The organism is Bradyrhizobium sp. 33ap4 (assembly GCF_032654765.1).
In the GTDB taxonomy this organism is placed as follows: domain Bacteria; phylum Pseudomonadota; class Alphaproteobacteria; order Rhizobiales; family Xanthobacteraceae; genus Bradyrhizobium; species Bradyrhizobium australafricanum.
Window position 1 is genome coordinate 113,996 of sequence record NZ_JAUMTJ010000007.1, and the last position, 57,671, is coordinate 171,666.

Consider the following 57,671-nt stretch of genomic DNA (forward strand, 5'->3'; position numbering starts at 1 on the left):
GGTCAACGCTCTTCCGATAGCGAATGTCGCCGAAATGCTCTTTCAAAACGGCGCGGGCTGCCGAATCGTTGTCGCAGACCATTACGGTCTCGATGCCCGCCCGGCCAAACCCCACATCAAAACCGCCAATTCCTGTAAATAGACTGCAATGCCGCACGTCTTCCGGAGCTCCGACTCTGTATTGTGCTGCTAGTTAGCAGGTTCTCGGTCAAAACTCGAGGAGATTTTCATCGTTAAGCCCTTTCATATTCCGATCGCGTTTTGCAAGCGGAGTTCACAGCATGGCGGCCTACGAATGACCTTGGTGAGGTGACACTAGCGACTCGCGCGAGAGGATCATCGACCATCAAGTTGATATTCGGAAGAACAAGATGGCTTGAACTGCTCGCGAACTTCCTGCCTTGAGTTTCGCGCTTGGAAACAGAGTGTGCGACGAGAGAGGGAGCCAAAACAGGTGGGCAAGAACTGAAGAGACGGTTTCCCATGCTACGGGTCAGAATTTACGGCGCTCAAACGATGCCCCGGGAAGAGATTTCGCCGTCAGACACTTGACGCGCGCGCGGCGATTGCCGCACCGGACCCTCGTAAACCGAGCCGCGCACCGTCTCGGCCGACAGACTTCGATCCCTCGCGCAACATCATGTGTCGCTCGCCGGAGGCACTCGCTCGCGGGCCCCGCCGTCATTGCATTCCGGCGTCGCTATCACTGTCCCGCGTTCGGGTGCCTTCTTGACCGGTCTCGCGACTGCACTCGGTCCCGGGTCCCGCCGCTACGCGTCGGCGCTATGCTGACCCTCGCGGGTGCCTCTTTTGATTCTCTCACCCTTGCCTCTTGTTTCATCTTTGCGGGGCTGCGCAGCATTCTCAGGGTTGAGATCTATAGGACGCCCTTCGCGCCGCTCGGATAGGCGCCGGCAGACGCCGGCGCTGACCCGGGGTGGTCTCTCCGGTCTCTGTTCTTATTCCTCGACCGTCAGAACGATTGCCGTGCGCCGTGTGCCGAAGCGCTCTTCGACCGGTTCCGCGGGCGGGCAATCCCGCTCCGCCCGGGGCGCCCGAACTTGCTACCCAATTCGGCCGGCGGGCAGGGCGAGCAGGGACTCGCCCTGCGCACATGGTCTGCCGCCCCTGTCAAGTATTGTGCGGTGCGAAAAGAGACGAATATGGCCCGCCTTGCTGGAGGAAGACCTACTTCAAGCGTGTAATTTCGCAATTACATAACCGACCGGATACATGGAGATTGGAAATGGACGCCGTAACCGGTGCGACCGCCACCAAGGTCCTCGATACGTTCAAATCGTTGCCAACGTGGTTGTTGTTAGGGCTTTCCGGCGCCTTACTCTTGATTTGGTTCTCGCCGTCTATCCTGGCCTCGTTGCCCGTGGATCTGCAGTTGGCGATGCCGGCTGCACTGGTGCCGGTGTTGGTCTTGACCATCTGCAATGTGTTGGGCTGGTGTGTCACGCACCTCGTCGAGCGCCAAATGAAGGCACGGGACCGAGACCGCGAGCGTCTACTTCACCTCTATCGTCCGCTCATCTCTCTCTTCCTGACACGTCACATCACTGTCAGTACCGGCGCTGCATCGCCTTACCTGCGGCACCGGATGGAAAATGCATGGGATGCGCTGACTTCATCGGGGCGGCGCTGGCGGCGGGTGAAGCGTGCCTGGCGCGCACTGTTTGACAAGCAGATTTCGTCAAGCGCTGAGGTCGAATACGGCGGAGATTTTCCGCTGGACAAGATCATCGCGTTGGTGCGGGCTAACCTCCGCTACGCCGAGCCGGAGTTGCAGGACCTGATCAGCCACGCGGATCGCTCTCGCTATGAGGAGTATGACCGAGCGGCGATAACGGATGCCGAATATGCCCTGTTCGACCATATCAATCGCATGCACCGCCGGTTGTCGACCCGGGCCGGTTAGATCCCGATCATCAGATCCAAATTGCGCCTCTCTTCATGACTCTTCCGAATGGGGTCGATCGCACTCGGCAGTGCTTCCAGGCTTTCCCGTGACCGTCCGCTTCGCGGTGGCGAATCCGCTGCATCACGTTTTCAATCAGCCATTTTTCAATGAAGTGTGAGAGGTGAGCGGCGGTGTTCGCGGCGGGCATAGCGGCCCGCCATTGACTGGACCTCGGGTACTCTGATCCACCCGCCAACGGCAGCCAAGGGACGGCTGTGTCGTGCTCGTCAATCAGCAGCGAGCGAGAAGGCCGAATGCTGTGCTCGTGTAATGCCTAGAGCATTGAGATTGCGGTCTGCCGCATCGCTCCAGACGTAGCTTCGCCTCGGCACGCGGGACTGCGACGAGGGGCGCTGGCGTTTTCCGAGGGTGCGTCTTTCTTGGCATTCATGCGCTGATGTCAGCATGTGCCCGATCGATTTTACTCAAGTCCTTGTGCTGCGCCGGTGGCGGCCGTCATGGTCGTCTCCGTCGGTTCGTTCGTGGCGCGCGTCCAACGCAACCTCGAATGGGCTGATCAGGCCCGAGGGACGGCAAGAGCCTCGATCGCCTTCCCGCAACGGCTGCGCCTGCTTTTTTCCCCTTCCGCGAAGGGGCGGCATTCCTCGCGGGAGACAAAAAAGCGGGCTTGTCGCCGTCCTCCGCTGCGCTGCGGGCCTGAAGGCTGCGGGCCGATCGCTCCCCGGGCCAGGGATCGCCATCGAGGCCGCGATGGGCGCGGCCCGAGCAGCACGCGGAGACCACCATGGCTACCATCGGCACCTTCACCACTTCGGACAACGGCTACATCGGTTCGATCAAGACGCTGACGCTGAACATCAAGGCACGGTTCGCCGCATCCGAGAAGGACAACGACAAGGCGCCCGACTACCGCATATTCGCCGGTGTGACCGAGTTCGGCGCCGCCTGGAAGAAAACCGCCCGCGACAGCGACCGCGAATACCTCTCGGTCAAGCTCGACGATCCGAGCTTCCCGGCTCCGATCTACGCCTCGCTGGTGAAGGTCGAAGGCGACGAGGGCTTCACCCTCATCTGGTCCCGCCGCAGCGGCGACTGATCGTCGGCGATCATCGGCCCCGCCTCCTCGGAGGCGGGGCTTCTTCCGTTGCTTGTGCTGCCTTGAAGAAGAGCTGCTTTTCTTTGAAGAGATTGCTAAGGGCTTCGCCCTCGCGCGGGCAAGGGTGAAGCACGGCTCGCCGTGCCGGCCGGAGCGGTGTCCCCGGTCTTCCGCGCAGAGGATCTTCATGACGACGTCGTCGTCAGGCGCGTGCAGACGCGCAGCCTTCGGCGCGCCCTTGCCAGGCGGGTGATCCCCCTCCGCTTCGGCCGCCTTGCCCTTGCTACCCCAGGTCTCGCCGACGGGCAGGGTTGCAGCGCAGCGCTGCGCTTCAACCTCAGCCCGTAGGAGAACGACCATGAACATGATGACTTTGTCCCAAGGCCAACAGCCTGCGTCCGGCGGCTTTCGCGTGGATGTGTCGCGCGGCCAGCGGATCGGCCGCGTGTCGTCCGAGTGGTTTGCGCGACCGGATGACGAGCGGTATCTGAACCTGCCGGACCTTTATGAATCGGTGCGAGGACGGGCCGAGCGCGCGCAGACGCGAACGGTGGAAAGCAGGGCGATCCGGGTGGAGGCGAGCCGGGACAGTGCCGAGCGGCTGGCCCTGACAGTGCCGGGACGCGACGAGCCGGTGGCACCGACCCATTGGAGCTTTGGCCAGTTGTGTACGCTGGTCGGTGCGCCGACATCCTATCTGCGGCAGCTACCTGCGGCCCTGTCCGCCATCAACCTGCAACACGGCTTGCTGTCGCATCGCGCCGAGCTGGTGAAAACCCTGGAAACCGACAACGGGCGCGTTGAGCTTCGTGCTGTCACCGGGCCGGACTATGGCCGTATCTGGGATCATGAGTTGGTCGCAGCCGTCATGAAGATCGCGGGCAACGGCACGGGTGACACCCGGTGGAAGGTTCCGGGCGTGATGGACTGGGCGACCATGACCCACAATCCCTTTGTGGACGTGACCAAGGACACGACGACACTCTACGCCAGCGATCGCGACGTGTTCCTGTTTCTGGTCGACGATACCAACCCGATCGAGGCGGGACGCCTGCCGGATGGTTCACCGGATTTGTATTTCCGGGGATTTTATTGCTGGAACAGCGAAGTCGGCAGCAAGACGCTCGGAATTGCGAGCTTCTATCTCCGCGCCGTCTGCATGAACCGCAATCTCTGGGGCGTGGAGCATTTCGAGGAGATCACCATTCGCCATTCGAAATTTGCCGCACAACGCTTCGCCCATGAAGCAGCACCCGCATTGACCAGCTTTGCCAATTCCTCGCCCGCGCCGTTCGTCGCCGGGATCAAGGCGGCGCGGGAGCGGATTGTTGCCCGCACGGACGAAGATCGGGAGACCTTCCTCCGCAGAGGCGGGTTTTCCAAATCCGAGACCGCGAAAATCATCGAGATCGTTTTGGGTGCGGAAAACCGCAAGCCGGAAAGCATCTTTGATTTCGTGCAGGGCATTACCGCATTTGCGCGCGGCAAGGCTCATCAGGACACACGCCTTGAACTGGAAGGCAAGGCTAGGCGCTTGATGGAGCGCGCAATCTGAAGATATGGGCCGCGCAACCGGATGGCGGTTGTGCGGCCCCGTGCCTGGACGCCGCCACCGATCCGGCAAGCCGGATCGGCGGCGGCGACGCGAATCCGCGTCCGGTGCTCGCCGGGCCTCCGGCCCGGCTCGCGATAACAAAGGCACGAATTAGAAAAAGTGGAACGCTTGGCGTCTAGCCACCCCCAAGATGGCTGGAAGAGCCGCGAACAGTTACTGCTTCTTGCGATTCGGTCGAATCGGCTTGCGGCCCTTGGGTAACGTCTTGGGTGTCGTCGCTCCTTTAGGCGGCTGAAGGAAGAATTCTGACAACTGAACACCCAGGGTTTCAGCTAGTCGGTCGAGCAGATCAATCGTCGGGTTCTCCGATTGCCGTTCAAGGCCGCTCATGTATGAGCGATCGATTCCGGCATCGTATGCCAATTGCTCTTGCGGAATGCCGCGATCGACGCGGATCCGGCGGACATTCCAGGCCACAAGCGCACGAGCTTTCATGCGCAAAAGCAGCCATTCAGTAGGCCATAAAACCACTGGCTATAACCGACCTATTTAGATAGGTTGGTCCACCGGACAGGCTCAGGTTTCGATGAAGTAGCGCATGCCACATGACTAGACCGCCGCTGGACCCCGACGTCGCGGATGCAGCGCCGAATGAATCGGCGATGACGACCTATGACGAGCAGCATGTCGTCACGTACATCCGCCTTCTGCAGGCCGACAGCGAGGGCGCGGACTGGCGGGAAGTCGCTCGATTAGTGCTGCATATCGATCCAGAGCGTGAGCCGGACCGCGCACGGAACGCTTACGAGAGTCACCTCGCGCGCGCGAAGTGGATGACCGAACAGGGGCGTCTCCTACGCGGGGCGGGGTCGACCTAGAAGAAATTCGTCGACCAAAAGTTTGATTTAGCGATCGTCGTCTCCGGCCACCACGTGGTCATTCGGGAGACCACGCGGTGTCAAACCAGGGTCCTCCTGCGGCCCAATCGGTCGGAATTATTGCGCCACGATCCTTGTTTGCCGCGTGCAATGAGGCGGAAGCAATGGATGGGTTCGACTGGCGGTCGCCGGAACCCTGCAAGAGCCTTCGGGACCGCAGAGATCACCGACATCGAGGCGTCGGCCGGCACGCGGTGCTGCGCATCGGCGCAGTCGAAGTCTGGTCAACAGAACCGCCAAGCCGTGGCGCTCACTGCGTAGCCAAGTTGTCGTTCGACCGCGAACTTGACGCATGGGCATGCGCGGCGCGACAACCTTGGCGCGGCAGGAACGGGCGTGCGCCAGGTCCTTCCTTTCACGAGCTATCCAATTAGCGACGTGAGCAGTTGAGTGCGGCTCTTCTCGCGCCCGATGCAGAGCGCCGATAGTACATTTCGTGCCACCGCCGAAGCGCCGTTCGCCAGGAAGCCTATCCCGGATCGCGCCTGGAAGCGCACGAGCTGCAAGTCGGATCGTAGCCATGTCGTTCTGTGAGCCAAGGAGTTGAGTGTTATAGTTGTCTTCCTAAGACCGCTTGGCCTCCGACTTAGCGCGAATTTTCTCTCATGAACAAGCAGTCCGATGTACCGCTGGATGCCCGCGACTGCGGACGTCTGCCCGCGCCTGCCGTGATCGGTCGTGGTGACCGTGCGTTACGAGTGCATTCGATCTGCCATTCCTTTGTTCGATCGATTGCGGGACCATGCCTTCCTCCAGGCCAATATTTACGGGACCGGCGCGCGGTGGTGGTCCAAGGCGGCCACACGGGCGTCGCGCGGCAGCTTCACCACGGAGGGGGTGTGCGAGCACGACGGCATGCTGCGCGCGTTTGGGCGGTTATGCCGCGGCTCTTCGCTTGGACGGTCTGCAGCGGTCCGCTCTTGCGAAGAAACGGCGACGCTGCCGGCGGCGAGCTGCCACATCACCGCAGCCGGAGCGCTGCCGGCCGGCGCAACGACACGCGGTCCATCGGCTAGCTCGAGCGCGATCATGCTGCTCAGCGGCTGCACCAGATCGCGCAAGACAGCGAGCGCTAGGAGCTCATTGGCCGCACCGTCGCCGGACGTCACCGTCGCGGGGTTGCGGCGCCTTGCGGGCGGTCAGGCCGAACTCGACCAGCCAGCAGAACACCATGCTGGTAGCGACGCCATGGCTGCGGCAAACCTGCGCCACGCTGACGCCGGGCTTCTCCGTCTGCTGCACGATCGCCTGCTTCTGCTTGTTGCTGAACCGACGCCGGTTCCACTGACCGTCCACCGCTTCCGGCGTTTGGGTCGCGCGCAATTAGCAGCGCTGCTTGATTGAGCCCGGGCACTCGGATGACGCAACAATCGCCAGGCTGTCTCCTCGCCGGAGTCTTCGAGACGATCGCGCCAGATCCGCAGCGAATGGGCGAAAGGCCGAGTCGCCGCGGCATACTCGGCATGCCCATGCCGCTCCAGTTCATCGCCTCGAGATGCATGCTCAGAACGCTCGAAGCGCGATCGGACCGCAGTTCGTGCGCACGAATAGCGATAGCGCGAGGGCCTCTTGCGCCGCTTCGGCGGCCGCTTCTTGCGCTGACGTTCTGTCGTCGCGCGGCGCAAAATTCTGCAGCATTTCTGTCCGTTTTGCACAAATCTTCCGGACTCACCAGATGGCGCACCCAGCGCTCAAACGTCGCCATCGAAAGCTTGCGCCGGCCGCAATATTCCTCCGCATCCTGGTCGCCGCAGTACCAACTGTGAACGTGCAACGACCAGCAGGGGTTCGCCTTTGCCCATGAACGACGAGGCGCCATCGGAGATCCTCCACAGCAGCAGAGGACCCGAAATGGAACGAGAACACACCATCGAAGAGACGTGCAGGACTCGGACGCTTACCAAGGACGACCGAGCGATGGCGAGATAAAAGGGCGCACATTGCGCCTCGGTCGGTTTGTTGTGTTGTTTGGAGTTTTCCGCCTGCCGCGCAAGGTGCTCGCCTGGGCAGCAATGTGCGCGCTGCACGCAAGTCACTGACATTCCGCGATCTATTAAACATTACCGAGGTTGGCGATGGCTGAGGATCGTGAGTCCACACCCAGTCCGGCGGCATCTGCTCATCCACTTCGCAGCGGGCACGGTCCTCGTTCGTCGCCCACCTCAATTATCTCCACCGCGAAGGGGGACCGACGACACGGACAAGGCGCGGCTGTTCGGGCCGCAGACCGAGGACGTCGACGGCTGTGCCTTCGCGGAGCGTGCGAGAGCGACCGTCATCACTTCCGTTTCATCGTGTCGCCGAGGACGCGGCAGCCATGGCGGGCCTCAAGTCCTTCGCCCGCGAGCTGATGGCCAGGTGGCGAAGGATCTACTTGGCGGCTCGGGCTGGCTGGCAACCTGTTGATCGATCACCGGACCCAGAGGCGATGATGGCGCCTGCCTTACCGTCTGTCAGGACGATCACCCGGCCGATCAACTCCGGCCCCGGCAGCATGCAGTTCGCGGAGGATGCTATTTGGCTCGGCCGTATGGCATCAGGGGCCAGTGTTCGAGTACCAGCTTGGTCGGTCCATCAGCAATTGCACCCAGAAGGGGCAATTCCGATTCTCATTGACCTGTCCAGATTCGCGGAGCAGCCTGAAGCCCGATGGGCATCGCACATCCGGTCCGCTGAGCTTTCTCTGACAGGACCTTACAAGAGCCGAATGGTGTTGGCGATCCGCCACATTGTCCTGCGAAGAGCAACCAACAAATTGTTGGTTCGGGTGCGCGCGCTTTTGCGTCGCAACGAATTCTACCTGATCCCGCTGGCGCTCCTGGTAGGCCTCATGGCAGGTGCCATTGTCACGCTGATGAGCGAGGTCGCCCAGATCGCCCATGTCCTGATCTACGGGATCCCGGTCGACGTCCGCCTCAGCGCCCATGACCATATCAACCCGTGGGCGGCGCTGAGCGCCCCCGCGGTCGGAGGGCTCGCGCTCGGGATCATGGAGTGGTCGCGGCGGCGCCTGAAGATATCGAGCGCGGTCGACCCGATCGAGGCCAACGCGCTGCGCGGTGGACATCTCTCGCTCCGCGACAGCGTGGTGGTCTCGAGCCAGACCCTGATCTCCAACGGCTGCGGCGCCTCGGTCGGGCTCGAGGCGGGCTACACCCAGATCGGCTCGGGCGTCGCCTCCCTGCTCGGCCAGTTCCTCAATTTGAGGCGCGCCGACCTCCGCCTGATCGTCGGCTGCGGCGCGGCCGCCGCGATCGCGGCGGCGTTCGGCGCCCCGATCACCGGCGCGTTCTATGCCTATGAGCTGATCGTCGGCGTTTACTCGGTGGCGAGTGCAGCCCCCATTCTCGCCGCGTCGCTGTCGGGCGCGCTCGCCGCGCAATGGTTCGGCGGCTCGCCCTATTTGCTGGAAGTTCCGAGCGTCGGCACGGTCAGCGTCGAGCAATATCTTGCTCTGATCGTGCTGGCGTTGATCGCCGGTGGTGTCGGAATTCTGGTGATGCGAAGCTCCGTTCTGTTCGAGCGCTTGTTCACACAATCCTGGCTTCCGCTCTGGATCAGGCCGGCGATCGGCGGAATTTGCGTCGGCGCGCTGGCGATCGTCACGCCGCAGGTGCTCGCCGCCGGCCACGGCGCGATGGTGCTCGACATGCACCACGAGATGGCGGCGGGCCTGATTGCGACGATCATCGTGCTGAAGCTTGCCGCCTGCATGATCTCGCTCGCCTCCGGCTTCCGCGGCGGTCTCTTTTTCGCCTCGCTGTTCGTCGGCAGCCTGCTCGGAAAATTGTTCGCCGCGCTGGTGATCCTCGCCAGCCCGAAGCTCGGAATTGATCCCTTGGTCGGCATGCTCACGGGCATGGCGACGCTCGGCGTCGCCATCGTCGGCGGTCCGCTGACGATGTCGTTCCTGGTGCTGGAGTTGACACGCAGCGTCGACGTCACCGCCGTTGTGCTGGCTGGCTGCATCGTCACCAGCATCTGCGTCCGCTTCATGTTCGGCCATTCGTTCTCGACCTGGCGCCTGCACCTGCGCGGGGAGACCATCCGAAGTGCCAACGACGTCGGCTGGCTGCGCAACCTGTCGGTGGAGCGGATGATGCGCAGCGACGTCGCCAAGGCGCCATCGACCTCGACCATCGCGGCCTGCCGCCGCGAGTTCCCCTTGAGCTCGCTGCAGGCGATCGTGGTCGTCAACGACGCCGACGAATATTGCGGACTGGTGCTGCTTCCAGAACTTTATTCCGTCGAGCTCGATGCCATCGCGGACGACATCCAGGTGGTGGAGCTCGCGCGCTATTTCGACGACGTGCTGCTGCCCGAGATGAACGTGAAGACCGCGATGGCCGTGTTCGACAAGGCGGAGGCGGATCTTCTGGCCGTGGTCGAATCCGCCGACAGCCGCAAGGTGATCGGCTATTTGCCCGAGTCGCTCGCGCGCCGCCGCTATGTCGAAGAGATCGACCGAGCAACCGGTGGCGTGCTCGGGGCAGTGTGAACAGTCTTAGCAGGGGGATCACCGGACCGGCAGCAGGCCGAGTAGGAAAGGCTCGTAACCTGGACCTGCCCTGGTGCTCAGATCAGCTTGCCGAGTGGCTTCTGGCTTCGCAGGCAACGGCCGGCTCTTCGCTCCTGACCACCACAGAGTTTCTCGATCTCGGGCTGGCAGGCGCTGCGAACTGTCCCTCGTTGTGTGGTGTCCCCCGATCCTTTGCCGCGTTGATCCTGAGCGGGTACGCCTTGGTGCAACAAACCAGCCACGATTTTCCTTAGGCTTGCGGCGTTTCCCTGCGAAAAACGTCGACGATATTGATCGCCCCCAAATTGGTCGCATCGACCCCGATTTGTCCGGGATGGCACTCCCTCACGCCGTACTAAATCGCGCTGTGTCGCGGCCTTCCGCGTTGCTGCGGCCCTAACGGTGCAGTCCCGGACGCGTCCGCGCTTTTGACGCGTCCCAAGGCAAATCGAACACAAGGGGGTATCCGATGTCCGATAATCTCAGCAACTTCATCAAACGCGCCTTGTGGCTCGGCGGCGTTTCTATCTGTGCAGTGGCTCTGGCGCAGCAGGCATGTGCTCAACAGCTCTACCTAAGCGCCAACGGCACGACGACCAGCGATCTTGAGGTCGCAGCCAAGAGCTGGATGACGCCTGAATTCAACGGCGACTGGGGACTCAAGGCGATGAATGCCCAATATGCCTATGCCAATCGCATCACCGGTAAGGGTATCCAGATCGGCATCGTCGATTCAGGCATCCTCAGCTCCCATCCGAAATTCCAGAAACCCAGGATTCACGTTCTATCGAACCAGGGCCAATATGGGGCGGATGGGTATCGCTATGGCCCGACCGACGGCGCGTTCAAGCGGGGTGATTTCTATTCCGATACAGGCAGCTGGATCGATGGTGTGAATGACTCACACGGAACGCATGTCTCCGGAACGATCGCCGCATCGCGCGACGGTAAGGAAATGCACGGCGTGGCGTTTGACGGTGAGCTTCATGTGTCGAACACAGGCGGCACCGACAACATGATTTACGGCCCGAACGAGGACTACAATTATTTCAAGGGGGCCTACGGCAACCTGGTCACCGCCGGCGTCAGGGTCATCAACTCAAGCTGGGGCAACCCGCCTGATGAGGACGACTACAGTACCAGGCAGGGCGTGCTCAAAGGCTACATGGGCTATGTCGGGAAGAAGACCTGGCTCGATGCCGCTGCCGAGGCCGCACAACGGCGCGTCATCATGGTCTTCACGGCTGGCAATGCCGGGTTTGACAATCCGTCGGTGCGGGCGTCGTTGCCCTATTTTCGGCCGGAGCTTGAACACGAATGGATTGCAGTCACTGCAATAGATCGGGCAGAGAAGCAACAGTTCAACAAATGTGGCCTGGCCAAGTACTGGTGTCTTGCAGCTCCGGGCGTTGGTATCGACAGCACTGTGGTCAGTGCCGGCAAGCCGAGCTATGGCCGCAAGAGCGGTACCTCAATGGCGGCGCCGCACGTGACTGGCGCCCTCGCGCTGGTCATGCAGCGATATGCCTACATGACCAATGAGCAGGCACGCGACGTGCTGCTGACCACGGCGCGACAGCCCAAAGGCTATTCGGGCGTCAACGAGATCTATGGCTGGGGCATTCCCGATCTCAAGGCCGCGATGAATGGTCCGGGCCAATTATTGCGTCGCGAAAACTACAATCTTCCGACCGGTGTTACCGACATCTGGAGCAACAGCATTTCGGATGCGGCGCTGAGGCAGCGCAAGCGGGAAGAGGCGCAGGAGATCGTCGATCTGACCGGGGAAATTGCTGCTCGGGGCAGCGATCCCGCAGCCAAGGTGCTTCAAGTCCGTCTTGCAGCGCTCAAAGTCAAAACAGATGCGGAATACGCGGGGGCTCTGACCAAGTCGGGTGGAGGCACGTTGATCCTCAGGGGGATCAACTTTTATACCGGCCCGACTTCGGTCGACGGCGGTGCGCTGATCGTGAACGGCTCGATTGCTTCGTCTTCGATGACCACAGTCAACGTCGGCGGTCTGCTCGGCGGCACCGGCACTGTCGGCAACGTCACCATCAACGGCGGCACGCTGTCACCAGGTAACTCGATCGGCCTGCTCAGCGTGCAGGGCAACTTGGTATTCACAGCGGCGGCGAGCTATCTCGTGCAGATGTCGCCGACCAACGCCGACCGCACCAACGTGACTGGCACTGCAATGCTCGGCGGCGCCAGCGTACTGGCGGTCTGGTCGCCGGGCAGTTATGTGATGAAGAGATATAACATTCTCAATGCTGCCGGAGGCGTGAGCGGTACCTTTCATGGACCAGTCAACACCAACCTGCCGAAGAACTTCGCGGCGAATCTCAGCTACGATGCCAACGACACCTATCTGAACCTGGTGATGAATGTTGCCGGGTTGAGCCGGAATCAGCAGAGCGTATCCACCGCGCTGGTCAATTCGTTCAACCGCGTGGGCGGCATTCCGCTGGCGTTTGGCGCGTTGTCGCCACGAGGCCTGACGGTGGCCTCGGGCGAGGCGGCAACCGGGGTGCAGCAGGCCAGCTTCGATGCGATGAATCGCTTCACTGAGCTGTTGACCGATCCTGCCATCCCAGGCCGGACGGGGCCGCAAGGCGTGGCGATGGCGTCGGTTGCGCCGTCGTATGCCGAGGAGAGCGGTGCGGCGGGCGCCTATGCCGCGCTGATCACCAAGGCGCCGCCGCGCGTCGCCCCGTTCTACGAACCCCGCTGGAACGTGTGGGCGACGGGCTATGGCGGCGGCCAGACCACAGGCGGCAACGCGCTGACCGGATCGGCGGACACCACCGCGCAGATCTATGGCACGGCGGTGGGAGCGGACTATCATGTCTTGCAAGATACGGTGCTCGGCTTTGCGATGAGCGGTGCAGGTACGGGCTATGGTCTCGCCGGTGGGCTCGGCAGCGGCCGGTCGGACGCCTTCCAGGCTGGCGTCTATGGCCGGCATGGTCTCGGAGCGGCCTATCTCTCCGGCGCATTGGCCTATGGCTGGCAGGACGTGACCACCGACCGAACGGTGCTCGACACCCATCTGCGCGGGCACTTTGAGGCCAATGCGCTGTCCGGGCGGCTGGAAGGCGGCTACCGGTTCGCGACGTTGTGGCTGGGGGTGACGCCGTATGCGGCGGGGCAGTTCACCACGCTGTTCATGCCGAGCTATGCCGAACGCGTGTTGGCAGGAAGCGGACTGTTTGCACTGAGCTATACGGCGAAGGACATCACGGCCTCGCGTAGCGAACTTGGCCTGCGCGCCGACCGCAGCTTTTTGATCAACGACGGCACAGCGGCCATGACGCTGGGCGGCCGCGCCGCCTGGGCGCACAACTTCAACACCGACCGCAGCCTCCAGGCCGCTTTCGCAGCACTGCCGGCTTCCGGCTTCATCGTCAACGGCGCGGCGCAGGCGGCCGATGCGGGGCTCGTTTCGGTGGTCACCGAAGTGCGCTGGCCCAGCGGCTTCTCGCTCGCCGCCTCTTTCGAGAGCGAGTTCTCCAAAACGACCCGCAGCTATACAGGAAAGGGCACCGTCAAATACCAGTGGTGAGTGATGTTCGCTGCGCGCAGGCCGATCGCCCGGTTGGGACGGTGTGTCCCCTCGTGCTCTCTGCGTTGCCCAGCGAAGCGCAGGCGAAATTCCATTTTCGCGCGTGGCTGAAATGGTGGGTTTTGATTCGCGAGGTCGAAAATGCTTTATCTTTCAACGGGGATTGACTGGCACTGTCTCTCCCCCGCCCTGCTTCTCCATTGTGGGACAAGCAACGTTCTCAAAGGTGCACCGTCGCCGGTTCTGAGCAGCACCCTGTCTAATTTGGGAAGAAGCGCCACGATGTACAGGCTAGCCAATGCCCAATCTCTTATGAGAGATGGCGCGCCATCCAGAACAAAACTACGAACTCATATGTCATTGAAATACAGATATGAATTATTGATCTTCTTGGGAGGAGAAGGGCCCTCAGCATCCGAGGGAGCTTTTGCGTGCGCTCAAACGGGACATCGCCTAGCTTGAAAAGTTGATTGAAGAACGTCCATAAGCGCGAGCTTCAAAAGGCCTATCATAGTCCTCGTAAAGGTGACCTGGAGCTGTTGATGCTTCGGACCTTTGATGATCGTAACCGCGCGACCGGCTGGTTGGCATCCGCGCTGTAGGCGAATTGAATAGGGTCGTGCCGAAGCTTAACCCGGCGTCTTGATGGGGAGATCCCTTAGGCATCGGACCGTTCTCATGGTGTGGGTCAGAACGCATCCAGGCAAGACACCCTTAGGTCTCAACGCGATCGAAAATTCAAAGCAGGTCGAAGAATTCATCAGTAGCCTGGACCGGATTAGGCAGTTAGTCGAGCAACCCAACAACCCGGTTAGGGTCCATCTAACCACTCATCCATTTTCTAACGGCCTGACTGAGCTTCGCGAGAAAGTGCTGTCGCGCAGGCGAGACGAGCCGAACCCGCTCGTTGATCCGGAAGGACTGCTCGAACAACTAGCCAATCTGCGTCGTGGCGCCCTGGAGCGCCTTGAGATAGAGCGGAAAGCTGGGCGCTGAACCGAGCCACGGAATTTCGGTTTGCGGCCGAACCGCAGGGCCACGCCGAAGTAGGTCGGGGGCCTAGCGGATGCCTGACAAATCGATCATCATGAATCCGCTTTCACTGCAATCGTCACCGCGTCGTATTGTGTTGCAACCGGCGAACTGCTGCTCGTACGCCAAATCACCGCCGGTCGCCCGGCGCTCCCCTTCTGTTCCGTGCCGGGTGGTGCAGGCCGGCAATCGCCCGGAATAGGCCGACGGGAAAGTTGCAAAATTCTTGATCGCGCGCGGCTGGCGCCGCCGCCGCCATTGTACTAGCATCGAAAACAACCTTTGGATGTGGCCGTCCTATCGCAGGGCAACCGCTCCGCCATTGATTTGAATCGCACGAACCGTTTTCACTGGAGACTAGCCCATGAAGTCGTACCTGCGCCAAGCGAGCGGAGCGGCGACGGCCGCTGCATCGACCGTGCCCCCAAACAGCAACTTTGAGCCGATCGAGGACATCCGAGCCTCGTTTGTCGACAAGTTCCAGAAGGTGCGCATTGCGAAAGGTGAAAAGCCGGCGGAGCGGGCGGTCTTCCGCAAGCAGCATGGCGTGGCCAAGGGCAAGCTCAGCGTTGCGGATGGGTGCCCGGACAAGTTTCGCGTCGGCCTCTGGGCGCAGGGGCCGTTCGATGTCTGGATGCGCTGGTCCAGCGATGCGCCGCCGGATACGCCGGACCAGAAAAACAACACGCTCGGCTTCGCGCTGAAACTGTTCGGTGTCGCCGGGCCGACGCTTGCGACCGACAATCCGCTAGCATCGACCGCCGACCTGATCTTTCAGAACAGCGATGTCTTCTTCGTCGACAATGCCCGCGACATGGCGGCGATCTCATCCGACAAGGAGTCCGACGCTTTCAATGCGGTTCACGCACGCTCGCAGGCCATCCTGAACGAAATGGCCAAGGTTGAGAAAAGCCTCGCCACGGCGCGCTGGTCGAGTACGCTGCCCTATGCGCTCGGCGACGCCATCGTGAAATACCGGTTGATTGCCGCGCCACCGCTTGCCGACGCCGATCCCGGCTCGTCACGGAACTACCTCGCCGACGACATCAAGCGCCGGCTTAAGTCCGGTGCGATTTCGTTCGCCATCGAAGCCCAACTATTCGTGGACGACAGCGTCACCCCGCTCGACCGGGCCACCGAACGCTGGGACGAGAAGATCGCGCCTTTCGTGAGCGTCGCGCGTCTGGATATTCCGGCCCAGGACATCGACGCGGCCGGCCAGGCGGCTTACGGCGAGGGCCTCGCATTCTCGTCGTGGCGGACCTTGTATGAGAACAGGCCGCTCGGCTCGATCGCCGATGCGAGGCGGATCGCCTATCCGGCTTCGGCCGCGGTACGCCGCAGCCTGAACGGACAGTCCATGCAGGAGCCGGACAAACCGCGTTGAGCGGCGCATCCCGCGGGGCCGCCGCGTCATATTCGTTACGATGATTTTCGGTCAACAATCGATTTTTGAAAGGTGCAGGGATGATTGACCCAAAAGCGATCAGCGAATTGAAGGTCTATCCTCCGATCGGAGTAGCCCGCGTCGGCAACGCCGACGGCCCGCACGAATACGTCATCGGGCCCGAGGTGATCGGTGGCTCGCCGACTTTGCCGGGCGGCGGCGAGCAGCCCGCGCGTTATGTCGGAGACTTCCGGAACGCCAAGGGACAGATCAAGCGGCAGGCTGCTCGCTTTCGCGTCTACGCGCACATGCGCGACGGCAGTGTGCAGGAAGTGACGGCAGCTGCGGCCACCATCGAGTGGCACGTCTCGGTCGCCAATCTCAAGGCCGGTTGGTACGAGTTCAACCAAGCGATGGACCTGGGGCAGATCAGCCAGAACGCGCTACTTCGCAATCGCGATATCGTGGGCCCAGAGGACCGCTGGCGCCTCGATATCATCCCCACGGCGCGGAGCATTTCCGGCCAGAACGCGGCCTCCCTTCCGTTCGGCGACGGCAGGTTTTTTGGCAAACAGGTCTATCTCGGCGAACTTCGCACAGATGCCGAGGGACGCTTGCTTTTCCTAGGCGGCAGGGGAAATGCGGATGCGTTCCGCGGCAACATGCAGCCGGTTACATTCGCCAACAATTCTGGATGGCACGACGATCTCTGCGACGGGCCGGTGCGGGCGAGAGTCACGTTTGAGGGCCATGATCCGATCGACGCTGAGCCTGGCTATGTTACCGTGACCCCGCCGAACTATGCGCCCGGTTTGTTCGGGCTCGTGACGATGGACGATGTCGTCAGGGAGGTCTTCTACGACCAGAAGTGGCTGCAGCCACCCAGTTCGACGTCATTTGGGGATGACGTACTGCCGCTGTTTCAGCGGCTGACTGGTATGCAATGGGTCAACCATGGTCTCTTCATAGTTCACGGCTTCGGCTCTTCGCTGGACGCAAATGATCCCAGGGTCGCTGCCAAGCTGAATGACAATACGGCTCCCAACGCCGCGTGGCGAAAGCGGGTTCTAGAACTGTTTCGCGATCCCGGCGCGGGCGGTACCGTGATCAAGGATCAGGTGCCCCAGACCTATGGCGACGGGGTCGACGTGCTGTTCGACGACACCCAGCCACAGGTTCCTAGTGCCCTCCTAGCAGTCACGCGTACGCAATATGCACATCTTACCCGATGGGCCAGCGGCAACTTTACACCAGGTGCATCGGTTTCCGCGCCGGTCGTGTTATTCTCCAAACTGACGGCAGTAGAGCAGGTCGAACATCTCGAACGCGCGCCGTTGCACGATTGCTTGGGCGGACCATTCCATCCCGCGATGGAAATGACATGGGTGATGCGGATTCCGCTGCTCTGGAAGTCGAAATACCGCCTCAAAGTTCTCCCGGGCGATGACCCGGCGAAGCAGGATTTCGGCGATACGCTGACGCCTTCGGTCTGCACCGGCGCCAAGGGACCATACGATGGGGCGGCTGCAGGATGCCTGACTCGCTTCCTTGGCGTGCCCTGGCAAACCGATCACACCTCCTGCAACTCGGCCGCCGACTACTTTCCTTCAACCTTCCTGTCGATGCCGACATTCTGGGGGCCGCGCGCGCCGGATCAGGTGCTGGCGGACGGCAATTTCCTGAGGGCAGCCGCGCTCGCTGAAAAAGTCGAATCGCAAGCCCAACAACAGATCTTAAAGCATCTCATGAACAGAGTTGACTGGTTGCGCGACATAAGGGGCAACGACTCCTACGACCGTCTGTCGCTGATGATCAAGGAGTGGTCCGAACTGGGCATGGTGCTGCCGGTGGAGGGCGCCCCGGCGTCTCTGCCGGTCCAAGAACTTCGCGTCGAGCAAGGCCGCCACCACAAGGGTGTACCGATCGACGACACTGGCGATCCGAAGTACCATCTGACGGCAAAGGTCGAGGATTTGTTCGACGGCAAGCCGGCTTCGGCTGCGTTGACGAGCCCAGCGGTGAACAGGTCGCGGCCGGCCACGACGATCCAACCGCCACCGAAGCGAAGGTATCGTCAGGGCGAGATCTGACCTTGCCGCAGCTGCGTGCGGAATTTCTTGTGGCGGGCGCCGGACCAAGCGGTCTGACGATCGCGCGGCTGTTGGCGTTGAAAGGCCGCGGCGTCGTCGTAGTTGATCCCGGCCCGTCGGCAGCCGGACGACTGGAACTGCTCGCGCCTGCTGCGCTCGGCACCGTCGATGCGCTGGGATTGTCGTCCCTGCTGTCCAATCCCGCTATCGCGCGGCCCTGCCTCGGCATTCGCAGGTGGTGGGATTCGGGCCAACCTGAGCACGAGGACTTCCTCCGGCATCCACGTCGCACCGGTCATGTGGTCGATCGGGCAAGCTTCGACCGCAGCCTGCGGGACGCGGCCGCTGCCGCCGGGGTCGTGTTTGTCGAGGCGCGCGTGACGGGACTGGTGGAGGGCGGCGTTCGCCTCGCAATTGGCCGAGGCGTCTCCGAAACGCTTGCCTTCGGCGGCACACTCATTGATGCCACCGGCCGTGTTGCGATGGTGGCGCGGCGCAAGGGAGCCCGTATCGCAATACGCGATCGCAGAGTGGCGGAGTTGATCGAGGAAAGCGCGCTTCATTCGGACAGCGTCGCGCCGGTATGGCTCGATGTCCGGAAGCATGATGAAACCAGTTGGTCCTACCGGATCGAAGGCCCCGTCGGTAAGGTGCAGATCTGGCGCATTCGCAAGCCAGGAACGGCAACGGCGCCCGATGCCCTCAGGCGCGTCGATTCCTCCGCGAGCATCTTGACCGAAATGGCCGGCGAAAGCTGGCTGGCGGTCGGCGACGCCGCCTGCGCCTTCGATCCGATTGCCTCACAGGGCCTGTTCAATGCCCTTTCGTCCGCACTTGTCTCGGCGGGCGCGCTCCAAGTGAGTGGCCGGCTGACCTGCGACGCGGCGCGCGCTTATAGCGGCGCCGTAGCGGCCGCGTTCCTGTTCTCGGAAGCGGGCCGGTCGCAGGTCTATCGCGGCCGGGGCACGACATGATGCGGTCGCCTCCACGAGCGGAGGATAGGCTCCGGGCGCGGCGCAAGGCGCACGCAGCGCTGAAGTCGCTATTGACGATTTCGCCGTTACGCCTCTAGGACTGAAACTGCGGTGAGCCGCAGGTGCGGCTAGGTCCGCCTCCTGACAACCTTTGCCAAGTCATCCGGATTCTCCTGAAGCCACGAAAAGTCAGCGAGCCGTCAACCGAGTGCTGAAGTGCCCATTTCAGTTGGTGAGTCGATGATGAGTCTCGGATTGGAAGTACCTCGACAGGATGCATAAGCTACCGAAATCACTTACGAATCGGTGCGATTCGAACGCGTGACCTTTCCGTTAGGAGGGTAAGGCTACGTTGCGGAGTTGATCGGTCAAACGTACTCGCGATCAATTCGCATGGTGTCGTACGAACTCGCGCCCTGATCCGCTGCGCTACACCGGTCGGAAGGCCCCACTGGCCTGGCTGGCGGTGGTGTCATCGCTCTCGCTTTCTGGCACGAGGCCGGCTTTGGTAGCCCATTCCAGCGCGCTTATTGATTTCGCCAGTTCATTTTCGTCGTCGATCGACCAAAAGCGAAGTTGGATGGTGGACGGGAAGCTATAGTAGCCACCCGAATCTATGCCGTTGCGGTCATTCGGTGGTTCGACAAAGCCAAGCTTCGCCGATCTTGCCGACAGATCAAGAAACGCGGGGCTTGTGAGAGCATCGATTTGCTGAATGCGCCGTCGTATCCAAACCGAGATGCTCTGAGCACAGTTCGAATCTTCTGCGATAGCGGTCTCCAGGTGAGCAAGCACCACGGAGAGTTTTGATCTCTCAAGCAACTGCTCGTGGATAGCATCGACAAATTCTAGGCGACGTTTTTCGCGCGCACTGAAGGCTTCTTCGCGCGCGCGCCGGACTTCCGCTTCCCGGTATTGGCGCTGGCGCTCTTCGTCGGCGCGCCGGCGTTCCCTGAGATGCGCGGCATGTTCAGCCAAGCCTGCGATAATCTCTGGTAGCATGGTTTCAACTAGTTTCGTCTTGCTGTCAGAATATGTGCGGCGGAGCCCTGAGTAGTAATTGCCGTGAATGACTACGGACAGCCGTCCGGACGGCGCATAGTCGTATTGTGGCCAGGCTGCCCTCGAGAAGCCCCAGCGAAGATTGTCGTCCTTGCGCTTCAACTCAGCCGTGGTGGGCTCATGTGGTGTTTTCCGGGGCCGCTCTTCGATGCCAAAAGCGATTGCCTGGTCTTCCGTCGCAAGATCGAGACCGCTGTCGCTGATCTTTGGACGGTAGCCCTCGGTTTCTGCAAGGGTAAAAAGTCGGGTCAGGAGTTGAAGGGCCCTGTCTATTGAGTTCGGCGCGACTTTGAGAGGGACAATGCCGCGTCCCTGACTGCTCTTGAAGCCCTGCACGTCGGGACGACCCTTGGAAATTGCCCGACGCGTCGCGCCAAGGATTGAAGGCTCTGTAGCATCGGACTCGGTAGAAGCTGTTGCCGCGGCGGTTAGCGGCAGGTTCATTGACGCGAGCCGCTCCCGGACTTCCGTCCCCGCCTTTCTCACTTCTTCCGACATGCGCTCCGATGTGCCGCCGTTGATGTGCACCCGGTCCAGTTTTGTGTCAGTCAGCCTGGGCAGCAGCGGCCTCTTGCGGACCGGCTTGCCGTGCCCGAGCTTTGCCCAGTATCCCCGATCGGGAGTAGGGATCTTGTGGCGGTAGCAGGTCTTCTTGAGGGCTGTGCTGGTTACGCCATAATCGGCTGCGACCTTGGTCATCGGTCTTGCCCAAACTTGCTCGTAAAGTCCGTCACGTGAAACTGTATGCACGTCTTACCCTGTCGATGTTGAATCGGCGGCCTATCCTCTAAGCGACGCCATTTAACCATCCTATTGCGGCGCACTGACGGTGGCGACAGGTTGCTCCTGCACTATCTTCTTTCTTCTCAGCGCGACATAATCGCTCGTGGTCTTCGTCAGCTTGAGCGCCAGTCCGAACGCGAGGAAGAAGCTCCAGTAAAAAGACAAACTGTAGGCTGGTTGCAGGTCCGCTCTCTGGCGCTCGTATTGAAAGACATATGTCGATTTATCGGTGAGTTCCTTCGCGTCAGCGCACTCCTGTGCGGCCTCGATCCAGAAATGTTCGGAAGGGCTCATGCTGAACTTGAAAGTGGAGATGATCGATCGCTGCTCAGTAACGCTCATCTCTTCGCCGAACATCGCCTTGCAAAATAGAAGCGGCCCACGTCTCCAGTAAAAGTGCCTCAGGTCATCATAGGGAGGAATCTTCTCTTCGGAACGCTTGAGGCGGCTGATGCTGGCTAGCCCACTTGAGTCGATTGATGGGTGTTCTTTCAGAAGCGCAGCCTTCACTTCCGGCGTGAGATCGCCCAGAATTACCTTGCCTGTCTCGACGACATTATCCCACATTTTTTCGATTTGAGATTTGTACAAATCGGCCTGGATCGCGTCGGTCTTGTCCTTGATCTGAATGTTAGCAAGGAACAACGCGACAAAAGAGAGTACGCACCAAATGTATTCGACCCAGATCCAGATCGACGTAGGCGACCCGAAGTGGGCCCGCAGGAGTAGATGCAGGAGGAGCAGGGAAGCGGCGGTGAAGACGACCAGATAAATCAAGAAGTACATAATTCCCCCCGCTTGGGCAAAGAGTAATGCAGATCGCCGCGAGTGTGCGGAGCCGGGTTAGAAATCTCAATTCAACGGGTCATCAGGGCGGTTTCAACGTTTCAAAGACCCGGCCAGTATTTAAAACGAGGCCGTTTTCGCCTCAACTCCACCCTATTTTGGTAGGCAATTCCTATCCTTAGGGGCCGCGGCCTGCGGGCAGTCAAGGTGCCGGATGGCTGGTTACTTCGAGGCGGCCGCTGCTACGGTTCGTCTTGCCGTTTTGGGCCTCTCGGCGCGGCAATCCAGCGCCCCCTCGCCAGCGCGTGTCGCGGCGAATGCCCTTGGGCTAGGAACGTCTTGCCCGGCTTGCTTTCCTGTTTGGTGGCGCGCCGGCCCGCTTGGTAGGTTGCTTCTGGCGCTTTACTGTCGTTGCAGAGTTTGTTTCTCGCGCCTTAACCTTGAGGACGGTTGGAAGGTTGCCTTTCGTCGTGCTTTTCCACTTTTTCCAAAATGATCGAGCGGCGCCAGCGGCCAGGACCAAACATCCAAATAGCTCTGGTGCATTCGCATTTGGGTGAATTCCAAAACCGTCCCGGTTGAACTGGGCGTGAGGTTCGACCGGAATGAAGAAGCAGATTCTTTTGTTGCCGTCCTTCGCGCAGTATTCGTCCGCCGGATTCTCGACCACCCCATCAATCTCTATGTCGTAATCTCCGACCGGGATTGTTCCTGCTCCGTCGGGACCGCTGCTGGCACTAAAACTTTCACTGCCCCAACGCAGCAGACCTTCCGATTTCGGTCCATCAAAGCGGGCAACATACTGAATCACGATCATAGTATTCTCCGTGTCTTGAATGCTGCGGTCAGGAGATCAAGACCTTGGATAGGGGCAGCACGACATCCTCGTATTTCATAATGGGTGCCCCGATCGCCGATGGCATTTCACTGAAGATCGTGATCCGGAAGCGAAGCTCTCCGAGATATTGCCGCTTACCGTCTTTCGCGCGAACCGGGACGTGGTTGTTTGCGAGCCAATCGGCCGTCGTGGACGATACAAGTCGCGTCATCTCATCGATGTCGGTCTTTGAGCGGACCGGGATTGCGGCAAGCTTTGCCACGGGGGTGCCGGCCGTGCGATTGCCCCGAATCTCCAGGAGCGGGCTGGAATCGGACTCTGTTCGTTCGAACATCATGGTTCGATACAGGATCTCAATATCCGTCAGCAGTCTCGTTGCATCCCCAAACAGCGCTTCAAAAGCGCGTGCAAGCAACTGTGGCAATGGCTTGGGTTGAAGCGCGGCTGCGATGTCGAACGTTTGGGTCCGATAAATGTGAGGGACCAGGGCCGAACCCGCCCGTATCCCGTCGAGGACGTAAATAAACTCCTCGCTGAACGTGACGTTGGAAAATACCTTGAAGCCTGACCAAGCGCTGACGCCTTGAAGGGCGTCGATGTTCGTGATAGTGAGCTTGTCTTTCCGTTGCGCCCCGAATTCAGCTGGATCATACGCCAGCCGTCCCCGCCGCCGTCGGCCGTTCGTGTCGTTGGCAGGATCGGCCGTGATCTTCAGGCGTTTTCCCTTTGCAGGCAGTTCCATCGTGAATCTGTCACTCCAGAAATCGGAATTCAGTGTTTTCGCGCGCACTAGCCCGCCTGCCAGGTCGGTCCCGAGACGTTCGGCGAACGATCCGAATTTTACAAAAGCGGAGACGGTGACCGCGACCTCGGGCAGCAATATCGACGGTTTGGCCGACACATCCATCAACGTATTCCAAACACCGCCATCGGTTCTCGCCACGAAATGCGCGATGTGCTCGCGGGCCGATCCAGCCTCGGCCTGGAAATGAGGATCGTCTCCAGGGGTCGAATTGTAGGCGACCGTGAGTTGAAGCCGCGTATTGATGTCTTCCGGCCACGTCCAATCCACGCCCAACCGCCACTGCCGCGCTTCGGCGATTCTGCCGTCGAAACCGCCGCCCGCCACTACGGGTGGACTGCTCGCCCTTTGCTGGATGATCGTCACCGGCTGCGGGAGTTTTCTCCTGATGACGGGAATTTCCATTGTCATCACATCTGGCTCGTCGTTCTCCGGTTTGATGAGTTCGAGCCATTGCGTACGCCGGCCTTCAACGGATTTTGCGTCGGTCGGATAGCGAATGCGCTGCACATGCGTGGCTTCGTATGAGAGGGTGGTCTCAAACCGTGCCGGGGCATCCTCCATCCCTGACGGATTGATGTCGAAAAATACCGAGAAAGCGGGGGTCGCCTTGGCCGCGGTCGCGTTGACCGCAAGCGGTGCCTGATCCGTCGAGAAGTCCGGCGGAGGTAAGGTGCCACGCTGACGAGACTTGCTCTTGGAGCCCTGTTTGCTGACCTTCAGGTAAACGTGAGGAGCCTGGGCCGGAGTGCTTTCCGGCGCATGGGCATCCCATGTGATCTTGTGACCGGCAAGCGCATCGATATCGAAGTAGGCGCCCAATCGGCGCTTGAGGCGCTCCTCGAAGTCGCGTGCGGCATCGGGTTTGAGATCTTTGAAGGCGGGTTTCTCGCCTTCATTGGCCGCCTCGATCCTGCCGGCGAGCTGCTCTGCAACGATCTCCTTGCACTGCAGAATTTTCTCCAGCGCATCTCTTACTGCAGGCAGATCCGACGGCGATAGGTCGCGAACTGCCCGCAGGAGCCGACCGGCGATTCTTGGCGACACGGCGCTGTCGATGCGCACAGCCATAGTTTTGCCTATCATGTCCATATCGGCATCGCGAACAGCCCAGGTCGTCGTGTTCGACGTATCGAAGACCGGAATATCGGAGAACGAGAAATTCACCGGCGTGTTGGCAAGGGGGAGCGGAGCAGCAAGGACTGGAGTTCCGATCTTCTTCGGTTGAGCCAATTCGGCCCGAACCAGCCAGATGACGTCGCGGTTGCCGCCGGGGCGTGCTGCGCGACCGCTCGCCGGCAGATAGGTGCCCTCCTGAGGCCAGAGCTTCGGGATTCGCAGCGCAAACGCGTCGCGAGATATCGTCTGCGCGGCCTTGCGCGAGGACCGCGCGGGCGCGGCGGCCGCAGCCAGGTAGGAGGCAGGGATATCGGTCTCTCGCTGCGAGACTCTGCTCGACTGCTGCTCGACATGGTCCTTGGATCGGCTGACGACGAGGCCCGCCGAAACCGGAATATAATTTCCGCTGGCCAGAGTCTTGGCAGCCAACGCAATGGACATTTCGCTCTTGAACAAGCTGATGTTGCCGGAACTGGCTATTTTCTCGAGCTCCGTTTTGACCCTCTTGAGGAAATTGCGAAGCACCATCAGGCTGGCGGCTCCGATGTCCATCGCTCCAGGCAAGTGAATCTCGTCCTGGTCGACCTCTTCGTTGTGCAACAGTGTGGTTTTGAGCTTCAACGCGACGCCGGAACGGAGCGGAGCGGGATCAGTATCCTTCCCGTCGCGAACTGTTGGCGTAAACAGTTGAACGCGGGCCGTTGCCAGGTCGCGAAGAATGGCACCGATGGTGTGGCCTCTGTCCTCGGTCTTCACGTTGTCGAGATTCAGTTCGTATTGCAGCGTGATTGCAACAGCTCGCTCGGACTCATCAGTGTCGTATCGAAGCGATACGCCGCGGACGTCCCAGAACGGCAGGATCGCGTCGGAATATTTCACGCCCTTGATCGGGTACTCGCCGGTGATACCGATCCGGTTGCCGTAAACGTCACGCAGGGAAAACTTGATCGTGCAATCCTTTCCGATCGCGCCATACGGGTCGGCAGGATCGCCATTGGCGGGATTCAAGAACTTGGCGAGCGGAATGGGCAGGTTATATCCGAGGTGCTTGTCGTCGACCGGCTCATCTCGGATCTTGTGCGTTGGGCCAACCGGCAGGACGGTGCGGAAACTGTCGGCGCTGAAATCGGTGCCCGTCACTTCGAAGTCGAGCATCGTGAATCGGGTCAGAATGTCGGCCTTGACGACGTCGATTCCCCTGAATCCGCTGGTGTCGATTGTCCGGATCAGTTGTCGAAGTTTCTGGCTCTGATCGGCCGGCGGCAAGGAGCTCCAGCCTTCGTCGGCGATGATTTTGTCTTTCAGCGTCTCAAATTTGCCGGCTTCCCGATGCCCGTCCTTGAAAGTCCAGGCCGCCGTCGCCGCCGGATCGTCCAGAAGGACCTTGAGCGGCAACAGACCGGGCAATATCGCGGAGCGCAGCAACTCGCCGGCCTCGATCGCCAGGGTTTCCTGCTCGAACAGTCCATCGAGCAGCAGGGCGTTCGCTGGCGCGTGTTGCGGATCCTTGCAGCGAATGATCATCAGGAGCCGCGGTATTTCCAGCGCTCCCTGCGGCCGACCGGCGGTCGGTTGCGGGGCTTTGAAAAGGTCCTTGATCTCCTGAGCATCCGACAACAGGAAGAAGCCGCCGCTGTTGACCACCGAAGCAAAGCGGATCAACTCGACGAATTTCTCCTTTTCATCCCGCAGCCAGGCCGAGTTCTCTCGGGCCGAGGCGAGCGCGTCATCGAGTAGTTTGGACCCTCCGTTCGCCGCATCGAGCCCCGGTTCGACCGAGAGATTTGCCCGCATGACGATTGGCTGGTTGGTGTCATTGATCGGTACGTGCCGCGTCAGATCGCCGTCCGCGGTCGTCGCGTACAGTTCGATGCTGTCCGCCTTCCAGTCGGCCGGCAATTGATCGAGCAGGCGCCGATCGTCCTCGACCGCTCCGACGACCTCATAGACGTCGCCGAGGAAGTCCGGGAATGGATCGGCTGCCGCCGCCTTGCCGGTCTTGTTGGGAACGACAATTTCCCTTTGGACCTGCTTGATCCGGATCGGAACCGCGATGATCCGCGTGGCGGGAACAGGATCCTGGGCGCCGGTAGTTGGATTGGTTGCAACGACCTTGAAGGTTTCGTTCTTGAAGTCTCCGTCCGATTCGACGAGGTCGGCGGGAAGCATCAGGCAGGTTTTCGTCGGCGGATTGCCGAGCCCCTGGCGGCTGAGCGGAGCATACTTGTTGGGGAGGGCGTTCCAGCCAGGCAATATGCTTGGGGTGAACTTCAGCGTATCAGGCTTGATGGCCTTGTGGGCCTCGATCTGGGCGTTGACGGCATCCGGATCAAGCTCGGCTACCGCCTTCGAACCGCTGATCGTATACCAGGTGCCGCCTGCGGCGGCACTGAGTTCTATCTGGTGTAACCCCGCTCCTATGTCGTGTTGCAGGCCGGCGCTGACAAAAATCGGCGCAGTGTCGTCCTTCTTCCGGTCGATCATCGATCGGGCGGCAGGCTCGATCGCATCCTTGGTTGCGCGTACTTTCGGGGGCAGGAGAAGCCGCAGGCCGTGCAGGAAGTAACGAGTGGCTGAGGCCGCCGCCGTCGCAGCGAGCCGAGGAGACTGCGAGTCCAGATCAACCAGTGCTTTGGGAGGCTTGGTCATTTGCGCAAGCAATTGCGTCAACCTGACCTTGGTGCCCGCTTGTTCGTACGGTTCGATCAAGGTCAACAATGCGGAGACGCCGGCGCGCAGCAGCAATTCGAAATGCTCTTCCAGCAGCACGGACAGATATGGCTGGGTAGTCGTTGCGACAGATTTCTTCTGCGGGTCGTTGCGCTCTTCCGCCTCGATGGCGAATTGTCTGAACAGTTTCTTCAGGCCGAGCAAGAAGTCGCCGTCAACCAGTGGCGCATGCGAAAGATCGAACTCATGCCGCTGTCCGCCGCTATCGACCGTGGACAGGATGATATCGGACGGCATCGGGAACAGCGCGCCGGGAAACTCGCCATCGGTTTGACGATTTTGCGGTCTCGTCGTTTGGATGTTGACGAGGAAATTGGCTTCCAGGAACTCCTTCAGTTGCGCGTAGGTCGGGCCGTGCCGGACCGTTTCGTCGGGATCGTGCATTTCGTCGCCGCCGATGAGCCGGCGCATCACGCTGACGATCGTACCCTTGTCGACGAGCGGATCGCCGATCGAAGGTGTATCTTGCAGCACCGAGTAGACGGCCCAGGACGTGAGCGCTACGACCAGTTCCTCCATCGGGGCGGCATTGCCGCTCTGGTTGGCGTTCGGGTCTCTGGTCTCGCCCCAGAGCAGGGGCACGAACGCAGGCCCGCGACTGACTACCGCTCCGGAATCGTCGAAGCCGTCATCGGCGAAAGTCAGGTCGGGATTGAAGACCAGCGGAAGTTCGCACTTGTTGGATGTGCCGCGCCACATCGAAGGCGTGAAGTCCGACAGCCATTTGATGGGTTCGAACGCCGCCACTTCTGGATTGCGTTCTTGGACAAAGGCATCTCGATGTCGCGATTCGAGAGCGAGGCTGTGTTCCTTGTAGATCTTGTCAAAGTCCGTACGTTGGTCTCCGAGCGTCCACGAATAGCTGATGGTGGTGCTGAACGACAGATGGATCTTGACCTCGAAAGTGCCCACCCACGTTTCGATTCGCGCGATGACCCACTCGAAGCCGATGCTGATGCCGACGGAAAATGTAAGCAGAACGTGGTCGTCGGTTCGCAGCGTGATCACCACCTCGACATAAAGGTCGGCCCAAACCCGCGCCCGGGTGATCCCGAAGTCCACCACGCCTTCCACATGGCCGTGGATGCCGACTGTTCCCCTGAGCGCGATAAAGCGACTGGCCGGGACGAGGTCGGCGGCTGCCTTTTTCAGCGCGCCTTTCTTCGTTTTCCGAAGCGTTGCCTGGGCGCCCTCGAGCATCGCATAGATTTCAATCTTGACCTCAGCCCTGAATATTCCGGCGTTCAGGGTTTTGCCGAGACCGAACGAACCTGAAAATCCGGCCTCGATGACCGGATTATACTCGTAGGTCAGGTCCACTGGCGTTGGAACGAGCCGCGAACCAAGACCGGAAATCTGCGCGTAGTACACGCCAGCCGAACCGGTGAAAGGGATGACTTCCGCGACGAAGGAACGAGAGAAATTGTGATTATACGGAAAGCCGAGATCGATTCTGAAGCCGCCGTCCGTATAGATATCGACGCCGATCGCGGGCAGAACGATCGTGACCGCGCCCACGTCGAAAGTGCGCCACGATGCCGGCGGGACGAATTCAATCGAATAGACGCCGAGATCTTCGCTCAGCTTTCTGTACAGCACGCCGAATTCAATGCCGAACTTTTCAAGGCCAACGTTGATGCCATACAGGTCAGGGTCGCGCGCTGCGAACTGAAACTGGATCAGGTCCGCAATGCTGGTATTGAGAAAAGCCGTCCATTCGTGCTCCGGGGCGTAGCGAAGGAGCTTTCCCTCCTTCACTTTATCGATGACTTTCTTCTGGAATGAATTTTCGTCGGCGGATTCGTTGCGTTTGGCAAAATCGCCGAATCCGTCCTCGATGTTCGCGATGAGCTGCTTTACGGTCCGGGCATTCTGGTCGAATACATCGATCCGCTGACCGCCACCGATCAGCTTGAGATCGATGATGGGACCACCGGAACCGCTTTCCTTCCGCATCAGCATGAACCACCCGACTTGGCCCGAATTCGCCGGGTCGGCAAAGATGAACAGGCTGAACTTCGAGTCGGGAATCTCCTTTCCGAAGATCACGAGCTTCGCGTCGTAGGCATAGATGACGTAAATGCCTTGGCCGGTATCGACATTGTCGATCCCGTAATATTGCGCTTTCAGGCGGAACAGATTGCCGATTCCGATGTCAAGATTCTCGCCGCCGCTGCCGTCGAACTTGAAGCCAAGCGTGAATATCGTCTTGCCGTCTCGCTCCATCCAGCCGAGCAGGAAGCGCAGCTGGAATTCCTTGAGCTTCGACCCGAGGCTGCCGAGCGTTCCCAGATTCAGATCGAATGTAAGACCATATTTGAAGATATCCAGCGTCGGGGTGTCCTGACCGAGCTTCCCGAAAGAAAGATAGCCGAGGTCGCCAAGGCCAAGCCCATCATCGGTCCACCACTCGAACTTCCGGAATTTGAACGGCAGGCGACTGAGCAGTGCTTTGCCTTCCCGCTGCAAATCGCCCAGCTCGATCGATAACCCTTCCGGGCGGAAGTAGAATTTTCCGCTCTTCGTGTGCCATCCGTCCCGCGAGGTGTCCGCGACGATATCGAACGCGAACTCGATTCCCATATCAGTAAAACTGAATTGCTTCGGCTTGCCGGTGTTTTGGTCGATCGGATCGATAAGCGTAATGCTGGCATTGGGAAAATTGGCGCCAAATGTGAGAAACCCGTCCACCGCGAAGCGGGTGACGATGTGCTTTGGCAACTTGTCGGCTGGCGATGAGGACCGGACCGACAGAGTGACGCGATCGCACTGTACGGTGCCGATGAACTTGCTTGCCGTGAGAGGGAAAGTATACGTTCCGTTCGCGACGAACTTGTATATGTCGATCGTGTTGCCTGACGCATCAATCCGGCTTTCGTGCGATCCGATGATCTTGACGGTCTGGCTGTTTTCGGCCAGGGCTTCGAAGAATCCAGCCGCCCGCAGCCACACTTCGGCAAAAAACGCGCTGACGTGGCTGTTCGAGAAGCCAACCACCATGCGTTTGACGGCCAAGGCGTAGAATTTATTGCCGATGGGATCGTTGTTCGTGCCGCCCGGCTGCGGGTTGGCTTGCGGGTCGTTGTAGTCGATGACCCCGAACAGCGGGCTCGATCCGATGGCCGGCGCGCCGGCATCGGATTGCAGGCGGTTGAGACGCAGCGCGATATGGTGCGCCAGAAAGAGCGAGGGGTTGATGCCGCCGAGCACGGCCTGAATCTGGTCGGGCAGGTGTCCGGGATCGACCGCGCAGTGAAGCACGATGACGCCCATCCATTCCACGTCATCGAGAATGGCACGAAGGTCGGCATAGGCCGCATTGAGCGCCTGGTACGCCTCCGGATCGATGGCGTCGCGCAACGCCAAATTGAGTTTCGGCGCCAGTAGATCGCGAACCTCCGCGGCGCCGAATTTCTTGGGGTCCTTGGGACAGACGGTTCCGCGGCCCACCCAGGAACTATCGGCGTCGACAAGGTCCAGTATCTTGCCGCGCGCGCCCTTGATGATCACGACCTGGCCTGGATGCTGCTTGTCCCACTTCGGGTCCTTTGGCAGTTCTATGTCGAATCCCCACCCAGCGATGTCCACCCGAGACTTCATCTCGCCCTGGTCCGGCGCCAGGCCTGTCATCACCATGAACAATTCGTCGCGCTCGAGCAGATCGGCGAGCGTGCTCGAAACGTTCGTGATCTCGAGAAGGCCGTCATCTTTGTCGCGGGCTTCGCGCGCCCTTGCGAGCACGAGACGTTCGACACTGGCGTCGGTTCGCTGCACGAGGAAATTCAGGGGCGTGAAGTGCGTTTGCGTGGCTGGAACAACAGCCCGGTCTTGTGCCGGATTCACCAGGCTTCTTCGGAAGGGGACTGCCACCCGCCTTTCGAAGTCTTCCAGCAATGCCCTGGGGGGAGCTGGCTCGAGAGCGAGGTACGGAATGACCGGCAACGCCAAACCGGTCGCCTCGCTCTTCTCGAAAACGCGAAGCGAGATCGGATCAAACGTTCCGCTCAGGGTGCCCGATTGCGCAGTGCCGAGCCTCGCATCCTTGACCGCCGCGTATTGCGCGAAATCGGGACTTTCGGATATGAGGCACGTGACGTCGTTGTCGTCCTTGTCGACGATCGCAATCCATGACGTGGTTTGTCCGAGCGCGTCACCGAACAGCAAAGGCTTGTCGTGGACGTTGGGGTCTATGACGCGCAATCGACGGTCATAAGAAGCGCCGCCGGTACGGAAGCGAATGCGGTCTGTCGCGCGCAGGGGCAGATACTCCCGGTCGGAAAGACCGGGCAACACCCCGAAATTCGTCCGACCAAGCAACGGGACAGGCGTCGTGCCGTTCTCGGCGTACTCTATGACGTCGAAGGTACCGTCCGGAATGATGCTGAAGTCGTAGTGAGCGGTTATGTTCTGGTCATCGTCGCCCCAGACGAACCACATCTCGTCCAGATCGGGATAATGATTGAGCCTGGTGCTCGTCGCATATGTCGCAAAGACAAATCGCGATGGGAACTTCCCCGCGTCGGTAGCGCTCAGCATAAGATCGACGCCATGGGTGTTGGCAAGAGCAGCATTGAAGAGCTGTGGCGCGGACGACCGCTTCGACTTTCTGCGAGCAGTTACCTGCGGAATCGTGAAACAGGATCGATCCGCCGTCTCGCGACTTGCCGGATCGATCGTCGCATTGAACAAGGCTTTGGCGGCGACCGGCTTGAGAAAGCTGAAGTCGAAGAAGTTGATGGCTTGTGTCGAAGCTGGATTGTCGGCGTAGGAATAGCGTAGCCCGAAGTTAAGCAATTCGAGCTGCTGTGAGGTCAATGAGAGGGCAAAGTTGAACGTCGAGGTCGTGTCGACTTGCCCGGTCTTGATCAAGGGAATCGACAAAGGACCGCTGAACGGGATCTTGTCATGATTCTGGCGATACAAATTAAATCCCGGGCCCGATGCCGGCCCCTGAATTTCCAAAAACGGCGCCGCGCCGAGCTTCAGATTGACGGGAGAATGCGGCCCGATACGAAGGAAGTAGGGCGGGCCGATCTTGAATGTGATCGCCCCGCTGGTTTGCCAGCCCCCCGACTTGGTGCGCTGGATACTGAAGTCAAAATCCGTCAGGCGCCGGATGCTGCCGTCGCGTTCGAATCTGAAGAAGCCCAGCCCTTTGGGATCATTGTACCTGCGTGCAATGTATCGAGAGAAACGATCAAGGACCTTGTCCACGTCGGTAGTCGGGAAGGCGACAGAATCGCCGCCCCAAAAGAGTAGCATTCCGTCTTCCAGCGCGTCGCTATTGAGCTCTCCTTCCTCGTCGTCCCATGCGAGCGTGTAGAAACCCCAGCGCGGTTCGCTGGGAGTTGGATACGGCAGATAAAAGCCGGTGCGATATCTGTGAAGCGGGATTCCAGCCATTCGAGCCCCCTCATTGGTCAAATTTATTCAACCGCGCCCCCGATCGGCATTTTCTGACGTTGCCGCTTCGCGGGCTCCGGATGGCTTCAGATTATCTTGTCATCGTGCTTGATCGATTTTGCTCGATCGATAACGGTCCATCGGAAATCGACATCCTTCTCGGCCGAGTAACCCGATCCGGAATCTCCGACTTGGGCGGTATCAGGATTGAAATCATTCAAAGAGCCCAGCTGGCTTCCGTCCTTCTTGAGCTTCGTAAAGGTTCCATCCGAGATGAACGTCCAATCGCCGCTTTTCGATGCGAAAATCTTCTTGGTCGGTTGGTGGTTTTCTTCTTCGCTTTCGGACCAGGTTTGGCCCGATTTTCGGATAGCCATGGCGGCATCCACTTTTGGAAACTTGGCGCAGGTGATGTCGAGGTAAATGGACGTCATGATCAAATCCAATCGGTGTACTGTTGGTCAGAGCGATTTCGTCTCGCCGGAACGCGATTAAAACGGCAATCTAGCGAACCGTGTGCAGGAAAAGTTCGCCAGTCGTGTCAAACGTGATGCGCATAATGTCTTCCAGATCAAACCTCACGGTTTGCGCTCCGCCAGGAATGACCTTGCCGGGAGTAGGCTGCAGAACATTATTGATGACGCACCAGGCTGTGATGGTGGCCTGCGCTTTATTGGTGACGTCCAACTCAACCGTATTGACGGAACGAGTTAGTTGCAGAACGGCATCGTAGCCGCACTGAATTCCGTCAGCGGTAACGTGAGCAGTGGACGCATTCTTCACGCTGAAAACGAAGTCGGGCGTCACTACCGGCAATGGATCGCCGTTGGATATTTCCACGGTAAAATCGAAAGGTTGCACCGTGAGAGGGCGCCCCATCAGATGGGGGACAAAGCGGCGGCTCATATCTGCCGAACTGCGTGCTCTCGCACGCAATCCCTCCATCAAATTCCAATAGATCGATTGCGTGCGCTTTTTCAGTATTTCGATGATTACGGCCAGGCCATTGCTCCCGCCTGCGAGCAAGCCAGCGGTCAAGACGACGTCTACGCCGTAGAACAGCGTCCGATGAGAGCCGCTTAGCTGTAAGGGCGGTACTGGCGACAGATCCAACAACGCCTCAAGGGTTCTGGGCCCAGCTCCGCTCACTAGGAGTCCAAAGAGGAATCCGACGGCGAGGCGCGTTGCTTCTCTCTTCGAGCTTACTTCTACAAGAGCCTGCCTTGCAGTGGCACTTTCCGAGGCAAAGAAGGCTGCATCTGCAGTTTGCTGCTCCTCTCCAAACAGAAGGTCGTTGATCACGGCGAGCGCCCTTTCGAAAAATAACGCGACAACGAACAGCGAAGTCGCCAGGTCGCCGCCGCCTTAAGGGCTTCATTTTTGTAGGGAATGCCGACACCAAGTCCGCCCGTCGCGCCGACGATCAGCATTACCAAGAGCCCGACAATGATTGCGCTGGTTGCTGAAATTCTATTCATATAGAAATACCTCAATACAACCAGTAATAGACACAGTCTAAACGAGTTTTATGGGACGCGTCCAGAGGTTGTTGTCTCCCGCTCTCACGGCTCGTGGCTGCTGGTTCGAGCGTCGCGCAATGTCGCGGGGCGGGCCGCGGTGGAAAGGAAATCGGTGCGAGCTTCCGGTCGGTCCTTCGTACGGCGGCGTAATCCCGGGTGCTTCACGTCTGCGCAAGCGCGTGATCGAAGAGCATTTGATCGAGGCCGCTGCGAACTGGGTGTTTTCGTGCGACCTGGCGCGTTTTCCCCATTTGGAGAACGATCGCGTTGTCGAAGGTCGGCCAGCGCGAGCAATTCCACTTCTAGCGGCCGATGGTGTCGGTCGGGCGGTCCGCCATTACGTCATCCCGACGGATCGGCTTCGCGGCGCAAAGGCCGATCGCGCGACGTTCGAAAATTACCTTGCCGAACAGTCTGTCACGTATCGACGTGTGACGCCTCGATTTCGGTCGGCCTTCTGAGTCCAGCGGTCGGAACGCTGAGCGTCTATCTACGAGAGAAGGTAAGAACGGGCTTTTTCCTGAAGTTGTTTGCAGTGCAGCGCGAACATGCGTCGCGGACGCGTACCAGCAACAACAAGAGCCCGCATGGGATTGTCTTGAAAGACCTTCCAGCCGCCGCGCGTAACCGGCTGACGAGCGGAACGTCGTTTGAGGACATCACCAAGCGCTCGCGCTATTCGTCGACATATGTCCTCTCGTCCGGCGGCTGGTCGTCCCCCCTATTGCTCGGCGTCGTCTATCTGATCGTCAGCATTGAATCACGAAGAATGATGCCGCCAGCACCCAAGAAATGGGTTGATTGCATCGATATGCTCGTTCAAAATGAGGTTGTAGGCATCTGTTCATCGAGAAAGCGGTTGTTCTGAACTCAAACTCACTGGTCTGTTCGGAAATTCTTTGAGGCACCGCAGCCAATTGTTTTTAGAATGGGCCCGTTGAGCAACCCGCCGTCGCAGGTGGCATTGGTTGGCCTGGTATCCCGAAGCTGGAATTGCACAGCATAGGCTTTCAGAGAAGCGAAGCTCTGGGTGCGGCTGACCAAAATTAACAGACGTGCCGCTGCTTAATCTGAGGCTTCTGCGTGCAGCCGAGGAGGCTCCATCCCCCGAAATGCTGATCACACGATCAGATGGCATCGCGTCCTCGACAAGGCAGGAAACCCGATCGAAAGGTCTCCGCTGCGGCCCGTTCGCAGGGGGGCCGAGGTATGGTGGATCTGGAAAATAGCTCTGCCCACCGCCCGCGGCGACGTCGACTATGGGCTCCTCATTGAAGAGGTGGAATTGATGGCTGAGGACAGACAAGCTGGTGTCACTCCACCGCACGCTTGCAGCGATCTGCAGTTTGCAACCGAGCTGAAGGAGCGGGGCCTATGTTTTCGCATATCGTGGATCTGAGGGCATAAAGCGACATCCTGAACGCACCTTATCGTTGGGCTAGTCTGCCAGCCGCGCTGCACGGCTGGAATCAATCGTCACCAGACGGAGGAAGCAATGGAGTACAGTTTTCGCTGCAACGAGAGACGGACGGTTTACAGGAATGCCGGGGGAGCGACTCAAACGATCAATCTGGCGATACAGGAAAACTGCGGAGGCAATTCGCGTGTGAGGGTGTTCAATTCGAGTCACAACGTCGTGTCGGAAACGTTTTTTGAGTCGCCGGGAGGCGCGGTTACTCTCAGCGTTCATCCAAGCGAGGAGGTCGAGGTCTTTTGCGATGGGGGAGCGGATCCCCATGGCTGCAAATACGAGATCAAGTTCTGAACGGCTAAGACCTGGCTGTCACGCCTGACCTCGATCGTTCGTCGTTGAAGAGGTCCGGCTCAAATCGAGAGCGCGCGGCGGCCGTGATTCCATCGTCAAGCTGGACTTACCCAATCGAAAGATCGGCGATGTGGTCTTGGCCTGCAAGCTGCAATCACAACCGGGAGTAACGAACGAGGGGCACGATGAGGAAACAACCCACGCGACGACTTGCGAAAAATAGTGGTAAAGAGCCGACGGATGGCCCATCGATGTACCCGGTATCTTTGCATCCGGATCTGCTTCGGCGTCAGCGTGACATACTTGAGCAGATGCAGATTTGCGCCGACTTGATCGCAAGATCGGCTCCACGCAGCCGACGCAGTCGTGACAAGCCGACCATAGCGGTTGCAGCGCTGGAAAGGTGGTATGAAGTTCTCGGCCTCGCGACAGCGACGTTGGCGGACGCGGCGATTGGTCCGCTCGACATCGCAACTGAACCAGATCCAGGAAAGCGGGCGACTGCATTTTTCCCTGTTGTCAGCGCGGTGGTGAACGATCTTGATACGTCTCCCAAGGACAACATCAAGCGGTTCTTGATGCACGTTGCGTGGCACGAAGGTGCAAGGCTTACGGCTCGTATTCAATCCGGCGGAGGTCCCGCACGGAGTTTTTTCCAGTTTGAAGCATATCGAGCAAAAGAGGCACTCGCGCTCGCGCAGACAAAGGGTTTTCTGGGCAAGCTCGCTGCGGCGGCGGGAAAGTCCGAGAAGAACCTGAAGGACGCGCAGAGCGAACTCCCGGACTACGATGGAAAGGATCCATCGACATCGTTTTTTCCGGACGGGAATCTCATCAAGGACCTTCTTGAGACAAATGATCCGTTCGGGACTTATCTTGTTCGAATCGAGTTTATGAGATTTTCGGCCGCGATAGGCGTGACGAACAGCGCCCATGCTGACTACTGGTACCAATATTGGAAGCGTAGTGGAGGTAATGAAGCCGCGTTGAAGGCGACATTCATTCAAGAGTCAGACGAGGTAGACGGTCTGCTCGTACCACTCATCAAGCAGTTCCATTTCAAGGTGAACAATGTTGACAGCTTCCTGACGCGAGCCGGTAATACCTGGCTTCAAAAAACGAAGACCACCGTAACGAACACGTACTTCGACCGCGGGACAGATAAAAAGATGATCTTCATGGATGACGGAGCGAAGGGGGTTGTGGAACTTCAAATCCCAGTGACGGGTGGTCGGGGACTGGAGCGGCTCTATCGGAGAGGGACTTGGCACACGTATCAAGACAATATGATCGTTGAGTATGCTTGAGCAGGGCCTGCACGTACAGCCGCAAACCGGTCGACCTTTCTGTGTCGGCTGTGAAGCACCTTGGAGAGATGCGGACTGAGTCCTGATTCAATTAGCTGGATCTTCTAACCTGAACGCCGGCCCCACGGAGGGGCCGATAGATGCATACTCTCGTGCGAGAATCGAGGTGAGGGCGTGCCTGCCTGTGCGTGAAAGGACCGCAAGAGCTGCCGACGCATAAGTGAGCAGGAAATTGAAGCGCGGTCCGGAGCCTGCTGAAGATTGTAGGGTCGTGAACGTCAGCGTGCTGATTGGCCCGGAATCGCGTTTTTGACAACTCGACAGGGCAGACGTTTCGTAATAGGAGGTACGACAAATGTCAGGCGTTTCTCGCTGCGTCATTGTTCTAGTTGCCGTCGCGGCAATTGCCGGTTCAGGCCGCGCTGCAGACAACAACCCCTTGCTCATCCCGGATTGGAATGATGCGTCGCTTGCACGCGCAAGGGCGAGCTTCGATCGCTCTGGGCAGGCGGGGGCTCCTCAAGAACAGGATGACGGACGACTTTCGCTGCCCCGTTGGGGGCTTGGCAAAGTTATTGATCGGCCGACAGCAGAGGAGAGGGCGGTCTCACGATCCGAAGGATCGCTGAGTAGCAAGCTCCAATGGCCCAAGTGCGCTTCGAAGGTTACTGCTACCAAACACGCCGTCAACGCGGAGGGAACCTGGTACAGCGACTCGTATGACTATGGCTGCGTTCAAATTGCCATAACGGGTAGTCGGGCGTATGCACCGGGCCTCTCAAGACCGGAAAGCAAAGCGAACGTTGATGATTGCAGTACGTCAGCCAGACGAGCTCCGCCCCTGTCAACCAGAGAAGAGGGCGACACGCGCGGTCGATTTGAATTGAACTTGAGCTTGAACGGTCTTCCTTATTCCATTGAAGGAAGTTGCTCCAAAGGTGCGCTCGAACTTTGCCGCAGCCGTGCGGCGCAGTGCGCGATTGTAGATCGTCTCGTTTTTCTCGGAGGACGTCCTCAATGAATTTTTGTAAAGCGGTTTTCGGGCTTGGCGCCGTTACTTGTTTGAGCGGCTCAGGCGCGCATTGCGAACAGCCTACGGAGCAGTTCAAATATCACTCTCCCGGCGTCATGACCCATCCGGGAGACAAAGGGGTTACCGATCGGCACGCTTATTTGCCCCTAACCTCCTTTCCGATACGCGTGGGGCCGGACGCAGGCGCCGGTAAATCACCGCTCCGAGCCTATGCGAATAGCCAAGTCTACCGCCGTGGCGGCGACAACGAACCGGAAAATGATCCAAAGCTATTTGTCTATCCCTGGATTGATACCCTTTGCGAAACTCATCACGCCGGCGGACCTATGCCGCTGTGTCCGAGCAAGAAGCCGCCGAATCTTCACCAGGGCGTGGATATCCGGCCAGATGCACCGAGAGACAATACCTATGACATCGTCGCAGTTTTCGATGGTGACGTATACAATGTTGTCGCAGATCCAAAGAAGACTACGCAACTTCACGTGATAACCAAAGATAGGGTATGGGACTGCCTGTACCTTCACCTGAACCCAACGGCCGAAGAGGGGCAATCCGTTAAATCGGGCGATGTAATCGGCAAGGTCTCCCACCACATGGTGGGAGGAACATCGATACATTTACATATTCAATGCAAAACAGCGGACCCGAATCTGAAAAAGAGCGTCAACATGCCCATTTATGCATCGCTGATTGCAGCTTATCGCCGCTCTTGGCAAATGCCAGACGCGATCGACAACGGAGTTCTAAAGTACGACCCCCAACGTGAACTAGAACGTCCTGCTGATACTGCAAATTAGTTCCGAGGGCCGGCGATGGATGAACGGGAGTTGCGGGGCATCGAGCCGTTCGAGATTGAAGCAACCGGCGCGCAAGCGGGCGTCAATCCGATGTTCGGCGAATGGCGGCAGCGCTTCGACTTCGCGCCCGTCCCGCACCGAGGCGGTGGCGGACCTGCCCGGCGTGCTTTTCAAGACCGGATACACGATGCGCTGACTAACCGCTTCGTCTACTGGGGCGAGGTCCAGGTCACCATCACACTGTTCCTGGACGTCCAGGCGATCTTGGAGACCTCGGAAACTGCCGACGTCGACAACTATGCGAAGGCCATCCTGGATGCCCTAAAGGGCCCGGACGGGATCATCGTCGATGATACCCAGGTCCAGGCGCTCACCATCTCGTGGATCGACTCGCACACCACCTACTTTGAAGTCGAGATCCGCTCATCGCCCGACGACTTCATGATCAAACCCGTCACCTTCTTCGAGATGCCAGACGGACTCTACTATCCTCAGCCTGCAACAATCTGGGAGGTGGCGGGGCCGAAGGCTTCGACGGACCTCGATCATTTCGTTGGCCTGACGATCTCCGAGATGATGGCCGGCGGGAAGAGGCACATGCGCCACGTCCTGCGGCAAGCCGGGCTGACGCGACTGGAGGCCTCCCGCAACAGCGTTCACATCCAGACCCAGCTGCGGGGTTTCCATCGAAGCCGGTTGGTCGATTCCGGTTTTGACATGGTGCCGATCGCCGACTGGCGCCGCCAACGGACGGCCTGGGCGGAGGGCGAGCCCGAGAAGGCCAGGTTCCTGACCGAGGTAGCGGACAAGTACAGGGGTTCCGTGGAGCGGCTGGCCGCTGCTGCTGCGGCGCTCGGAAGGCCCCGCTCATAGCCACCGACGATGGATGGCCGGACCCAGTCAGTCCTTGTTCGATTCGCTGGCGCGGACCTGACGTTTCACTAGCTCGGTAAGCGCCTTGCGGAGGGCGGCCACTACGTCAGCTCCGGACTTGAACGAGCGGAGGTGGTCGACGGTGAGCATCAGGACAGCCACGCCGTCACCAAGTGCAGCCGTCAGGTGAAAGTAGCCAGCAGAGATACTTGCTTCGTCCCCCGTTATGCCGTTCAGCGCCACCAAAACCCCACTGCGCCGGCCTTTGTCCTTCAAGCTCGTTGCGAAGTAGCGGACGTCCCGCCCGGACACTGGCTTTCCCGAACTCTTGCATTCGATGATGAGGGGACAGTCGAGGAAGTAGACGCCGTCCAGCGCGCTGTCGTTCCAGAACAGGAGGTCAATCTCATCGGTGCCGTATTCGTTCTTGAGGTTGGAGCCTTCAAATTTCAGCCCGGGCACGGCCTCGAAGATCGTTCGGACAAGGTCCTCCAGCCGTTTGCCCTTGAGCTGGGCCATCGGTGTCGCCGCAATCTCCTCGAGCACGGCCGCGATCCAAGCCGTATCCAGCGTCACGCGTTAGACGGCGGATAAACGCCGCGCGCCGGCGGCGACGCAGGATTTCCGCCTCGAGCGTGCCTTTCTCCAGGCTGTCGATAAGGTCATCAACGGCAAATGACAGGACTTTCGGCGTTTCGTAGAGCGAGGGCGGCCCGTGCGGCCGGTCGTGGTCGAAGACCAGCATGGCCAGGCTGGCGTCACTCTCGTCGACCGTTTTCGCCAGGCGTTTGACGTAGGCTTCGACGTTCTTGATCACGCTGCCCGATCCGCCGCGGAGCACCTTGCACTCGACCAGGATCGGCCCGCCGGCCTCGAATGCCACCTCGTTCAGCCAGACAATGAAGTCGACTTTCTCCCGCAGGCCGGATCGCTCCGTGATTGTCACGTCCGCGCTGGCTGCTTCGAACACGCGCTGCACCAAGTACTCGAAAATTTCCCCACGTGAGTTCAGGGCGCCAGACCGAATCCTGGCGAGCTCTGCACGAGCCCACCCCAAGTCGACTGCCTTTCCAGCAGGCGGCTCAGAGGCGATCGGAGGCGGGGTCTTGGCGTTTCGGAGGAAGCGATCCAGGTCGTCGCTGGCGTCCGCTATTCGGCCCGGCTCGACCGCTCGAACCAAAATGCCGGAGAGATCGAACGGCAATCGGCCACCAGCGAGAACAATGAATGCCGGCTTCCTGAGACTGCGAGCTACGCCGAGTTCATACATGACGCTGTCGCGGCCGCGCTCGCCGATGATGGCGGCTACAAAATCGGACGCGGCGATGAGGCGCAGAATCTCTTGAGTGATCGGTGTAGTGGACTTGATCATCCAGGGTGTGGTGACCGCCACGCCGCGCTCGGCGAGCATCCGCGCAAGCTCGTTCGTCTCAGGGCCGTTCGGGCCTGAAACGAAACATCGCTCCAAACTGCGCGCCGGGTTGTCCGACATCCACGCTCCTCCGTAAGTCGGATCGTAGCCATGTCGTTCTGTGAGCCAAGGAGTTGAGTGTTATAGTTGTCTTCCTAAGACCGCTTGGCCTCCGACTTCCTACGATCAGTTGTGCTCAGACGGGTGAGGAATGGATCATCCGGTGCTGCCCGAGCCGATCCTCCGCGGTTCAGCCCGATCACGCCCATCCGGTCGAATAAATTATGTGAATCTTCCGTCAATGGCCCACTGCTTACCGCGCGGCGGCGTTAAGGCCGCGGGCATGCCCCATCGCGCAGATAGCGGGCAAAATTCTTCTCAGCCCAGCACAGGTTATCATACGTCTTCACACGCCCCGAAAAAACACCCTGCGCAACGATGCCGTGAACAAGACAGAGATGGTCGCAGAACGTCGGGAAGCAGTCTCCTTTATGCAAGAACCGAGCGCCGTCTCGGGCTGCCTCGCAACTGTTGTTGTAAGTCTGCAATTGACGCGCCGGACTGACCGCGCAGACCGGATTCACCAACTGCGGACACGACTTCGCAAGGACCGCCTGCTGGCCGCCCAGCAAGACGATAACAAGAGCAACTAGGCTAACACCTTTCATGGCGCGGCTCCCTGCCTTTGTCTGCTCCTCTAGAGGCTTGACGACTCCGTTGTACCCGGTCGAACTCCTTGCGCTGTTCAACAAGACCTCCTGTATTCGGGAAAGCGTTGCAGATCAAAACGAGCAGGGCTTTGCCGCCCATTTTCGGGACTCCTTGGTGACCTGCTACGCGAACCCAGGCGCGCAAATAGGTGTCCGCCGGCGCACGCTTGCGCTCTTGCGCTTATGATTTTCGCTTAGATTTGGATTTGCGAGGAGCTTGCCTCGTAGGCGCGCTGCCTGCTGGACCACCGGAGGACTTATCTCCCGAATGTACGGTAACCGGAGTCGCAGCATTGACGAAGAAGACCGCGCTCGAGGCCTCGCTTGATTTGTGCGTTCCCTCGAAGGCTAAGATATATGCGCCAGGCACATGCGGTGCCGTCAACTTCGCCAGAAAATGTGTCGTCGCCGGCCCTTTGTATGTTAACGAGGTACCCGTGCCGTACGGTACTAGGTTCGCAGCCTTCTTGACGCGAGATGCGTCGACAAACTTGAGCTTCAGGTGGCCATTGATGTCGGTCGTCGGCGCGTCGGGAATGACAAGAATTTCCATCGGCTCATCGGGTTTGAACGTCTTTTTGTTGACATTGACCGTGACGCCGGGCGCAGCCTGAACGAACGCACTCACAACCGCGATTCCAAAGATCTTATCAAGCGTTTGCTTGAGCGCGGGAGTGCCGAGGATGTCGACATGCGAGCCCTGTAGGGTGTAGTGAACCGCATACTTTCCCGCCGAAGCGCTCCATATTGGAACGGTGCCATCGCCATCTCCGGTGATCGTCTCCACGTAACGCGGTCCATTGAAGAGATAGGAATTCGATGTCGTTAATCCTGTTCCTGCGATGGCCGTATATTCAATCGTCTTGGGATGACTATCAATATCCTTCAGCTCAGCCCAAGATACGGTGGCGGCTTGAGCGTTTGACCGATTGAGTTGGTATCTCGTGTCCGCGGCAGCACTGTAGATGTCGACCGGGACAGCAGAGCCTGACGAGACATCGTACAGCGTGTCTATTCCCGGCTCGGTAAAGCACTTAAAGCCAGCAGGATATCGAGGGTCATTCTCAATTAGCTGCAGTTGCGCGGCAGTGAGGCCGAGCGATGACCCCTCGCAAGCGAGAGCCCGCCCCACCGCAACCGGTGCGCCGAGATTGGGGCCGCAAATGAAGACGACCTTCTTTATCTTGGAGAACCAGTTCGTGTTTCGATACTTTGAGCTTTCGATGACGAGCCGAGCGACCAGGCTTCCCATGGAATGACAGACGAGAGTGACAGATGACGCGCCACTTGAGACCGCGCTCTCAATGGCTTGAGCCAATCTCTCCGAACTTGCTGTGAAGGGAGGTGTCGACTTCCAGAGATAGGTCCGCCAGTCATAAAAGAAGTTGACGCGCTTTGCGTTCAACTCCCCGGCAATCTCATCAAGTTTGTCCATGATCGGCTTGTAAACCGGATAGTGGATCAAGCCGCCGATGACGATTTCATCCCAAATGCCGGTCGCGATGACGCTTGGGTTGATGAGTTTATCAATGCGATTGTAACCGCTGATGAGCTCGCCCACCGTGGGAGGCCATACTTCCTCCGTACCCAAACTTAGCCGCGAGCCTTCGATCCCCGGAACTAGGAAAATACAATTCATCAGGTCGCTCCATCGAGTTACCTTGAAAATCAATTCGATCGAAATGCAATTAGCGCTTGCAATCTTGTACCGGCAATTTCGAGATTGCAAGTACTGGTTTCAATGATTTGCCACGACTACCTTACATTCGTCTCCTGCGCGATCGTCTCGAAACTGAGGGAGCCCGGGACCATACGGTGACGGTTATGTCGACGATCAGCTATCTCGCGTGGGTGTGCGGAGGTTCATGGACAAGGGGCGGAAGAGACTGGACCGGGAAGAAATCGAAGAGGCTGCGCGCAGGCGTTGGCGCTATGCCGACGCCAGTTCTCTTGCGTTCGTGAGCTTGCAAACGAAAGACCGCGACAAGACAGCGCGCTCGACGACAGTCATCGCAGGAGGAATGATGTGTGCAGGCCATAAGCGGATCGGACTTCGTTGGAGCGAAATCCCATTTCCGGCCGTAGCTCGAACGGTGGGTTTGGTTTAAGAACGTCAAAAATGATCTATCTTTAAATGGGGTTGACTGACACTCTCTCCGCCGCTGCACTGTTCTCATTGTATCCGATCGTTCGAACCGGCAACAAATGTTGCCCCTAGTCACCGCCCGCGCCGTAGCTTCTGAGCGTGGGGTCGGAGGACGGATTTCGCGATGAATAGCGCGGCGCGCAAGCGAAAGTGGCTCGACGCCAGGCGAAGAAAGAGATGAACCCCCTTCGGGGGGCGCTATTGAGATCTCTTTATTGCGCGATATTGCTTATTCGAATTCTAAAGCTTACCACACCTGCCAAGCGGTCTGACCCATGTTAACTGGTCGTGGATCGGCGGCACTTATGACCATTGGTTTACCTTCGCAATGGTCTCAAACATCCCCACAGCGCCCCCACCAAACGGATTGAGAGCTTCCGCTTTCGCCTTTGCCCAGTCGACCCATGCTCTCAGCGTGCGGTCTGAGACCGTGACGTCACCCTCGGTCGCGAGCCGAGCCTCGACCTCCGCGAGAAACGTCAGCAATCTCTCCCGCTGTTCCCAATTGACGGCATACTCGCGAAACTTGTTCCAGCGCTTCTCGTCGATTTCCCGCAATTGACGGGCTTCGTAACGGCGCGCTTCCTCTTCACGATAGCGCTTCTGCTGCTCTTCGTGTTCGCGCTTCATCTTTTCAAGGGTCGGTCCTGCCGCCATTATCGCGCCGACGATAGTTGGCATGAGTTGTCCGATTTTGATCCTTTGCGATTCGACCCACTCAGGCCGCCGACCTTGCAAGTAGGTCGTGATGCTGACTCGCAGAAAGCCCGAAGAATCCAGTCCCGACTTGCAATACTCGGTGAACGCAGTCCATTTGCGTTGCTCTTCCCATTGCTTGAGAGACTGCACCATCTTTTCAACGATTGAGCACTCGACTTGGTGTCCGTCGATCAAGAACGTTATCTTGCCTGACGCTGGTGATTTCTCGATTGTGCCGCCAGCCTTTTCAACTGCATAAAATATCGCGCTGGTGGCTCTGAAACGATACAGATCGCGCTCGGTCAGATCAGGGATCGAGGGTGACGCCCAACCGATGTCCCGACGGCGATTCCTGTTCTCCAGCTCGCGCTCTTTCTGGCGCTTCCTGTGACCGGCGATCCACACCTGTACGCGTGGGTGAAGGTCGTCGTTGCGCTCAGGTACCGCGACATTACGAATGCGATTGGCCACCGTCGCGGCGGCTTGTATAGCCGCAGGGGAAGGCGCCGGCTTTGGCGGCGTAGGGTGGATATCTGCCGCGCTTGGGATCCCGTCCCGCCGAGGTGGAAGCTTAAGTGTGACGACTGGCTTTCCGGCTTCCTTCTTGGCCCAGTGGCCGCGCGGAGGATAGGGCACGTCCAGCCTGTCGCAGACCTTGGCCAGACCGTTTCCGGTGATTCCGAATTCCTCGGCAAGCCGGATCATCGGCTTATCCCAGACCATCCGGTACAGCTCTTCGCGCGTGACGCGCCGCGCATGCGAAGGTATCGGTATTTCCACCGTTGTTCGCTCCTAGCCAGTGTTAGTCGGGAAAACGCCGGCCCAGCTTGCTCCTGGCGAGACAGGGGCTGCAAGCCCTTGGAGCTGCGTGAGCCAATCCGAGATTGCCAGCCGGCCGTCGCTACTCAGCAGTATCCGGTCGCGATGGAAGGTGCCGGAGCATGACATGAAGGTCAGGTCCGGGTGCGAGTCGGGCACGGAGCGTGACACGTTTGAGCATGCAGCCCCGGGATACTCCCCTGGTAGCTCGCGTCAGCTCTCGAAGCTTGGTGCTTGGCCTTGTGATGAAATGGCGCACCCGACACGATTCGAACGTGTGGCCTTCGCCTTCGGAGGGCGACGCTCTATCCAGCTGAGCTACGGGTGCTGACTGCTTACGCGGTGCTTACGTGAGCTTTGGCAGGTGTTGAGCTCCTGCGCGCGGCCCTCGCAAACCTTTGCATTTCAATCCTCTTTCTGACGCGCCTGTCACATCTGCCGGCTTGACACGTGCCTTCGGAGGGCAACGCTCTATCCAGCTGAGCTACGGGTGCGTGCAGGGGTTCATTTAGCTGATTGGCTCCGCGTCGGCAACGGCGTTGTCCAACTGGTTAAGGGCTGTAAACTGCCTCCCGACAATATGACAGGCCACGAAGAAAGGCCGTCTTTCGAGGGAGTTTGCCCATGCGTCCGCTGGAATTCGGCTGGTATCTGCCCACGCATGGCGACACCACGGCCTATGGGCTGATGGAGGCCCAGATCGCCGGTTCGCCGGAACTCTGCGAGCGCGTGGTCGCGGCCGCTGAGGACGCCGGCTTCGAGTATCTGCTGATCCCGGTAGGCTCGGTGTGCTGGGAGGCCTGGATCACGGGCGCCTTCATGGCGGCGCGCTCCAGCCGGATCAAGCCGCTGATTGCGGCCCGGCCCGGCTATATCAACCCGGTGCTGATGGCAAAGATGATCTCGACCTTCGACCAGATGTCGGGCGGGCGGATCTGCATCAATCTGATCGCCGGCCAGAACGAGAGTGAGGTCGAGGCCGAGGGCGTGCGCTATGCCAAAGAGGAACGCTACGCGCTGATGGAGGAGGAGGTCTCGATCCTCAAGGCGCTGTGGACGACGCGCGGCCCGGTGCATTTCCAGGGCAGGTTTCACACGATCTCCGGCGCGCATATCAGGCCGCGGCCGCTGCAGCAGCCGTTCCCGAAATTCTATCTCGGCGGTGGCTCGCGGCAGGCCTGGGAGGTGTCGGCGAAGCATTCCGATGTTCATCTGTTCTGGGGCGACCTGCCGGAACGCATCGCGGAGAATATCGCCGAGATCCGGCGGATGGCGCGGGCGCATGACCGCGAGGATGCGATCGGCTTCGGCATGCGGCTGCAGGTGATCTGCCGCGAGAACGAGACAGATGCCTGGGAGGCGGCCGACCAGCTGGTGCGCCACGCCACCGAGCGGCAGAAGCAGGAGATGAAGACGCTCTACAATCGCTCGGAGGCCAACCAGCGCGTGCAGCAGCTCGCGCGCGACTACGGCGATCTCCTGATGCCGCATCTGTGGACCGGCATCACCAAGGTGCGGCCCGGCGCCGGCATCGCGGTGGTCGGCGATCCCGCGCAATGCGCCGCGACCTTGCAGCAGTTCATCGATGCCGGTTGCCACTCCTTCTGCCTGTCCGGTTATCTGCACGACGAGGAGGCCGAGCGGTTCGGCCGCCTGATCCGCCCGATCCTCGCCGCCAACAATCATGGACGGCTCGTGGCCTGAGGTGCGGGTGCGGAAGCTTTCCGAAAATTCACGGGTGAATCTGCGCCGGACGCGCCATGATCCAGCCGAGCTCGCGGCAGCAACGGAGTCGAACCATGCATCACCGGGCCTGGCTTGCGGCCGCGGCATTGCTCGTCGTGGCGGCGGCGCACGTACCCGCGGCGTCCGCGACGCAGGCACAGACCGAGCGCGACCGGAAACCGGTCAAGGAGATCGCCAATGCGCGGATTGCCGTCGGCAAAGCGAGCTTTCCGCTCTACCTCTCGGCCGACTGGTCCAACCCGCTGCCGGATGTTACGCGCGCGGTGCTCGTGCTGCATGGCGTGCTGCGCAATGCCGACGACTATTTTCGCGCGGCGCTGAGCGCGCAGGCCGCGGCCGGCGATGCCGGCGAGCATGCGCTGATGATCGCGCCGCAATTCCTGATCGAGTCCGACGTCGAGGCCTTCAAGCTGCCGGCGGAGACGCTGCGCTGGAGCCTCTATGGCTGGCAGGGCGGCGAGCCTGCGCTCGCGCCGAGCGCGGCGAGCTCGTTCGAGGCGCTCGATGCCATCCTGGCGAAGCTCGGCGACCGCAAGCTGTTTCCGAACCTGCAGCAGGTCGTCGTGTTCGGTCATTCCGGCGGCGGCCAGGTGGTGCAGCGCTATGCGATCGCGGTGAAGGGCGATCAGCTGCTGCTGCGCGAGGGCATCGGCGTGCGCTATGTGGTCGCCAATCCGTCCTCCTACGCCTATTTCACCAAGGAGCGGCCGGAGCCCGCGATCGCGGCGAACTGCCATGGCTACAACAGCTGGAAATTCGGTATGGACGACCGCCCGCCCTATCTTGCCGAGCCTTCGCCGGCTGCGCTGGAGCAGGCCTATGTCGCGCGCCGCGTGATCTATTTGCTCGGAACGCTCGACACCAACCCCAATCATCCCGCGCTCGACAAATCCTGCATGGCGGAGGCCGAGGGGCCGTACCGTTACGCGCGCGGGCATTCCTATGTCGCCGCGATGCAGGCCCGCGACAACGGCGCGCCGAACCACAGCGTGTGGGATGTGCCCGGCGTCGGTCATGCCGGCGGCAAGATGCTCAATTCGCCCTGCGGCCTGACCGCCGTGTTCGACATCCCCGGCTGCGAAGCGGCGCGCTGAGCCCCCGACACCAGAATTTGTGCGCGGAATCGGTGGCAAGCGGCACAGAGATCGCCTACGCTTGTGCCGCGAATGGAGCAGCACGACCGACAGCTCGATGGAGAACATCATGAGAGCAGGTTTGATCACGCTTCTGACAGCCGGTGCCTTCCTCGGCTTGACCCCGGCCAACGCCGCAGAGGGATGCGGTGACGGTTGCCACAGGACCTCACGAGGTGCCTGCGTGATCGACGGCTGGGGCACCGCCGCGCGGGTCAGGAATGAGTGTCCCGCCACCTCGCGCCCGCGCCCGCCGTGTGGCGGCGCTGGCTTCGTCTGGCGGCGCGACTACCAGGCTTGCAGCCAGACCACGAAGGATTGGCTCTAGTGTGCTGAATGCGAAGTTCGTGCGATTTCGCGGCAGCCACTTTCACGAACTTCGCATTCATAAAGCACACTAGAATCATAAGTTTGCTAGTGTCCTTATCGAATCCGAAGTTCGCTCCGAAGGTGCGGCAAATGTTGCGAACTTCGGATTCGGGACACTAGCCGTCGACGGCCTGGCCAGCGTCACGCCGGCACGATCACCTTGCCGATCGGCCACAGCGCGATGCCGGCAAGCTTGAGATGCGCCCAGGCGAACGGGATGCCGATGATGGTCACCGCCAGCAGGATCGCGGTGATCACATGGCCGATCGCGAGCCACCAGCCGGCCAGGATGAACCAGATCAGATTGCCGATCACGCCGAGCGGTCCGGTACCGATGTCGGATGCGCCGGTCACCTCATCGCGGCGCACCGCACGCGAGCCGAACGGGAGCAGCGTGTAGACGGCGATGTTGAAGGCGGCGCGCGCCCAGGGCAGCCCGATAATGGTCACAGCCATGATCACGGCGGCGACCAGCCAGCCGAACGCCATCCACGCGCCACGCGCCGCCGATCAGGATCCAGAGGATGTTCAGGAGGATAGATACAGGCTGCATGGCTGACACCTTCGCGCCGCTTGGGACTGCTCTTTATATACGCCGCCGCCCGGCGCTGCGGTAGGTGTGGCCTAACCGCGCGCCTGCCGTGACGAGGCGCTTCACCGGCGGCCGGCACCGAACGACAGCTGGCACCTCATTGCATCCATCGCGACGGCAATTAATCTCGCGCGACCGGGCAGGGCGCAAAGACGCCTGCACCGAAAAGGGAGAACAACAATGAGAACAATATTCGGAGCAGGGATCTTGGCGGCGCTGGCATTGTCGGTGTCGGCCGTGCGGGCTGAGGACGCCGTGCGCTTCGCGCCGCTGAAGGCGGAGGAGCTGTCGCCGGCGCAAAAGGCCTGGGCCGACATGATCAGCGCGCCGCCGCGCAATGCCAAATTCACCGCGCCGCCCTACCGCGCCTATATCCGCAATCCCGATCTGGCACCAAAGCTGTCGAACCTGTCGGAGTATCTGCGGTGGAATACCTCGCTGCCGGCGCGGCTCAGCGAAATGGCGATCCTGATCACGGCGCGGCACTGGACCGCGCAATATGAATGGTCCGCGCACCATCCGCTGGCGATCAAGGGCGGGCTCGATCCGAAAATCGCGGACGCGATCGCCAAGGGCACGCGGCCCGAGAGCATGAAGGACGACGAGGCCGCGCTGTACGATCTCGGCATCGCGCTCTATCGCGACAAGGAGGTCAGCGACGCTGTCTACAAGGCGGCGCTGGATAAATTCGGCGAGCGCGGCATCACGGATATCATCGCCATCATGGGCTATTACGACATGGTCTCGATGATGCTGATCACGATGCAGGCCGGTCCCGCGAATAACGGCGTGCAGCCGTTGGCGGTGCTGGAGAAGTAGGGCGTCTGCAGTGGTCTCGCGTTCTTACCTCTCCCGCCTGCGGGGGAGGTCGACGTGCGCGCAGCGCGCGGCGGGTGGGGGCTCTCTCCCCAGTTTTGACTCGTGGTGAAACCTCTACCTCAACCTTCCGCCGCAAGCGGGAGAGGGAGCGCAGTCACGTCGCGCCCCTACCGCCGGAAGCCGCTGGCGCGCGAATAGCCCTGGCGGCCTTCCTGGGCGGGGCGCGCGGCCATGCTGGCGCGCGTTTCGCTGGCGACCGGCGTCGCCGGCTTCAAATCCTCGAGGAAGATCGGCTTGGCGAAGTAATAGCCCTGGGCATAGCGGATCTTGGTCGCCGCCTGCAGATAGGTGAGCTCCTCGTAGGACTCGATACCCTCGGCGATCACGGTCATACCGAGCGCCTCGCTCAGCGATTCGATCGCGCGCAAGATGCCCTGGCTGCGCGGCCGCTGATGGATGTCGGTGATGAAGGAGCGGTCGATCTTGATCTCGTCGGCGGTGATATCGGCGAGCGCCGACAGCGACGAATAGCCGATGCCGAAATCGTCGATCGAGATGCCGACGCCGATGCCGCGCAGGATCGGCAGGATCTGGTCCTGGAAATGCGACCGCGTCACGAACGCGTCCTCGGTTACCTCGATCATGAAGCGTTTGGGGAAGCCGGTCTCCTCGAGCGCGCGCGCGAACCGGCGCATGAATTCGAGGTTGGAGGCCTGCTTGGCGGCGACATTGATGCTGATCGTCGCCGTCGGACCGAACGCGTCGTTGATCACGTCGATCGACTTGACGATCTCCGCCAGCACCAGGAACGTCAGCTCGTCGATCAGGCCGAGCTCGACCGCGAGATCGATGAAGGTGCCCGGCGCCTGGATCACACCCTCGTCGTCGCGCAGCCGCACCAGCGCCTCGATGCCCTTCACCTCCTGGGTGCGGATATCGACCTTGGCCTGAAACGCGCAGCAGAAGCGCTTTTCCAGGATCGCCAGCCGCAGCGACTGCTCGATCTTCATCCGCGCCAGCGCCTCGCGCTCCATGCTGTTGTCGAAGAACGCGGTCGAGCCCTTGCCGTTGTTCTTGACGCGGTACATCGCGATGTCGGCGTTCTGGCGCAGCGCCTCGTAGCTCCGGCCATGCATCGGATAGAGGCTGACGCCGATCGAGGTCGAGGCGAAGATCTCGGAGTCCTCGATGAAGAACGGCGCCTTCAGCCGCTCCTGCATGACATGGATGAATTCGGCGACTTCGTCATTGCCGCTGATCGGGTTGAGCAGCAGCAGGAATTCATCGCCGGAGATGCGCGACAGGATATCGGTGTCGCGCAGCGCGTGGCCGAGTCGCTTCGACAGCTCAACGAGCAGCGCATCGCCGATCGCGTGGCCGTAATAGTCGTTGATGTGCTTGAAGTTGTCGACGTCGAGGAAGGCGAGCGCGAAATGGCCTTGCGAATCGTCGCGGATCAAGCCGTTGACGCGGTGCTCGATCACCCGGCGGGTCGGCAGGCCGGTCAGCTCGTCGTAATAGGCCGAGCGGAACAGCTGGTCCTCGAACGCCTTCTGCTCGCTGATGTCGGTCGAGGTCGAGATCAGGAGATTGCGACCGGCGATCCGGACGGGCCGGTGCGAGGTCAGGAACACGTATTTGGATGCGCCGCAGGAGAGCGTTTCCTCGAGCACCACCGGACGGCCGCTGCGCAGCAGGTCCAGGTTGGCGGCGTGGCGCTCGTCGACCGGGGACGGCTGGCTCGCGCTGGCGGCCAGCTGCAGCTGGCTCGCGGCTGCTTCATTCACCAGGATGATCTGGCCCTGCTCGTCCTGGACGGTCACTCCCGCCGGAAGGAGTTGGAGAAGGTCGCGCAGGATACGCAATTCATTGCCGGAAATATCGTCTTGGCCGGGCACTGCCGCGCCCGCCTGAAAATCGTGTCTGGTGAGACTGTGCATGCGCCGACCTTGGCAAAGTCCGTTGTAGTTTTGGTTAAGCGGACCTGCGAAATGCCGTGACAGAATGAGACCGCGACGGCTTTCGCAAGCCGTCGCGGCAATCGTCATTAACAGAGTATCAATGTCGGCTGCGACCGCTGCTGAAAGCGATTGCGCAGCGCGCGGTTGCATCAACACATGTCGCGTGTGCCGGAAAGCCGACTTATCAACAGCTCGGAAGCTTGCACTGCATGGTGCAGTGAACACCGGTCTTCAGGTAACTGATCTCGGTCTTGCCGTCGAACGGCCGCAGCGCCGACTTGAGCAGCTTGGTGCCGAAGCCGGCTTCGCCGATCGCCTCGACCACCGGTCCCTCGGTCTCGTCCCAGATCACGTTGAGACGTCCGTCGTCGACCGTCCATGACACTTGTAAAAATCCGCGCGGCGAGGAGAAGGCGCCGTATTTTCCGGCGTTGGTTGCAAGCTCATGGAAGATCAGCGCCAGCGAGACGGCGAGCTTGGCGGGCAGGAACAGCTGCTCGCCATTGAGGTTGAACCGCACGTGGCCGTAGGGCCCGAGTTCCGAGCGCAGCAAATCCTTGATATCGCAGCCATAGCCGTCGACCCGCGCGATCAGATCGTCGGTTGCCGAGAGCGCGCGGATGCGATGGTCGATGCGCTGCCAGACATCGGGCCGGTCCTGCAGCGCCTGATGCAGTACGGCATGAATGGTCGAGGACTTGTTCTTCAGCCGGTGCTGCAATTCGTCGACCACCACCTTGCGGTACTGCTCTTCCTCGATCAGCCGTTTGGAAACTTCGCGCTGCTGTGCGACCAGGGAACGGTAATGCTCGACGCCCCAGATCGCGATGCCGCACACAACCCAGAAGATCATCAGCAGCGCAAAGCGCGCCGGATCGGCGTGCGCGCCGCTGAAATTGAGCACGACGCCGAGCAGGCCGCTCGCCAGCGCGGTCGCGATCCCGATCCGGAAACCGCCAAGGGCGGTGGCAAAGAACACCGCCGGGAAATAGGGCGTGAAGAACACATCCGGCCGGATCTGGGCGAGCCCGAAGCGCGCGGCCGTGGCCAAAACGAGACAAAGCACCGCGAAGGCGACCGCAAGCCGCACCGACGGCTGGGCATCGCCCCGCCAACACGCCCTGAAATCGTCGATCCACTTCGCCATCGGTCGTTCCAGTTCACGTGAACAGGCGACCCAAAATAAGGCCGCTGCGACCGAAAAACCGCAGTAGTGGCCTTCTGGCCACAGGCGGACCTCGCGACCGTGGCGGCTTGCAAGTACTTGTATTGGCAGCAGGAGCTGGGGAATATCCGCAACATCATACGTAAGTTGAGGGGACCGACATGGGACGGCTGGACGGCAAGGTCGCGGTGATCACAGGGGCGACCAGCGGCATCGGGCTGCGCACGGCGGAGATCTTTGTCGCGGAGGGCGCGAAGGTCGTGATTGCCGGGCGTCGCGCGCCGGAGGGCGAGGCACTGGCGCAACAGCTCGGCGAGACCTGCGTGTTCCGTCAGACCGATGTCACGGTCGAGGAACAGATGCAGGCGCTGATCGCGCTTGCGGTCGAGAAGTTCGGCCGGATCGACTGCCTGTTCAACAATGCCGGCGGCCCGGCGCAGACCGGGGGCATCGAAGGCCTCGACGTCGAGCGGTTCGACGCCGCGATGGCGACGCTGGTGCGCAGCGTCATGCTCGGCATGAAGCATGCCGCGCCCTACATGCGCAAACAGGGCTTCGGCAGTATCATCAACAATGGCAGCATCGCCGGACGGCTCGCCGGCTTCTCGTCGTCGATGGTCTATGGCGCCGCGAAGGCCGCGGTGATCCATTTCACCAAATGCGTGGCAATGGAGCTCGGCGAGTCCGGCATCCGCGTCAACTCGATCTCGCCCGGCGCGATCGCCACCGGCATTTTCGGCAAGGCGCTCGGATTGTCGACGGAAGCAGCCGAGAAGACCGCGGCCGTGATGCGCGAGGTCTACAAGGCGGCGCAGCCGATCCCGCGCGCCGGACTGCCCGACGACATCGCGCATGCCGCGGTGTTCCTGGCGAGCGACGAATCGAGTTTCATCAACGGCCATGACCTCGTCATCGACGGCGCCATCACCGGCGGCCGCAACTGGAGCCAGCAGCAGGCCGGCTACGTCGCGCTGCGCAAGGCGTTCGATCAGGGGGCGGGGTAGCAGTATCCGTCATTGCGAGCGGAGCGACTTGTCCGCTGAAGCCTTGGCGAAGGCGGAAGCAATCCATAGCGTGCACTGCCGATTCCTTCAGGGCGAGGAGAAAGTATGAAGTGCGTCTTGATCACGGGCATGTCTGGAACGGAGAAATCGTCCGCGATCGAAGAGTTGGTCGCGCGAGGTCATCAGGCTTACGACCTTGACACATTCGAATGGTCTCACTCGCATGCGGCATGTGCGGGTGATGACGCCGCATTGTTTGGCGTTTGAAGCGCAAACCATCCCCACCGTCGTCCCGGCGCAGGCCGGGACCCATAACCACGAATGGTGATTGTTGCCCAATGCTGGAAGGACGAGCCCCTTTCACAACACCCGCCGCGGCGTATGGGTCCCGGCCTGCGCCGGGACGACGGCGGTGGGTGTGGCGCGAGCTGGCGTTCTTTCTTCCTCCAGCGCTTTTTCTTCCTCCAGGAAGGATCACAAATCACGCCTTCTGTTTAGCCGCGGCCTTAGTAAGATCCGGTGCGTTCACAGCGGGGATCGCGACGCGGCCGGGGCCGGTTTGCTGGAGGGCGGCGGCGGCCTTGTCGTTCTGCATGATCTTGGCCATGACAGCCTGGCCGGCGCGCTCGAACGCGGCGCGGTTGTCGATCAGGAACTGGCGCGACTTGCGCAGGCCGTCGATATAGCCGTTGATCTCGGGCACGACATAGCGCGCGACCATGTCCCAGCTGCGGCGGGTGTTTTCCGGATTGGCCCAGTCGTGCGCGAAGCCGATGATCGAGCCGACGCCGCCGGAGACATCGACCAGGTTCTTGATCATCTTGATCAGATCATCCGGCGTGCCGATGGTGGACGCGGCGCCTTCGACGAACGCGGTCTTGTCGACGGCCTCATCGGGCGAGGAGAATGCGGTCAGGCCCGGCCGCATCAGGGTGCCGACGTTATATTCGTTGTGCCAGCGCATCAGCCCGGCGCCGGCCTCGCGCCGCGCCTGTTCGCGGGTCTCGGCGATGTGCCAGGACAGCAGCACGCGCCAGTTGGCGCGGCTCACCGTGGTGCCGGCCTTCTTGGCGGCATCCTCGGCGAACTGCCATTGCTGCGGCAGCGCCATCAAGCCCTGGGTCGACATCGAGCCCAGCGAGATGATGCCGATGCCGTATTTGCCGGCGAGCGTCATGCCCGACGGCGAGATCTGCGAGGCCACCACGAACGGCATGTCCTCCTGCAGCGGCAGGATCTGCAACGCGGCGTCGTGCATCTCGAACCAGTCAGTCTTGGCGGTGACGCGCTCGCCGTTGAACAGGCGGCGGATCACCGCGATCGCCTCGTCCTGGCGATCGCGCTGGGTCATCGGGTCGATGCCGAGCGTGTGGGCGTCGGAAGCGAGCGCGCCGGGGCCGGAGCCGAAGATGGCGCGGCCGCCGGTCATGTGGTCGAGCTGCACCATGCGCTGCGCGACGTTGAAGGGGTGGTGATAGGGCAGCGAGACCACGCCGGTGCCGAGCTTGATGCGCTTGGTGCGCTCGCCGGCGGCGGCCAGGAACATTTCCGGCGAGGCGATGGTCTCCCAGCCCGAGGAGTGGTGCTCGCCGCACCAGAATTCGTCGTAACCGAGCGCGTCGAGCTGCTCGACGAAATCGAGGTCGCGGCGGAATTGCAGCATCGGATGCTCGCCGATCGGGTGATGCGGGGCGAGGAAGGCTCCGAACTTGAGGCGCGCCATGGGTCGTTCTCTCCGGACTATTGTTATCGGGGGCTTTCCGCCAACCTACGGGGTGGCCCGGGGCAAGGCAATGCTCGGGGGTTGCGGCGGTCGCATGGTTGTTGCGCAAATCGGCGGCGATTGCCGCCGTCCGGAATGTTTCCTAGCGCGTCAACGCAAATTGGCAGCCGGGGCTCGAGCGTCTGTGATCCCGGGCTTACCTCGCAGGTAATCGAAGCGATGACCGGAATCTGCTGATGTCCGCTATAACGTCATTTCGGGCAGGACAGGACATGCACCAGATCGTTTCGACGCGAGCGGACACGTCCCGCCGCTGGTGGGTGCTGGCGATCGTAGTGTCGGCGCAATTCATGTTCGGGGTCGATGCCTTCATCGTCAACGTCGCGATCCCGACGATCGCGGCGGAGCTGCACGCGACGCCGGCAGAGATCGAGGCCGTGATCGCGATCTACCTGATCGCCTATGCCACGCTGGTGGTCACCGGCGGCCGGCTTGGCGACATCCATGGCACCAGGAACGTGTTCATCGCCGGCGTCGCCGGATTCTCGGTGACCTCGCTGTGGTGTGGTCTCGCGCAGTCCGGACCAGAGCTGATCATCGCCCGGCTGGCGCAGGGTGCGACCGCGGCGCTGATGGTGCCGCAGGTGCTGGCGACGCTGCATCTGTTGTTCTCGGACGCCGCCCGCGCGCGGGCGTTCGGCATCTACGGCATCGTGCTGGGGCTCGCCGGCGCCGCCGGCTTCATGCTCGGCGGCGTGTTGGTGACGCTCGACCTCGCCGGGCTCGGCTGGCGCGCGGTGTTTTTCGTCAACGTGCCGTGCGGCGTCGTCATCATCGCGGCGGCATTGAAGATCATGCCGACGGTGCCGCGCCGGGCCGGCACGCGGCTCGATATCCCGGGCGCGATCGTGCTGTTCGCGGGCCTGCTGTGCCTGATCGGTCCGCTGCTGTTTGGCCATGATCTCAACTGGCCGGCATGGGTCTGGCTGGTGATGGCCGTGGGCATCGCTGTGATCGCGACCTTCGTGCGGCTCGAGCGGTCCGTCGCGCGCCGCGGCGGCATGCCGCTGATCGATCTGTCGCTGCTGTCGGATCGCGCCTTCATGCGCGGCCTGGTCGCGGTGTTTTTCTTCTTCTTCGCCAACCTGTCGTTCTACCTGATCATGACCATGTTCATGCAGAAGGGCTTGCAGATTCCGCCGCTACGGGCCGGGCTGGTGTTCGTGCCGCTGGCGCTGACCTTCGTGGTTGCCTCGCGTCACAGCGGCGTGCGCGCAAGGCATCGCGGCACGCTGGTGCTGATCGAGGGCTGTGCGCTGCAGATCGTCGGTCTCGCCGTGCTCGTCGCGACAATTGAGGTGGTCGCGGCACCGTCGGCACTGCTGCTCGCGCTGGCGCTGATGATCTTCGGCTACGGCCAGGGGCTTGTCATGGCGCCATTGTCGAGCGCGGTGCTCGCGAGCGTGCGGCCCG

The 57,671-nt window shown here is 60.6% G+C and carries 38 protein-coding genes, 1 tRNA gene and 1 pseudogene (2 of these 40 running past the window's edge); 20 read left to right on the top strand and 20 right to left on the bottom strand.

Features of this window, described 5'->3' with window-relative positions:
• A protein-coding gene (locus tag Q2M23_RS07695; RefSeq protein ID WP_316395219.1) for a DNA cytosine methyltransferase crosses the window boundary here: on the bottom strand, nt 1-157 show its 5' portion. It extends 998 nt beyond the left edge of the window; 157 of the gene's 1,155 nt are visible here — the first part of the coding sequence; it begins with the start codon at nt 155-157; its stop codon lies off the left edge, out of view.
• A 1,089-nt stretch (nt 158-1,246) separates the two neighbouring features.
• Here Q2M23_RS07695 and Q2M23_RS07700 point away from each other — a divergent pair.
• From Q2M23_RS07700 to Q2M23_RS07710, 3 genes are all read left to right on the top strand, one after another.
• Nucleotides 1,247-1,924 carry a hypothetical protein gene (locus tag Q2M23_RS07700; RefSeq protein ID WP_316395221.1) on the top strand — a complete coding sequence of 226 codons (678 nt, stop codon included), beginning with the start codon at nt 1,247-1,249 and terminating at the stop codon, nt 1,922-1,924.
• Nucleotides 1,925-2,711: 787 nt separating this feature from the next.
• Nucleotides 2,712-3,023 (top strand): DUF736 domain-containing protein, encoded by a 312-nt coding sequence (locus tag Q2M23_RS07705; protein ID WP_316395222.1) that lies wholly within the window; start codon nt 2,712-2,714, stop codon nt 3,021-3,023.
• Between the two features lie 364 nt (nt 3,024-3,387).
• Nucleotides 3,388-4,578, top strand: a complete 1,191-nt coding sequence (locus tag Q2M23_RS07710; RefSeq protein ID WP_316395265.1) for a DUF932 domain-containing protein — start codon at nt 3,388-3,390, stop codon at nt 4,576-4,578.
• A gap of 213 nt (nt 4,579-4,791) precedes the next feature.
• On the opposite strand, the gene Q2M23_RS07715 is transcribed toward Q2M23_RS07710, so the two are convergent.
• Complete coding sequence (locus tag Q2M23_RS07715) at nt 4,792-5,073, bottom strand: helix-turn-helix transcriptional regulator (protein WP_316395223.1); 282 nt, start codon at nt 5,071-5,073, stop codon at nt 4,792-4,794.
• 110 nt (nt 5,074-5,183) lie between these two features.
• Between Q2M23_RS07715 and Q2M23_RS07720 the strand changes: the two genes are divergently transcribed.
• Nucleotides 5,184-5,456, top strand: coding sequence for a DUF2285 domain-containing protein (locus Q2M23_RS07720; RefSeq protein ID WP_316395224.1), 273 nt, complete (start codon nt 5,184-5,186; stop codon nt 5,454-5,456).
• Between the two features lie 1,140 nt (nt 5,457-6,596).
• Here the strand turns inward: Q2M23_RS07720 and Q2M23_RS07725 are convergent.
• Nucleotides 6,597-6,839, bottom strand: a complete 243-nt coding sequence (locus Q2M23_RS07725) for a transposase (RefSeq protein WP_316395225.1) — start codon at nt 6,837-6,839, stop codon at nt 6,597-6,599.
• Between the two features lie 1,384 nt (nt 6,840-8,223).
• Here Q2M23_RS07725 and Q2M23_RS07730 point away from each other — a divergent pair.
• From Q2M23_RS07730 to Q2M23_RS07755, 6 genes are all read left to right on the top strand, one after another.
• Nucleotides 8,224-10,014 (top strand): chloride channel protein, encoded by a 1,791-nt coding sequence (locus Q2M23_RS07730; protein WP_316395226.1) that lies wholly within the window; start codon nt 8,224-8,226, stop codon nt 10,012-10,014.
• Between the two features lie 490 nt (nt 10,015-10,504).
• Entirely contained in the window at nt 10,505-13,600 is a 3,096-nt protein-coding gene (locus tag Q2M23_RS07735; RefSeq protein WP_316395227.1) for a S8 family serine peptidase, read from the top strand.
• Nucleotides 13,601-14,278: 678 nt separating this feature from the next.
• Nucleotides 14,279-14,596 carry a hypothetical protein gene (locus tag Q2M23_RS07740; protein WP_316395228.1) on the top strand — a complete coding sequence of 106 codons (318 nt, stop codon included), beginning with the start codon at nt 14,279-14,281 and terminating at the stop codon, nt 14,594-14,596.
• 400 nt (nt 14,597-14,996) lie between these two features.
• Nucleotides 14,997-16,019, top strand: a complete 1,023-nt coding sequence (locus tag Q2M23_RS07745) for a hypothetical protein (RefSeq protein ID WP_316395229.1) — start codon at nt 14,997-14,999, stop codon at nt 16,017-16,019.
• An 80-nt stretch (nt 16,020-16,099) separates the two neighbouring features.
• The gene (locus Q2M23_RS07750) at nt 16,100-18,109 is read left to right on the top strand and encodes a LodA/GoxA family CTQ-dependent oxidase (protein WP_316395230.1); all 2,010 of its coding nucleotides are present in this window, start codon (nt 16,100-16,102) and stop codon (nt 18,107-18,109) included.
• A 2-nt stretch (nt 18,110-18,111) separates the two neighbouring features.
• Nucleotides 18,112-19,083, top strand: a complete 972-nt coding sequence (locus Q2M23_RS07755) for an NAD(P)/FAD-dependent oxidoreductase (protein ID WP_316395231.1) — start codon at nt 18,112-18,114, stop codon at nt 19,081-19,083.
• A gap of 429 nt (nt 19,084-19,512) precedes the next feature.
• On the opposite strand, the gene Q2M23_RS07760 is transcribed toward Q2M23_RS07755, so the two are convergent.
• The 7 genes from Q2M23_RS07760 to Q2M23_RS07790 form a co-directional block, all read right to left on the bottom strand.
• Nucleotides 19,513-20,844 (bottom strand): hypothetical protein, encoded by a 1,332-nt coding sequence (locus Q2M23_RS07760; RefSeq protein ID WP_316395232.1) that lies wholly within the window; start codon nt 20,842-20,844, stop codon nt 19,513-19,515.
• Between the two features lie 111 nt (nt 20,845-20,955).
• On the bottom strand, nt 20,956-21,705 hold the full coding sequence (locus tag Q2M23_RS07765) for a hypothetical protein (protein ID WP_316395233.1): 750 nt from the start codon (nt 21,703-21,705) through the stop codon (nt 20,956-20,958).
• A gap of 337 nt (nt 21,706-22,042) precedes the next feature.
• Entirely contained in the window at nt 22,043-22,531 is a 489-nt protein-coding gene (locus Q2M23_RS07770; protein ID WP_316395234.1) for a hypothetical protein, read from the bottom strand.
• A 28-nt stretch (nt 22,532-22,559) separates the two neighbouring features.
• Entirely contained in the window at nt 22,560-32,606 is a 10,047-nt protein-coding gene (locus Q2M23_RS07775) for a hypothetical protein (RefSeq protein ID WP_316395235.1), read from the bottom strand.
• Between the two features lie 86 nt (nt 32,607-32,692).
• Nucleotides 32,693-33,040, bottom strand: coding sequence for a hypothetical protein (locus Q2M23_RS07780; RefSeq protein WP_316395236.1), 348 nt, complete (start codon nt 33,038-33,040; stop codon nt 32,693-32,695).
• Between the two features lie 70 nt (nt 33,041-33,110).
• Nucleotides 33,111-33,908: a hypothetical protein gene (locus tag Q2M23_RS07785; RefSeq protein WP_316395237.1), complete on the bottom strand. Its 798-nt coding sequence runs from the start codon at nt 33,906-33,908 to the stop codon at nt 33,111-33,113.
• Complete coding sequence (locus Q2M23_RS07790) at nt 33,905-34,036, bottom strand: hypothetical protein (protein ID WP_316395238.1); 132 nt, start codon at nt 34,034-34,036, stop codon at nt 33,905-33,907. Before Q2M23_RS07790 ends, Q2M23_RS07785 begins: the two co-directional genes overlap by 4 nt.
• Nucleotides 34,037-34,661: 625 nt before the next feature.
• Here Q2M23_RS07790 and Q2M23_RS07795 point away from each other — a divergent pair.
• The 4 genes from Q2M23_RS07795 (at nt 34,662) to Q2M23_RS07810 (ending at nt 39,901) form a co-directional block, all read left to right on the top strand.
• Entirely contained in the window at nt 34,662-34,994 is a 333-nt protein-coding gene (locus Q2M23_RS07795; protein ID WP_316395239.1) for a hypothetical protein, read from the top strand.
• 1,082 nt (nt 34,995-36,076) lie between these two features.
• The gene (locus Q2M23_RS07800) at nt 36,077-37,198 is read left to right on the top strand and encodes a hypothetical protein (protein WP_316395240.1); all 1,122 of its coding nucleotides are present in this window, start codon (nt 36,077-36,079) and stop codon (nt 37,196-37,198) included.
• A gap of 1,017 nt (nt 37,199-38,215) precedes the next feature.
• Nucleotides 38,216-39,028 (top strand): M23 family metallopeptidase, encoded by an 813-nt coding sequence (locus Q2M23_RS07805; protein WP_316395241.1) that lies wholly within the window; start codon nt 38,216-38,218, stop codon nt 39,026-39,028.
• Between the two features lie 15 nt (nt 39,029-39,043).
• Nucleotides 39,044-39,901: a RusA family crossover junction endodeoxyribonuclease gene (locus Q2M23_RS07810; protein WP_316395242.1), complete on the top strand. Its 858-nt coding sequence runs from the start codon at nt 39,044-39,046 to the stop codon at nt 39,899-39,901.
• Nucleotides 39,902-39,928: 27 nt separating this feature from the next.
• Here Q2M23_RS07810 and Q2M23_RS07815 read toward each other — a convergent pair whose 3' ends face one another.
• The 6 genes from Q2M23_RS07815 to Q2M23_RS07840 form a co-directional block, all read right to left on the bottom strand.
• Entirely contained in the window at nt 39,929-40,420 is a 492-nt protein-coding gene (locus Q2M23_RS07815) for a restriction endonuclease (protein ID WP_316395243.1), read from the bottom strand.
• Entirely contained in the window at nt 40,344-41,393 is a 1,050-nt protein-coding gene (locus tag Q2M23_RS07820; RefSeq protein WP_316395244.1) for a hypothetical protein, read from the bottom strand. Before Q2M23_RS07820 ends, Q2M23_RS07815 begins: the two co-directional genes overlap by 77 nt.
• Before the next feature lie 248 nt (nt 41,394-41,641).
• Nucleotides 41,642-41,980 (bottom strand): hypothetical protein, encoded by a 339-nt coding sequence (locus Q2M23_RS07825; RefSeq protein ID WP_316395245.1) that lies wholly within the window; start codon nt 41,978-41,980, stop codon nt 41,642-41,644.
• Nucleotides 41,981-42,203: 223 nt separating this feature from the next.
• Entirely contained in the window at nt 42,204-43,661 is a 1,458-nt protein-coding gene (locus tag Q2M23_RS07830; protein WP_316395246.1) for an alpha/beta fold hydrolase, read from the bottom strand.
• 810 nt (nt 43,662-44,471) lie between these two features.
• Nucleotides 44,472-45,647, bottom strand: coding sequence for a hypothetical protein (locus tag Q2M23_RS07835; protein ID WP_316395247.1), 1,176 nt, complete (start codon nt 45,645-45,647; stop codon nt 44,472-44,474).
• 290 nt (nt 45,648-45,937) lie between these two features.
• A tRNA-Arg gene (locus Q2M23_RS07840) sits at nt 45,938-46,014 on the bottom strand.
• Between the two features lie 296 nt (nt 46,015-46,310).
• Between Q2M23_RS07840 and Q2M23_RS07845 the strand changes: the two genes are divergently transcribed.
• The 3 genes from Q2M23_RS07845 to Q2M23_RS07855 all read left to right on the top strand — a co-directional run bounded on the left by Q2M23_RS07845 (nt 46,311) and on the right by Q2M23_RS07855 (nt 48,893).
• Complete coding sequence (locus Q2M23_RS07845; protein ID WP_168856590.1) at nt 46,311-47,390, top strand: LLM class flavin-dependent oxidoreductase; 1,080 nt, start codon at nt 46,311-46,313, stop codon at nt 47,388-47,390.
• Between the two features lie 95 nt (nt 47,391-47,485).
• Entirely contained in the window at nt 47,486-48,526 is a 1,041-nt protein-coding gene (locus Q2M23_RS07850) for an alpha/beta hydrolase (RefSeq protein WP_316395248.1), read from the top strand.
• Nucleotides 48,527-48,635: 109 nt separating this feature from the next.
• Nucleotides 48,636-48,893 (top strand): GCG_CRPN prefix-to-repeats domain-containing protein, encoded by a 258-nt coding sequence (locus Q2M23_RS07855; protein ID WP_156436045.1) that lies wholly within the window; start codon nt 48,636-48,638, stop codon nt 48,891-48,893.
• 182 nt (nt 48,894-49,075) lie between these two features.
• On the opposite strand, the pseudogene Q2M23_RS07860 reads toward Q2M23_RS07855, so the two are convergent.
• Nucleotides 49,076-49,487, bottom strand: a pseudogene (locus tag Q2M23_RS07860) (YccF domain-containing protein).
• 219 nt (nt 49,488-49,706) lie between these two features.
• On the opposite strand from Q2M23_RS07860, the gene Q2M23_RS07865 reads away from it, so the two are divergent.
• Nucleotides 49,707-50,345, top strand: coding sequence for a carboxymuconolactone decarboxylase (locus tag Q2M23_RS07865; RefSeq protein WP_316395249.1), 639 nt, complete (start codon nt 49,707-49,709; stop codon nt 50,343-50,345).
• Nucleotides 50,346-50,512: 167 nt separating this feature from the next.
• Here Q2M23_RS07865 and Q2M23_RS07870 read toward each other — a convergent pair whose 3' ends face one another.
• The gene (locus tag Q2M23_RS07870) at nt 50,513-52,285 is read right to left on the bottom strand and encodes a putative bifunctional diguanylate cyclase/phosphodiesterase (RefSeq protein WP_316395250.1); all 1,773 of its coding nucleotides are present in this window, start codon (nt 52,283-52,285) and stop codon (nt 50,513-50,515) included.
• Between the two features lie 205 nt (nt 52,286-52,490).
• Nucleotides 52,491-53,453 carry a sensor histidine kinase gene (locus tag Q2M23_RS07875; RefSeq protein WP_018269225.1) on the bottom strand — a complete coding sequence of 321 codons (963 nt, stop codon included), beginning with the start codon at nt 53,451-53,453 and terminating at the stop codon, nt 52,491-52,493.
• Nucleotides 53,454-53,632: 179 nt separating this feature from the next.
• Here Q2M23_RS07875 and Q2M23_RS07880 point away from each other — a divergent pair, with 179 nt between their 5' ends.
• Complete coding sequence (locus Q2M23_RS07880; protein WP_316395251.1) at nt 53,633-54,475, top strand: glucose 1-dehydrogenase; 843 nt, start codon at nt 53,633-53,635, stop codon at nt 54,473-54,475.
• A gap of 481 nt (nt 54,476-54,956) precedes the next feature.
• Here Q2M23_RS07880 and Q2M23_RS07885 read toward each other — a convergent pair whose 3' ends face one another.
• Nucleotides 54,957-56,198: an LLM class flavin-dependent oxidoreductase gene (locus Q2M23_RS07885; RefSeq protein ID WP_316395252.1), complete on the bottom strand. Its 1,242-nt coding sequence runs from the start codon at nt 56,196-56,198 to the stop codon at nt 54,957-54,959.
• 272 nt (nt 56,199-56,470) lie between these two features.
• Here Q2M23_RS07885 and Q2M23_RS07890 point away from each other — a divergent pair, with 272 nt between their 5' ends.
• On the top strand, nt 56,471-57,671 hold the 5' portion of the coding sequence (locus tag Q2M23_RS07890) for an MFS transporter (protein ID WP_316395253.1). Its footprint extends 206 nt past the window's final position; 1,201 of the gene's 1,407 nt are visible here — the first part of the coding sequence; the start codon lies at nt 56,471-56,473; its stop codon lies beyond the right edge, outside the window.

What these genes read in the sequence shown, in the direction of transcription:
- Q2M23_RS07700 (WP_316395221.1), top strand. Translation starts at nt 1,247, where the DNA reads ATGGACGCCGTAACCGGTGCGACCGCCACCAAGGTCCTCGATACGTTC.
- Q2M23_RS07705 (WP_316395222.1), top strand. Translation starts at nt 2,712, where the DNA reads ATGGCTACCATCGGCACCTTCACCACTTCGGACAACGGCTACATCGGT.
- Q2M23_RS07710 (WP_316395265.1), top strand. Translation starts at nt 3,388, where the DNA reads ATGATGACTTTGTCCCAAGGCCAACAGCCTGCGTCCGGCGGCTTTCGC.
- Q2M23_RS07715 (WP_316395223.1), bottom strand. Translation starts at nt 5,073, where the DNA reads ATGAAAGCTCGTGCGCTTGTGGCCTGGAATGTCCGCCGGATCCGCGTC.
- Q2M23_RS07720 (WP_316395224.1), top strand. Translation starts at nt 5,184, where the DNA reads ATGACTAGACCGCCGCTGGACCCCGACGTCGCGGATGCAGCGCCGAAT.
- Q2M23_RS07730 (WP_316395226.1), top strand. Translation starts at nt 8,224, where the DNA reads ATGGTGTTGGCGATCCGCCACATTGTCCTGCGAAGAGCAACCAACAAA.
- Q2M23_RS07735 (WP_316395227.1), top strand. Translation starts at nt 10,505, where the DNA reads ATGTCCGATAATCTCAGCAACTTCATCAAACGCGCCTTGTGGCTCGGC.
- Q2M23_RS07740 (WP_316395228.1), top strand. Translation starts at nt 14,279, where the DNA reads ATGGTGTGGGTCAGAACGCATCCAGGCAAGACACCCTTAGGTCTCAAC.
- Q2M23_RS07745 (WP_316395229.1), top strand. Translation starts at nt 14,997, where the DNA reads ATGAAGTCGTACCTGCGCCAAGCGAGCGGAGCGGCGACGGCCGCTGCA.
- Q2M23_RS07750 (WP_316395230.1), top strand. Translation starts at nt 16,100, where the DNA reads ATGATTGACCCAAAAGCGATCAGCGAATTGAAGGTCTATCCTCCGATC.
- Q2M23_RS07760 (WP_316395232.1), bottom strand. Translation starts at nt 20,844, where the DNA reads ATGACCAAGGTCGCAGCCGATTATGGCGTAACCAGCACAGCCCTCAAG.
- Q2M23_RS07770 (WP_316395234.1), bottom strand. Translation starts at nt 22,531, where the DNA reads ATGATCGTGATTCAGTATGTTGCCCGCTTTGATGGACCGAAATCGGAA.
- Q2M23_RS07775 (WP_316395235.1), bottom strand. Translation starts at nt 32,606, where the DNA reads ATGGCTGGAATCCCGCTTCACAGATATCGCACCGGCTTTTATCTGCCG.
- Q2M23_RS07780 (WP_316395236.1), bottom strand. Translation starts at nt 33,040, where the DNA reads ATGACGTCCATTTACCTCGACATCACCTGCGCCAAGTTTCCAAAAGTG.
- Q2M23_RS07790 (WP_316395238.1), bottom strand. Translation starts at nt 34,036, where the DNA reads ATGCTGATCGTCGGCGCGACGGGCGGACTTGGTGTCGGCATTCCCTAC.
- Q2M23_RS07800 (WP_316395240.1), top strand. Translation starts at nt 36,077, where the DNA reads ATGAGGAAACAACCCACGCGACGACTTGCGAAAAATAGTGGTAAAGAG.
- Q2M23_RS07805 (WP_316395241.1), top strand. Translation starts at nt 38,216, where the DNA reads ATGAATTTTTGTAAAGCGGTTTTCGGGCTTGGCGCCGTTACTTGTTTG.
- Q2M23_RS07810 (WP_316395242.1), top strand. Translation starts at nt 39,044, where the DNA reads ATGGATGAACGGGAGTTGCGGGGCATCGAGCCGTTCGAGATTGAAGCA.
- Q2M23_RS07815 (WP_316395243.1), bottom strand. Translation starts at nt 40,420, where the DNA reads ATGGCCCAGCTCAAGGGCAAACGGCTGGAGGACCTTGTCCGAACGATC.
- Q2M23_RS07820 (WP_316395244.1), bottom strand. Translation starts at nt 41,393, where the DNA reads ATGTCGGACAACCCGGCGCGCAGTTTGGAGCGATGTTTCGTTTCAGGC.
- Q2M23_RS07825 (WP_316395245.1), bottom strand. Translation starts at nt 41,980, where the DNA reads ATGAAAGGTGTTAGCCTAGTTGCTCTTGTTATCGTCTTGCTGGGCGGC.
- Q2M23_RS07830 (WP_316395246.1), bottom strand. Translation starts at nt 43,661, where the DNA reads ATGAATTGTATTTTCCTAGTTCCGGGGATCGAAGGCTCGCGGCTAAGT.
- Q2M23_RS07845 (WP_168856590.1), top strand. Translation starts at nt 46,311, where the DNA reads ATGCGTCCGCTGGAATTCGGCTGGTATCTGCCCACGCATGGCGACACC.
- Q2M23_RS07850 (WP_316395248.1), top strand. Translation starts at nt 47,486, where the DNA reads ATGCATCACCGGGCCTGGCTTGCGGCCGCGGCATTGCTCGTCGTGGCG.
- Q2M23_RS07855 (WP_156436045.1), top strand. Translation starts at nt 48,636, where the DNA reads ATGAGAGCAGGTTTGATCACGCTTCTGACAGCCGGTGCCTTCCTCGGC.
- Q2M23_RS07865 (WP_316395249.1), top strand. Translation starts at nt 49,707, where the DNA reads ATGAGAACAATATTCGGAGCAGGGATCTTGGCGGCGCTGGCATTGTCG.
- Q2M23_RS07870 (WP_316395250.1), bottom strand. Translation starts at nt 52,285, where the DNA reads ATGCACAGTCTCACCAGACACGATTTTCAGGCGGGCGCGGCAGTGCCC.
- Q2M23_RS07875 (WP_018269225.1), bottom strand. Translation starts at nt 53,453, where the DNA reads ATGGCGAAGTGGATCGACGATTTCAGGGCGTGTTGGCGGGGCGATGCC.
- Q2M23_RS07880 (WP_316395251.1), top strand. Translation starts at nt 53,633, where the DNA reads ATGGGACGGCTGGACGGCAAGGTCGCGGTGATCACAGGGGCGACCAGC.
- Q2M23_RS07885 (WP_316395252.1), bottom strand. Translation starts at nt 56,198, where the DNA reads ATGGCGCGCCTCAAGTTCGGAGCCTTCCTCGCCCCGCATCACCCGATC.